General features: G+C 72.6%; 49 protein-coding genes and 1 pseudogene (1 of these 50 cut by a window edge). 23 read left to right on the top strand and 27 right to left on the bottom strand.

From position 1 onward, the window contains the following. Together KUM49_RS11535 and KUM49_RS11530 are read left to right on the top strand one after the other, a co-directional pair. A protein-coding gene (locus tag KUM49_RS11535; RefSeq protein WP_217236668.1) for an NAD(P)-dependent oxidoreductase crosses the window boundary here: on the top strand, positions 1 to 570 show its 3' portion. 441 nt of this gene lie to the left of the window's left edge; 570 of the gene's 1,011 nt are visible here — the last part of the coding sequence; the start codon falls outside the window, past its left edge; its stop codon occupies positions 568 to 570. Between the two features lie 156 nt (positions 571 to 726). Continuing rightward, positions 727 to 1,986, top strand: coding sequence for an ABC transporter substrate-binding protein (locus KUM49_RS11530; protein WP_217236667.1), 1,260 nt, complete (start codon positions 727 to 729; stop codon positions 1,984 to 1,986). Positions 1,987 to 2,028: 42 nt separating this feature from the next. Here the strand turns inward: KUM49_RS11530 and KUM49_RS11525 are convergent, their stop codons facing one another. The 5 genes from KUM49_RS11525 to KUM49_RS11505 form a co-directional block, all read right to left on the bottom strand. Further along, entirely contained in the window at positions 2,029 to 2,769 is a 741-nt protein-coding gene (locus KUM49_RS11525; RefSeq protein ID WP_217236666.1) for an ABC transporter ATP-binding protein, read from the bottom strand. 2 nt (positions 2,770 to 2,771) lie between these two features. Next, a complete protein-coding gene (locus KUM49_RS11520; RefSeq protein ID WP_217236807.1) occupies positions 2,772 to 3,665 on the bottom strand; it encodes an ABC transporter ATP-binding protein in 894 nt (297 codons plus the stop codon). Next, positions 3,655 to 4,647: a branched-chain amino acid ABC transporter permease gene (locus KUM49_RS11515; protein WP_217236665.1), complete on the bottom strand. Its 993-nt coding sequence runs from the start codon at positions 4,645 to 4,647 to the stop codon at positions 3,655 to 3,657. The genes KUM49_RS11520 and KUM49_RS11515 overlap by 11 nt, the downstream gene beginning before the upstream one ends. Positions 4,648 to 4,657: 10 nt before the next feature. After that, the gene (locus KUM49_RS11510; protein ID WP_217236664.1) at positions 4,658 to 5,653 is read right to left on the bottom strand and encodes a branched-chain amino acid ABC transporter permease; all 996 of its coding nucleotides are present in this window, start codon (positions 5,651 to 5,653) and stop codon (positions 4,658 to 4,660) included. A gap of 125 nt (positions 5,654 to 5,778) precedes the next feature. Further along, positions 5,779 to 6,483, bottom strand: a complete 705-nt coding sequence (locus KUM49_RS11505; RefSeq protein WP_217236663.1) for a response regulator transcription factor — start codon at positions 6,481 to 6,483, stop codon at positions 5,779 to 5,781. A gap of 103 nt (positions 6,484 to 6,586) precedes the next feature. On the opposite strand from KUM49_RS11505, the gene KUM49_RS11500 reads away from it, so the two are divergent. The 3 genes from KUM49_RS11500 (at position 6,587) to KUM49_RS11490 (ending at position 8,945) form a co-directional block, all read left to right on the top strand. Continuing rightward, positions 6,587 to 7,312: a glycosyltransferase family 2 protein gene (locus tag KUM49_RS11500; protein ID WP_308406600.1), complete on the top strand. Its 726-nt coding sequence runs from the start codon at positions 6,587 to 6,589 to the stop codon at positions 7,310 to 7,312. Further along, entirely contained in the window at positions 7,309 to 7,920 is a 612-nt protein-coding gene (locus KUM49_RS11495) for a DUF2064 domain-containing protein (protein ID WP_217236662.1), read from the top strand. The genes KUM49_RS11500 and KUM49_RS11495 overlap by 4 nt, the downstream gene beginning before the upstream one ends. Positions 7,921 to 8,024: 104 nt before the next feature. Further along, positions 8,025 to 8,945, top strand: a complete 921-nt coding sequence (locus tag KUM49_RS11490) for a bifunctional 2-polyprenyl-6-hydroxyphenol methylase/3-demethylubiquinol 3-O-methyltransferase UbiG (protein ID WP_217236661.1) — start codon at positions 8,025 to 8,027, stop codon at positions 8,943 to 8,945. Between the two features lie 313 nt (positions 8,946 to 9,258). Here the strand turns inward: KUM49_RS11490 and KUM49_RS11485 are convergent, their stop codons facing one another. Further along, positions 9,259 to 10,518: a molybdopterin-dependent oxidoreductase gene (locus KUM49_RS11485; RefSeq protein ID WP_254401079.1), complete on the bottom strand. Its 1,260-nt coding sequence runs from the start codon at positions 10,516 to 10,518 to the stop codon at positions 9,259 to 9,261. 113 nt (positions 10,519 to 10,631) lie between these two features. Between KUM49_RS11485 and KUM49_RS11480 the strand changes: the two genes are divergently transcribed. Then, positions 10,632 to 11,948: a hypothetical protein gene (locus tag KUM49_RS11480; protein WP_217236659.1), complete on the top strand. Its 1,317-nt coding sequence runs from the start codon at positions 10,632 to 10,634 to the stop codon at positions 11,946 to 11,948. Here the strand turns inward: KUM49_RS11480 and KUM49_RS11475 are convergent. From KUM49_RS11475 to KUM49_RS11425, 11 genes are all read right to left on the bottom strand, one after another. Then, positions 11,920 to 13,497: an ABC transporter ATP-binding protein gene (locus tag KUM49_RS11475; protein ID WP_217236658.1), complete on the bottom strand. Its 1,578-nt coding sequence runs from the start codon at positions 13,495 to 13,497 to the stop codon at positions 11,920 to 11,922. The genes KUM49_RS11480 and KUM49_RS11475 overlap by 29 nt on opposite strands. Then, positions 13,494 to 14,297: an ABC transporter permease gene (locus KUM49_RS11470; protein WP_217236657.1), complete on the bottom strand. Its 804-nt coding sequence runs from the start codon at positions 14,295 to 14,297 to the stop codon at positions 13,494 to 13,496. Before KUM49_RS11470 ends, KUM49_RS11475 begins: the two co-directional genes overlap by 4 nt. Beyond that, positions 14,294 to 15,265: an ABC transporter permease gene (locus tag KUM49_RS11465; RefSeq protein WP_217236656.1), complete on the bottom strand. Its 972-nt coding sequence runs from the start codon at positions 15,263 to 15,265 to the stop codon at positions 14,294 to 14,296. Before KUM49_RS11465 ends, KUM49_RS11470 begins: the two co-directional genes overlap by 4 nt. Next, positions 15,262 to 16,836, bottom strand: a complete 1,575-nt coding sequence (locus tag KUM49_RS11460) for an ABC transporter substrate-binding protein (protein ID WP_217236655.1) — start codon at positions 16,834 to 16,836, stop codon at positions 15,262 to 15,264. The genes KUM49_RS11465 and KUM49_RS11460 overlap by 4 nt, the downstream gene beginning before the upstream one ends. A gap of 33 nt (positions 16,837 to 16,869) precedes the next feature. Further along, positions 16,870 to 17,721 (bottom strand): class I SAM-dependent methyltransferase, encoded by an 852-nt coding sequence (locus KUM49_RS11455; protein ID WP_217236805.1) that lies wholly within the window; start codon positions 17,719 to 17,721, stop codon positions 16,870 to 16,872. Between the two features lie 125 nt (positions 17,722 to 17,846). Next, the gene (locus KUM49_RS11450; protein WP_217236654.1) at positions 17,847 to 19,112 is read right to left on the bottom strand and encodes an MFS transporter; all 1,266 of its coding nucleotides are present in this window, start codon (positions 19,110 to 19,112) and stop codon (positions 17,847 to 17,849) included. Further along, complete coding sequence (locus KUM49_RS11445; RefSeq protein WP_217236653.1) at positions 19,096 to 20,154, bottom strand: dipeptide epimerase; 1,059 nt, start codon at positions 20,152 to 20,154, stop codon at positions 19,096 to 19,098. Before KUM49_RS11445 ends, KUM49_RS11450 begins: the two co-directional genes overlap by 17 nt. Then, complete coding sequence (locus KUM49_RS11440; protein ID WP_217236652.1) at positions 20,151 to 21,239, bottom strand: PLP-dependent cysteine synthase family protein; 1,089 nt, start codon at positions 21,237 to 21,239, stop codon at positions 20,151 to 20,153. Before KUM49_RS11440 ends, KUM49_RS11445 begins: the two co-directional genes overlap by 4 nt. After that, complete coding sequence (locus KUM49_RS11435) at positions 21,236 to 22,084, bottom strand: Rossmann-like domain-containing protein (RefSeq protein WP_217236651.1); 849 nt, start codon at positions 22,082 to 22,084, stop codon at positions 21,236 to 21,238. Before KUM49_RS11435 ends, KUM49_RS11440 begins: the two co-directional genes overlap by 4 nt. Further along, positions 22,081 to 23,337 carry an ATP-grasp domain-containing protein gene (locus tag KUM49_RS11430; protein WP_217236650.1) on the bottom strand — a complete coding sequence of 419 codons (1,257 nt, stop codon included), beginning with the start codon at positions 23,335 to 23,337 and terminating at the stop codon, positions 22,081 to 22,083. The genes KUM49_RS11435 and KUM49_RS11430 overlap by 4 nt, the downstream gene beginning before the upstream one ends. Before the next feature lie 365 nt (positions 23,338 to 23,702). Continuing rightward, complete coding sequence (locus tag KUM49_RS11425) at positions 23,703 to 24,467, bottom strand: sugar isomerase domain-containing protein (protein WP_217236649.1); 765 nt, start codon at positions 24,465 to 24,467, stop codon at positions 23,703 to 23,705. A gap of 123 nt (positions 24,468 to 24,590) precedes the next feature. Here KUM49_RS11425 and KUM49_RS11420 point away from each other — a divergent pair, with 123 nt between their 5' ends. The 6 genes from KUM49_RS11420 to KUM49_RS11395 all read left to right on the top strand — a co-directional run bounded on the left by KUM49_RS11420 (position 24,591) and on the right by KUM49_RS11395 (position 33,867). Next, entirely contained in the window at positions 24,591 to 25,481 is an 891-nt protein-coding gene (locus tag KUM49_RS11420; protein ID WP_217236648.1) for a MurR/RpiR family transcriptional regulator, read from the top strand. A 105-nt stretch (positions 25,482 to 25,586) separates the two neighbouring features. Further along, complete coding sequence (locus KUM49_RS11415; protein WP_217236647.1) at positions 25,587 to 29,819, top strand: NEW3 domain-containing protein; 4,233 nt, start codon at positions 25,587 to 25,589, stop codon at positions 29,817 to 29,819. Next, on the top strand, positions 29,816 to 30,442 hold the full coding sequence (locus tag KUM49_RS11410; protein WP_217236646.1) for a peptidyl-prolyl cis-trans isomerase: 627 nt from the start codon (positions 29,816 to 29,818) through the stop codon (positions 30,440 to 30,442). Before KUM49_RS11415 ends, KUM49_RS11410 begins: the two co-directional genes overlap by 4 nt. A gap of 142 nt (positions 30,443 to 30,584) precedes the next feature. Then, positions 30,585 to 31,955 (top strand): extracellular solute-binding protein, encoded by a 1,371-nt coding sequence (locus tag KUM49_RS11405; RefSeq protein WP_217236645.1) that lies wholly within the window; start codon positions 30,585 to 30,587, stop codon positions 31,953 to 31,955. 2 nt (positions 31,956 to 31,957) lie between these two features. Further along, positions 31,958 to 32,992 (top strand): carbohydrate ABC transporter permease, encoded by a 1,035-nt coding sequence (locus KUM49_RS11400; RefSeq protein WP_217236644.1) that lies wholly within the window; start codon positions 31,958 to 31,960, stop codon positions 32,990 to 32,992. Then, positions 32,989 to 33,867, top strand: coding sequence for a carbohydrate ABC transporter permease (locus tag KUM49_RS11395; protein ID WP_217236643.1), 879 nt, complete (start codon positions 32,989 to 32,991; stop codon positions 33,865 to 33,867). The genes KUM49_RS11400 and KUM49_RS11395 overlap by 4 nt, the downstream gene beginning before the upstream one ends. Before the next feature lie 4 nt (positions 33,868 to 33,871). On the opposite strand, the gene KUM49_RS11390 is transcribed toward KUM49_RS11395, so the two are convergent. Together KUM49_RS11390 and KUM49_RS11385 are read right to left on the bottom strand one after the other, a co-directional pair. Continuing rightward, the gene (locus tag KUM49_RS11390; protein WP_374200146.1) at positions 33,872 to 36,130 is read right to left on the bottom strand and encodes a glycoside hydrolase family 3 N-terminal domain-containing protein; all 2,259 of its coding nucleotides are present in this window, start codon (positions 36,128 to 36,130) and stop codon (positions 33,872 to 33,874) included. After that, positions 36,127 to 37,260, bottom strand: coding sequence for an N-acetylglucosamine kinase (locus KUM49_RS11385; RefSeq protein WP_217236642.1), 1,134 nt, complete (start codon positions 37,258 to 37,260; stop codon positions 36,127 to 36,129). Before KUM49_RS11385 ends, KUM49_RS11390 begins: the two co-directional genes overlap by 4 nt. Before the next feature lie 8 nt (positions 37,261 to 37,268). Here KUM49_RS11385 and KUM49_RS11380 point away from each other — a divergent pair. After that, positions 37,269 to 38,538 (top strand): annotated as a pseudogene (locus KUM49_RS11380) (glycosyl hydrolase). Positions 38,539 to 38,556: 18 nt separating this feature from the next. Here KUM49_RS11380 and KUM49_RS11375 read toward each other — a convergent pair. Next, positions 38,557 to 40,032, bottom strand: a complete 1,476-nt coding sequence (locus KUM49_RS11375; protein ID WP_217236640.1) for a glycoside hydrolase family 3 N-terminal domain-containing protein — start codon at positions 40,030 to 40,032, stop codon at positions 38,557 to 38,559. A 303-nt stretch (positions 40,033 to 40,335) separates the two neighbouring features. Between KUM49_RS11375 and KUM49_RS11370 the strand changes: the two genes are divergently transcribed. Further along, on the top strand, positions 40,336 to 41,331 hold the full coding sequence (locus tag KUM49_RS11370; RefSeq protein ID WP_217236639.1) for a lysylphosphatidylglycerol synthase domain-containing protein: 996 nt from the start codon (positions 40,336 to 40,338) through the stop codon (positions 41,329 to 41,331). A 67-nt stretch (positions 41,332 to 41,398) separates the two neighbouring features. On the opposite strand, the gene KUM49_RS11365 is transcribed toward KUM49_RS11370, so the two are convergent. After that, on the bottom strand, positions 41,399 to 42,460 hold the full coding sequence (locus tag KUM49_RS11365; RefSeq protein WP_217236638.1) for a glycoside hydrolase family 5 protein: 1,062 nt from the start codon (positions 42,458 to 42,460) through the stop codon (positions 41,399 to 41,401). Positions 42,461 to 42,669: 209 nt separating this feature from the next. On the opposite strand from KUM49_RS11365, the gene KUM49_RS11360 reads away from it, so the two are divergent. Together KUM49_RS11360 and KUM49_RS11355 are read left to right on the top strand one after the other, a co-directional pair. Next, positions 42,670 to 43,713 (top strand): LacI family DNA-binding transcriptional regulator, encoded by a 1,044-nt coding sequence (locus KUM49_RS11360; RefSeq protein ID WP_217236637.1) that lies wholly within the window; start codon positions 42,670 to 42,672, stop codon positions 43,711 to 43,713. Positions 43,714 to 43,771: 58 nt separating this feature from the next. After that, a complete protein-coding gene (locus KUM49_RS11355) occupies positions 43,772 to 44,095 on the top strand; it encodes a hypothetical protein (protein ID WP_217236636.1) in 324 nt (107 codons plus the stop codon). A gap of 38 nt (positions 44,096 to 44,133) precedes the next feature. Here the strand turns inward: KUM49_RS11355 and KUM49_RS11350 are convergent, their stop codons facing one another. After that, positions 44,134 to 44,985: a hypothetical protein gene (locus KUM49_RS11350; RefSeq protein WP_217236635.1), complete on the bottom strand. Its 852-nt coding sequence runs from the start codon at positions 44,983 to 44,985 to the stop codon at positions 44,134 to 44,136. Positions 44,986 to 45,034: 49 nt separating this feature from the next. On the opposite strand from KUM49_RS11350, the gene KUM49_RS49775 reads away from it, so the two are divergent. Continuing rightward, positions 45,035 to 45,169, top strand: coding sequence for a hypothetical protein (locus KUM49_RS49775; protein WP_302185423.1), 135 nt, complete (start codon positions 45,035 to 45,037; stop codon positions 45,167 to 45,169). 265 nt (positions 45,170 to 45,434) lie between these two features. Next, positions 45,435 to 46,226 (top strand): hypothetical protein, encoded by a 792-nt coding sequence (locus tag KUM49_RS11345; protein ID WP_217236634.1) that lies wholly within the window; start codon positions 45,435 to 45,437, stop codon positions 46,224 to 46,226. A 47-nt stretch (positions 46,227 to 46,273) separates the two neighbouring features. Here the strand turns inward: KUM49_RS11345 and KUM49_RS11340 are convergent, their stop codons facing one another. After that, positions 46,274 to 47,881, bottom strand: a complete 1,608-nt coding sequence (locus tag KUM49_RS11340) for a PucR family transcriptional regulator (RefSeq protein WP_217236633.1) — start codon at positions 47,879 to 47,881, stop codon at positions 46,274 to 46,276. A gap of 183 nt (positions 47,882 to 48,064) precedes the next feature. On the opposite strand from KUM49_RS11340, the gene KUM49_RS11335 reads away from it, so the two are divergent. From KUM49_RS11335 to speB, 5 genes are all read left to right on the top strand, one after another. Beyond that, positions 48,065 to 49,027 carry a polysaccharide deacetylase gene (locus KUM49_RS11335; RefSeq protein ID WP_217236632.1) on the top strand — a complete coding sequence of 321 codons (963 nt, stop codon included), beginning with the start codon at positions 48,065 to 48,067 and terminating at the stop codon, positions 49,025 to 49,027. A gap of 102 nt (positions 49,028 to 49,129) precedes the next feature. Beyond that, a complete protein-coding gene (locus KUM49_RS11330) occupies positions 49,130 to 50,617 on the top strand; it encodes an APC family permease (protein WP_217236631.1) in 1,488 nt (495 codons plus the stop codon). Further along, the gene (locus KUM49_RS11325; protein WP_217236630.1) at positions 50,614 to 51,309 is read left to right on the top strand and encodes an SDR family NAD(P)-dependent oxidoreductase; all 696 of its coding nucleotides are present in this window, start codon (positions 50,614 to 50,616) and stop codon (positions 51,307 to 51,309) included. The genes KUM49_RS11330 and KUM49_RS11325 overlap by 4 nt, the downstream gene beginning before the upstream one ends. A 1-nt stretch (position 51,310) precedes the next feature. Further along, positions 51,311 to 52,081, top strand: coding sequence for an SDR family NAD(P)-dependent oxidoreductase (locus KUM49_RS11320; protein WP_217236629.1), 771 nt, complete (start codon positions 51,311 to 51,313; stop codon positions 52,079 to 52,081). 54 nt (positions 52,082 to 52,135) lie between these two features. Beyond that, positions 52,136 to 53,110, top strand: a complete 975-nt coding sequence (gene speB / locus KUM49_RS11315; protein WP_217236628.1) for an agmatinase — start codon at positions 52,136 to 52,138, stop codon at positions 53,108 to 53,110. A gap of 26 nt (positions 53,111 to 53,136) precedes the next feature. Here the strand turns inward: speB and msrB are convergent, their stop codons facing one another. The 4 genes from msrB to KUM49_RS11295 form a co-directional block, all read right to left on the bottom strand. Continuing rightward, positions 53,137 to 53,541 carry a peptide-methionine (R)-S-oxide reductase MsrB gene (msrB, locus tag KUM49_RS11310; RefSeq protein WP_217236627.1) on the bottom strand — a complete coding sequence of 135 codons (405 nt, stop codon included), beginning with the start codon at positions 53,539 to 53,541 and terminating at the stop codon, positions 53,137 to 53,139. Positions 53,542 to 53,555: 14 nt separating this feature from the next. Then, positions 53,556 to 54,947, bottom strand: a complete 1,392-nt coding sequence (gene murC / locus KUM49_RS11305) for a UDP-N-acetylmuramate--L-alanine ligase (RefSeq protein WP_217236626.1) — start codon at positions 54,945 to 54,947, stop codon at positions 53,556 to 53,558. Between the two features lie 80 nt (positions 54,948 to 55,027). Further along, positions 55,028 to 55,501, bottom strand: a complete 474-nt coding sequence (locus KUM49_RS11300) for an indole-3-glycerol phosphate synthase (protein WP_217236625.1) — start codon at positions 55,499 to 55,501, stop codon at positions 55,028 to 55,030. A 198-nt stretch (positions 55,502 to 55,699) separates the two neighbouring features. Then, positions 55,700 to 56,593 (bottom strand): pyrimidine reductase family protein, encoded by an 894-nt coding sequence (locus tag KUM49_RS11295; RefSeq protein ID WP_217236624.1) that lies wholly within the window; start codon positions 56,591 to 56,593, stop codon positions 55,700 to 55,702. Positions 56,594 to 57,016 lie beyond the last annotated feature (423 nt).

Genomic DNA, 57,016 nt, shown 5'->3' with positions numbered 1-57,016 from the left:
CCCGGCCTGGTCGGCGAGGACGCCCCGGTCGACCCGCGCAACGTCTACGCGACGACGAAGCTCGCCCAGGAACATCTGGCGGCGGCGTGGGCGCGGGCCACGGGCGGCTCGGCGGTGTCGCTGCGCTACCACAACGTGTACGGCCCGGGCATGCCCCGCGACACCCCGTACGCCGGGGTCGCCTCCTTCTTCCGGTCGGCACTCGCCCGCGGTGAGGCCCCGCGGGTCTATGAGGACGGCCGCCAGCGGCGGGACTTCGTGCACGTACGGGACGTGGCCGCGGCCAATGTGGCGGCCCTGGAGGCGAGTTCGCGCGGGGGCGCGCTGACCGCGTACAACACCGGCAGCGGCAAGCCGCACACGGTCGGCGAGATGGCCCGGGCGCTGGCTTCTGCCTGCGGCGGTCCGGAGCCGGTGGTGACCGGGGAGTACCGGCTGGGGGACGTACGGCACATCACGGCGGACTCGGCGCGGCTGCGGGCGGAGCTGGGGTGGGAGGCGGGGGTGAGCTTCGGGGAGGGGATGCGGGAGTTCGCGCGGGCGGGGATGCGCCAGGGCAGGTCCGGCTGATCAGGTGCACGATCCGGACCACCAGGCCCGGCCATTAAACCAAATGCTGACTATTCACCCTTTCCGGGCATTCGGATGAGTTCTAGGATCATGTACAGAGGGCGGGCGGATGGCCGGCCTGTCGACCACCGTCGCCTGTACCGAGCGGAGGCGGAGATGAAGGCGTCGATACGGCGGTCCGCGATCTTCACGAGCGCGGCCGCTCTGGTGATAACTGTCTGCGGTACGACGGGCAGCGCCCGGTCCGCGGTCCCGGCCGAGCCGGGCGATGGTGAGCTCCAGTTCGGCTATGTCCTGCCCGAGACGGGGCAGCTGGCCTACCTCGGCCCGCCGCAGATCGAGTCGCTGAAGTTCGCGATACAGAAGATCAACGACGCCGGCGGGGTCCTGGGCAAGCCCGTGCCGACGGTGGTCTCCAGTGACGAGGCGGGCCAGGAGGCCGTTGCCGCGCAGTCGGCCGACCGGGTGCTCGCGGCGGGCGTCGACGCGGTCATCGGTGCCGCGGCCTCCGGCATGTCGCTGGCGTTCATCGACCGGGTGACCGGAGCGGGCGTCGTGCAGTGTTCGGGGTCCAACACCGCGCCCACCTTCACGGACTACGAGGACGACGGGTTCTATTTCCGTACCGTCCCGAGCGACTCGCTGCAGGGGCCCATCCTGGCGGACGTCGTCCGCGAGGACGGCCACAACCGGGTGGCCCTGGTGGCACGGGCGGACGACTACGGGCGCGGCCTGCTGGAGGCGACCCGGAAGACGCTCGAGGAGCGCGGTGCGACGGTGACGCTCGCCGAAACCTACGACCCGAAGGCGAGCAACTTCGACCAGGTCGTCCAGAAGATGGAGGACTCCAGGCCGGACGCGGCCGTGGTGATCGCGTTCGAGGAGGGCACGCAGATCCTTCAGGGCATGATCGAGTCCGGACTCGGGCCCGACCGGATCGGTGTCTACGGCGCCGACGGACTGCGCAGCGAGGAACTGGCCTCGCTGGTCTCCCCCGGCCAGCCCGGCAGGCTCTCCGGCATGAAGGGGACCGCACCGGCGTCGGCGGAGAACGAGAAGTACGTGAACGACCTGAAGAAGTTCGCACCGCAGCTCAAGGAGCTGCAGTTCGCACCGCAGGTCTTCGACTGCACGACGACCATCGCGCTCGCCGCCGAGAAGGCGGAGTCCGACGACCCGGGCGAGTACGTGAAGGAGATCAACGGGATCACCAAGGACGGCGAGAAGTGCAACTCGTTCGCCGCCTGCAAGGAACTGCTCGCCGACGGCAGGAACATCGACTACGACGGTGTGAGCGGTCCGCTCGACTTCACCGGCAAGGGCGAACCCGGCCAGGCGACGATCGAGGTGTACGGCTACGACGGCCAGGGGCAGTTGCAGACCCTGCGGACCGAGACCAGCAAGGCCGAGGAGTGACACCGGGAGGAGGGACACCGGAAGGAGCGACAGGGACGGGAGTCAACGGACGCGGGCGAGCGTGCCGAGGTAGAGCTCGATCACTTTCTCGTCGTGCAGCAGGGCCGTACCCGTGCCGGTGTACGCGTTGCGGCCCTGGTCGAGGACGTAGCCGCGGTCGCAGATCTGCAGGCACCTGCGGGCGTTCTGCTCGACCATGAGGATGGCGACGCCCGCGCGGTTGATCAGTCCGCACCGGTCGAAGACGTGGTCCTGATGGAGCGGCGACAGACCGGCCGACGGCTCGTCGAGCAGCAGCAGTTGCGGCTCCATCATCAGCGCGCGCGCCATCGCGAGCATCTGGCGCTCGCCGCCGGACATCGCGCCGGCCTTCTGCCTGCGTCGGTCGGCCAGTACGGGGAAGAGCTCCTCCACCGCGGCTGCCCGCCGCGCGTAGTCCTTGGGCCGCAGATAGACGCCCATCCGCAGATTCTCCTCGACGGTCAGCGAGGGGAAGACGTTCTGCAGCTGCGGTACGTAGCCCACGCCCCGCCGGACCAGCTCGTGCGCCGGCCGGTTGGTGACCTCCTCGCCGTGCAGCCGCACGGTCCCGCCGCGCACTCTCAGCAGCCCGAAGACCGCCTTGACGAGGGTCGACTTGCCGGCGCCGTTGGGGCCGATCACGCCGACCACCTCGCCCGGGCGCACCTCGATGCTGCAGCCGCGCAGCACGTCGACACCGGGGACGTATCCGGCGACGAGGTCGTCGGCGGCCAGTACCGGTTCCTGCTCCTCGGCGGACATGGCTACTCCTCCTCCTCGGTCGCCGTCCCCGGTTCGTCGTGCCGCTTGCCGAGGTAGGCGTCCACGACCGCGGCGTTGCGGCCGATCGTGTGCGGCGGGCCCTCGGCCACCAGGCGGCCGTCGGCCATGACGGCCACCCAGTCGCTGATGCCCATCACCACGTCCATGTCGTGCTCGACGAAACACACCGTCAGTCCCTCGTCCCGCAGTCGGGTGATGTGCCCGAGCAAGGACTGGGTCAGCGCGGGGTTCACCCCGGCCATCGGCTCGTCGAGCATGACCATGACCGGCTGGGCCATCAGCACCCGGGCCAGTTCCAGCAGTTTGCGCTGACCGCCGGAGAGCGTGCCGGCGTGGTCGTCGCGCAGGGGCCCGAGCCGGAACCGGTCCAGCAGTTCACCGGCCCGCCGCTCGAACTCCCGCTCCTGCCCGCGCCACAGCGGTCGCAGCAGCGCGGGCAGCGCCCCCTCCCCGCGTTGCCCGGGTGCGGCGAGCAGCATGTTCTCCATCACGGTGAGCCGGGCGAGCGTCCTGGTGAGCTGGAACGTACGGACCAGCCCCCGCCGCGCCACCCGGTGCGCCGGGGAGCCGGCCAAGGGCTGTCCGTCGAACGACCAACGGCCGCCGTCGGCCCGGTCGAACCCGCTCACCACGTTGAACAACGTGGTCTTCCCGGCGCCGTTGGGCCCGATGAGCGCCGTGATGACCCCGCGCTGCAGCTCCAGGTGCTCGACCCGCACGGCGACGAGGCCGCCGAAGGTACGGGTCACCTCGTCCAGGACCAGCAGAGGATCCGGTTTGCGCACCCCCGGCTCGGCAGCGATCCCGGAGAGCCGGCCGGCCCCCGTGCCCCCATGGGCCCCGGGACCACCGGATCCGAACGTGTCAGCGGCCACTGAGCAGCATCTCCTTCCGGCTGCCGAGAATGCCCTGCGGCCGGAACGCGACCAGCAGGATCAGGGCGACCCCGACCAGGGCGAAGCGCACCGCGCCGACCTCGGAGGTACTGATGAGGTCCGGCGATATGTACTCGGCGTCGATCGCCTGCCTCAGCGCGCTGTCGAGGAAGCTGAGGACGAACCAGAACAGGATCGAGCCGACGACCGGCCCGAGGATCCGCCCGGCGCCTCCGAGGACGAGCAGCGTGTACAGGAAGAACGTGACGCCCGGGTCGTAGTTGTCAGGATTCACGGACTGCACCTGGATCGCCTGCATCATGCCCGCGACCGCTCCGATGACGCCGCCCAGCACGAGGCTCTGCATCTTGTACGCGTAGACGTTCTTGCCGAGGCTGCGCGCGGCGACCTCGTCCTCCCGGATCGACCGGACGACCCGGCCCCACGGGCTGTGGATCAGCAGGGCGAGCAGCGCCGCGGCCGCCGCCACCAGCGCCCAGCCGACGATCATCACCCACAGGTCGCGGGAGCTGAACCTCACCAGCCACACGCCGTAGGTGCCGGGATCGATGGGGTTGAGCGAGTAGAAGTCCTTCGCGAACTGCTGCAGTCCGAACACCCCGCCGGTGACCGGCTCGGCCCAGCTGGACCGGTAGAACAGCCGGAGCGTCTCCCCCGCCGCGATCGTGGTGATCGCGAGATAGTCGGCGCGCAGCCGCAGGGTGGGCAGGCCGAGCAGCAGGGCCAGCACGATCGCGCAGGCCACTCCGGCCAGGACGCCGAGCCACATCGGGCCGTCGTACGTCGACACCGTGATGGCGAGCCCGTAGCCGCCGACCAGCATGAAGCCGACCTGGCCGAAGTTCAGCAGTCCCGTGTAGCCGAAGTGCAGGTTCAGGCCGATCGCGGCGAGTGCGTAGACGGCCGCGATGGGGCCGATGCCGGAGCGGAGGGCGTCGGAGAAGATGACCGAGAAGTCCATGGCGCGCCCCTCACCCGACCCGCTCCGCACGGCCGAGGATGCCCTGCGGCCGGACGAGCAGGACGACGATCAGGACGAGCAGCGCCCACGCGTACTGCAGGTCGACCGGGAACCACAGGGTGGACACCTGGGCGACGACGCCGACGACGAGGCTGCCGACCATCGCGCCGTAGGCGGAGCCGAGCCCGCCCAGGATGACCCCCGCGAACATGAGCAGCAGCAGCTTGAAGCCCATGTCCCAGGTGATGATCTCGACGAGGCCGAAGAAGACCCCGCCGAGTGCGGCCAGCCCACCGCCGAGCATCCACACGTACAGCACCACGCGCTGAACGTCGATGCCCGTCGCCTCGGCGAGATCGCGGTTGGCGGAGACGGCCCGGACAGCCGTGCCGATGCGCGTCTTCTGCAGGAGCGCGGCGACGCCGAGCAGCACCAGCACGGCGAGCAGGGTGACCGTGAGGTCCCGGGGGGTGATGCTGGCCGGCCCCACGCTGATCGCGCTCTGGATGTCGTACTGCGCGAAGGAGGCGGGCCGGGTTCCGTACAGCACGAGAACCACGTGCCGCAGCACCAGCGAGAGCCCGATGGTGACGATGAACATGTTGATCAGGCCGGTGCCCCGAGCCCGCAGCGGGCGCCACAGGCCCCGGTCGACGGCCCCGCCCAGCAGGGCGCCGAAGACCACCGCGGCGAGGGCGGCGGGGATCAGGTGCCAGCCCGGGCCGGCCGCGGAGGCGTTGAGGAAGAACGCGAAGGTGGCGCCGATCGTGACGAACTCGCCGTGCGCGAAGTTGATCAGGTGGATGGTGCCGAAGATCAGCGAGAGTCCGACCGAGGTGATCGCGATGATGACGCCGAACTGGACACCATCGATCAGCGCCTGCGCGGCGCGCGCGCCGAACGTGGGGCCGCGCGCGGGTTCCTCGCCCTGTGCCCGCACGGCGACCGCGGACACCGACACGAGGACCAGGGCGAGGCTCAGTACGAACATCCGCTGGTAGCGCACGGGCGGTTCCGATATGTCACGAACGTCCCTTGTGGCTCAGTGTAAGGCGAGCCGGACCGCTGCACGAGGGGCAGGCCTCGGCCGCCGGGTCGTACGCGGACAGGACAGCGGGGGGTCGCGCCGGGTCACGCCTCGCCCTCGAAGCGATAACCCACTCCCCACACGGTCTGGATCAGACGGGGCCTGGCCGGATCGTCCTCGACCTTCCCCCGCAGCCGCCGGACGTGGACGGTCACGGTCGACAGGTCACCGAAGTCCCAGCCCCACACCTCCCGCATCAGGTCCTCACGGCTGAAGACCCGGCCGGGGTGCCGCAGGAAGAAGGCGAGGAGGTCGAACTCCCGGACGGTGAGGGCGAGTTCGGTGCCGTGCTTGGCGGCGCGGCGGGCCGCCGGGTCCAGGGCGAGCCCGGCCGCGCGGAGGGTGTCCGACGGCTGGGCCGGGCGGGCGCGGCGCAGCACGGACTCCACGCGCAGGACGAGTTCACGAGGGCTGAAGGGCTTGGTGACGTAGTCGTCCGCGCCGACCTCCAGGCCGAGGATGCGGTCGTCCTCGTCACCGCGGGCGGTGAGCATGATGACCGGGACGGGTCCGCGCCCGCGCATCCGCCGGCACACTTCGAGACCGTCCATCCCCGGCAGCATCAGGTCGAGGACGACGAGGTCCGGCCAGTGCGCGGCGGCCAGGGCGAGCGCGTCGGGCCCGTCCCCGGCGCGGTCGACGACGTATCCGGCCCGGTCGAGATACCCGGAGACGACCTCGGCGACGGTCGGGTCGTCGTCCACGACGAGGACCCGGGCCCCGGCCCGTTCGTACGGCTGCTGCTCCATGCCGCCAGCCTCGCACCGTCGGCGGTCCGCCGACGCCCCGGGCTGCCGACGTCCGCGTTTCGTAAGAAGCCGGGGCCCGATATGCGAGTTTTGCGCTCGTAGGGTGAGAGCCGTGACCACCTCTTCCGATCCCGCCCGGGGCCCCGTCTCCGTGGACGTCGTCCTCCCCTGCCTCGACGAGGCCGAGGCACTGCCGTGGGTGCTGGAACGCATCCCGCCCGGCTGGCGGGCGCTGGTCGTGGACAACGGGTCCACGGACGGCTCGGCCCGTATCGCCCACGCCCTCGGCGCGCAGGTCGTGCACGAGGAGCGGCGCGGATTCGGCGCCGCCTGCCACGCGGGCCTGACGGCCGCCACGGCCGACATCGTCTGCTTCTGCGACTGCGACGCCTCCCTCGACCCGGCCGGCCTGGAGCCGTTCGTCCACGAGGTGCAGGCCGGTGAGGCGGACCTGGTCCTCGGCCGGCGCCGCCCGCAGACCCGCGGCGCCTGGCCGCCGCACGCCCGGGCCGGCAACCTCGCCCTGACCCGGCTGCTCCGCCGCCGCACCGGACTGCGCCTGCACGACCTCGGCCCGCTGCGCGCCGCCCGGCGCGAGCCGCTGCTCGCCCTCGGCCTCACGGACCGACGCAGCGGCTATCCGCTGGAGATGGTCGTACGCGCGGCCGACGCGGGCTGGCGGATCACCGAGCACGACGTCCCCTACCGACCGCGCACCGGCGCCTCCAAGGTGACCGGCACCTGGCTCGGCACCTGGCAGGCGGTACGCGACATGAGCCGCGTACTGACCGGGACCGGGACGGCCACCGAGAAGGGAATCCACGCGTGACCACACTGCTAGTCATCGCCAAGGAGCCTCGCCCGGGCCGGGTGAAGACCCGGCTGACCCCGCCGTTCACGCCCCGGGAGGCGGCCGCGCTCGCGGAGGCGTCCCTCGCGGACACCCTGGACGCGGTGGCGCGGACGCCCGCGCGGCGCCGGGTCCTCGTCCTGGAGGGCGAGCCCGGCCCTTGGCTGCCGCCCGGCTTCGAGGTCGTACGGCAGTGCGCGGGCGGCCTCGACGAACGGCTGGCCGCCGCCTTCGCGGGCTGCGACGGCCCGGCCCTCCTCATCGGCATGGACACCCCGCAGGTGACGCCGGCGCTGCTCACCGTGGACTTCGCGGACTGCGACGCGTACTTCGGGCCCGCCGAGGACGGCGGCTTCTGGGCGCTGGGCCTGACCGCTCCGGACCCCGCGCTGCTGTTGGGGGTGCCGATGTCGACGCCCTCGACAGGGGCCGCCCAGCGGGCGCGGCTCGCCGGGCTGAAGGTGCGGGACCTGCCGCCCCTGCGGGACGTGGACACGGCGGACGACGCGGCCGTGGTGGCCCGCGCCGCCCCCGGCGGGCACTTCGCGACGGAACTGGCCCGGCTCAGCGCGACCGGGGCCCGATGAGCACGGCGGGGGCTTCGGGGGCGATGAGTACGGCGGGGGTATCAGGCGCCACGAGCACGGCAGGGGCTTCAGGCACCACGAGCGCTACGGAGGCTTCGGGCGCCATGAGCACGACGGAGGTCAAGGGGCCGATACGCACGGCAGGGGTCACGGGCCCGACGCGCACGGTTGAGGCCACGGACCCGATACGCACGGCAGGGGTCACGGGCCCGACGCGCACGGTTGAGGCCACGGACCCGATACGCGCGACCGGGATCGTGCGGCAGCGGGTGCCTGTCGCCGACGCCGGGCCCTGGTCCGCCGACCCCTACGCGGACGCCCTGCGCACCGGTCGCGGCCCGCTCTTCCTGCGCCGGGACGACGGCTGGCTGCTCCCGCTGGAGGTGGAGCGCTGGTGCGCGGACGCCGACGCGGCGGACCTGAAGGTGCTGCGGCACTGCGAGGGCGCGGTCCTCGACGTCGGCTGCGGGCCGGGGCGTCTGGTGGCGGCCCTGGGCGTGCGCGGGCGGCGGGTGCTCGGCATCGACGTCAGCGAGGCGGCCGTCTCCCGGACGGAGGCGCTCGGCGGACCGGCGCTGCGTCGCTCGGTCTTCGAGCCGCTGCCCGGCGAGGGCCGCTGGGGCACGGCGCTCCTGATCGACGGCAACGTGGGAATCGGCGGTGATCCGGCTGCCCTTCTGGACCGGATGACCCAACTTCTGAGTCCGGGCGGCCTGTTGATGGCCGAGACCGTGCCGGGGCTGGACCTCGACGAACGCGTACTGGTTCATGTGACCGACGCCCGGGGCGCGACCGGCAGCCCGTTCCCCTGGGCACGGCTCGGCACACCGGCCCTGCTGCGGTATGCCGAGCGCGCGGGGTGGTGTGCCGACGGTCAGTGGGCGGCCGACGGGCGTTCCTTCGTCGCCCTGCGCAGCCGCAGCCGCAGCAGGAACAGCAGCGCCGAGCCGCCGAACAGTGCGGCCGTCAGCAGCAGCCAGCGGGCCAGGAAGCCGTCCGGGGACAGGCCGGTGGCGGAGGCGTAACGCCCCGACACCCGCCCGCTGATCAGCGGGAACCACACGAGCAGCAGCAGCCCGGAGAGGGCGGCCGGCACGCGGACGTACGCCACCTGCGCCCGCCTGCGGCCCGCCGCCTTCACGAGGGCGCGGTCGAGCACGGTGTACAGCGGCAGCAGCACCAGGTCGTGCAGGAGGGCCGCGCCCACGATCCACAGCGCGACCCCGAACCAGTCCCCCGCGAGCAGCCGTACGCCCGCGTACGCGGCGAGGGCGAACGAGCAGGCCAGGAGCAGGAGCTGCAGCGGGCTGCCGACGACGAACCGGGGGCGGGGGCGCCTCACAGGTCTCCTCCGAATGTCATCCGGGCCACCCACTTGGTGTTGACCACCCCGGGCGCTGCGGGCACGATGACCCGCGCCGGGTGGCCGTGATCCGGGGTCAGGTCCTCGCCGTTGACGAACAGGGCGAGCAGGGAACGCGGGTCGGCGACCTGGTTGGCGCGCAGGGCGGCCCGCCGGAAGGCGCCACGGCGTTGCAGGGACTCAACGAGGACGTCGGGCGGGTCGTCGTGTCCGACGAGGCCGGCGAGGTCACGCAGCCGCACGCCGCGCCACCACTGGTCGGAGGTCGACCAGCCCTCCACGCAGGCGATGGGCAACGCTGCGCTGTGCAGGGGGAGTTGAAGCAGGTTGGCGCGGCTGAGCCGTACGGTCCCATCACGCCCGACGACGATCAGCCGCCACGCCTCCTCGCCCGTCTCGGCCGCGTCGATCCCGGCGTACGCGGCGGTCTTGTTGATCTGGAAGCCGCCGGGCCCGCCGCCCGGTTCGGCACCCCCGTGCGGGGCGAGCAGGGCGGTCCTGCGCAGCGGCCCGTCGAAGTTCTGCCCGGCCGTGGTGGCGAACAGCAGCAGTGAGCCGCCGCCGACCAGCCCGAGGGCGCCGCGTCGGGTCACGGTGGGCTCGACGGGGTCCGGGGACATCAACTCGCTTTCTTCTTGTCGTAGTTGACGCAGATTGCGCAAAGCCATCGGCGTCTTGAGTACGGCGTGCGCGACGAAGGCGGCGAAGAACACCCAGGCGCCGTAGAAGTGCAGGGGATAGAAGGAGCCGGGGAAGACGTAGTCCAACTGGACGTTGAGCACGCCGGTCACGAACTCGAAGAGGCCGCCGCCGACCAGGAGCACCAGCGAAAGCCGCTCCAGCGCGTGTGCGAGCGACCGGGCGGGCGGCAGCGTGAACAGCTTCGGTACGACGGACCACAGCTTGGCCAGGAGCACGGGGATCAGGGTGATCCCGAGAGTGACGTGGACGCCCTGGACGAGGCGGTACAGCCAGTGCGGGTCGGTCGGCCAGGAGAAGAGATAGAAGCCGAGGAGCCCCTTGTCCGGCGTCGTGTCGTTCACCCGTGACAGGTCGGGGTTGTAGGCGGCGTACGACAGCAGCCCGGTCACGAACAGCACGGTGATCCCGCCGAGCAGCACGACACCGAGCACCGAGGTGAACCAGGGGCCGCGCAGCGGGCTGCGCCAGAACGCGGGCGAGAAGGGAGTGCGTGGCGACGAAAGGGGGCGTGGCGAGGAGGAGGTGCGTGCCATGCCCCGACCGTAGGCCCGCCTCCGCCCGGGAACGGGCCCGCGAACCATGACGAATCCCTGACGTCCGCGCCTGTCAGCCGTCCGGACGAGTCCTCGCGACCTAGCGTTTGCGCGTGAACCGCGATCTGAGACGTGACCTGTACGCGGCCCTGGCCGCAGCGCTGCTCGTGGCGACGGCCGTCCTGGTCGGCACCGCCGTCCAGGCACGGGACGGCACGCTCCGCGTCGGCTGGCCACCCCTGCTGGCGACCTGGGATCCGCATGTCGGCCCCGGCACGCCGGCCGCACTGGCGATCGGGGTGGCGGTCGTGGCGTACGGCCCCGTCCTCGCCGCCCGGCTGCCGTGGCGCGCGCTGCTGCCGACCGTGTGGGCCGTCGGCATGGCCTGGACCTGGTCCCTCGCGCTCGTCGACGGCTGGCACCGGGGCGTCGCCGAGCAGCTGACGACCAGGAACGAGTACCTCCGGGCCGTCGACCGCTTCCCCGACATCCCGGCGGCCCTCGCGGACTTCCACCACCACATCCTGATCGACTCGCCCGACAACTGGCCCGCCCACGTCGCCGGCCATCCCCCGGGGGCCACCCTCACCTTCGTCCTCCTGGACCGCCTCGGGCTGGGCGGCGGGGGCTGGGCGGGCACCTGGTGCATCACCGTCGGCACGACGGCGGCGGTCGCGGTCCTGGTCACCGTACGGACCCTCGCGGACGAGTCGCTCGCCCGCCGCGCCGCGCCCTTCCTCGTCCTGGCCCCGGCCGCCGTGTGGGTCGGCACGTCCGCCGACGGCTACTTCGCGGCGGTCGCGGCCTGGGCGGTCGCGTTCCTCGCCCTGGCGGTGACGGGACGCCGGCCGGGGTGGACCGGGGTGGCCTCGGGCCTCCTGTTCGGCCTGACCCTCTACCTGTCGTACGGCCTGACGCTCTTCGTCCTGATCGCCGGCGCCGCCCTCCTCCTGGGCCCGCACCGCATCCGCCCGCTCCCGTTCCTGATGGCCGGGTTCCTGGTCGTCCCGGTCGGGTTCACCGCCGCCGGATTCGACTGGTGGGAGGCGTACCGGCTGCTGGTCCGCCGCTACCACCAAGGCTCGGGCGGCATCCGGCCGTACGGCTACTGGGTGTGGGCGAACCTGGCGTGCACGGCGCTGATCGTGGGACCGGCGACGGTGGCGGGGCTGCGGCGCACCGGCGTCACGCTCGCCCACCGGCGCCGGCGGCCGGACACCCGCCTGGGTGTGCTCGTGCTGGCCGCGCTCACCGCGCTGCTCGTCGCGGACCTGTCCGGCATGAGCAAGGCGGAGACGGAACGCATCTGGCTGCCGTTCGCGGTGTGGTTGCTGCCTGCGTGTGCGTGGCTGACAGGAGTGCGGGGATGGCTGGCGGCACAGGCGGTGCTGGCGCTGCTGATCAACCACCTGCTGCTGACCGGTTGGTGACGGTCGAGCCGTCTCCCGACACCAGATGCGCCGTCGTCTCCATGAGGGAGATGGTGAAAGGGTGTTGAGGGCGCGTCAGTATCTGTTCCGTCGGCCCCTGTTCGACGAGTTCGCCCGCGTCCAGTACGGCGATGCGGTGGGCCAGGCGCGCGGTGTCCAGGTCGTGGGTGACGAGGACGAGGGACAGGTCGTCGTGGTCGCCCACCAGGCCGGCGAGGAGGTCGAGGAGGGCGCGCCGGGTGACGGTGTCGAGGCCGGAGGTGATCTCGTCGCAGATCAGGATCCGGGGGCGGGCGAGCAGGGCGCGGGCGAGGGCGGCGCGCTGGAGTTCGCCGCCGGAGAGTTCGCCGGGAAGCCGGTGGGCGAGCTCGGTGGAGAGGCCGAGACGGCCCAGGGTGGCCGACGCCTCCTCAGTGGCCGTACGGTCGTCCGCGCCGCGCAGCCGGATCGCGGTGCGGGCCACCTGGCCGAGGATCGCGCGGTGTTCGTCGAAGGCCGCTCGGGCGTCCTGGAAGACGTACTGCACGGCGGCGAGTTGTGCACGGTCGCGGTGGCGCAGGCTGCGCGGCAGGGCGCCGCCGTCGAGCAGGAGCTCGCCGTCGTGATCGCGGTGCAGCCCCGCCAGACAGCGGGCGAGGGTGGTCTTGCCGCTGCCCGATCTGCCGACGACGGCCAGGCACTCGCGGGCGCGCAGGGCGAGCTGCGGGACGCGCAGGACGGTGGTGCGGCCGTGTGCGGCCGTCAAGTCCCGTACCCGCAGTACAGCTTGGCCGTCGTCGACGTTCGTCCCTTCCTGCGGGGACGGCCGCTGCACGTCGAGCAGACGACGGGTCCACTCGTGCCGGGGAGCCCGCCACAGCCGCTCCGCCGGCCCCGACTCCACGACCCGGCCCGCGCGCATCACCAGTACCTCGTCCGCGAGCGCCCGGACGACGTCCAGGTCGTGGCTGAGCAGGACGACCGCGATGCCGCGCGCCGCGACCGCCGCCAGCTGCTCGACGATACGGCTCTTGGTCAACGCGTCCTGGCCGGTGGTCGGTTCGTCGGCGACGACGACGCGGGCGCCGAGCAGCAGGGCCTGGGCGAGGACGACACGCTGCTGCTGGCCGCCGGAGAGCTGGTGGGGGTGGCGGCGCAGCATGGCGGCCGGATCGGCGAGTTGGGCGTCGGACAGGGCGCGCAGGACCAGCGCGCGGGCCGCCGTACGGCGTTCGGCGCGGGGCAGGTGGCGGACCTGGGGGCGGGCGATGTCCTGGAGCAGGGCGCTGATGCGGCGGGCGGGGTTGAGGACGGCCGCGGGGTGCTGGGGCACGTATCCGACCAGGTCGCCGGTGCCGGCTCGGCGGATCTCTCCCGTGACCCGGGCGCCGGGCGGGTACTCCCCCAGCAGGGCGAGCCCGGTCGTGGTCTTGCCGCTGCCGGAGGCGCCGACGATGGCCGTCACCTTCCCGGGCGGCACCCGCAGGTTCACTCCGTCGACGATCGCGCGGCCGTCGATCTCGACACGCAGGTCGCGGAGCTCCACGACGGGGTCCGTCTCGTGGTTCACGGACGTCGTCCCTTCTTCACCGGGGTCTTTTCGAGTGCCGCGTCGAAGAGCAGGTTCGTGCCCGTCGTCAGCGCCACGATCAGCAGCGCGGGCACCACCACGGCCCAGGGCTGGACGAACAGGCCGGTGCGGTTGCGGTCGACCATGACCGCCCAGTCGGCGGCGTCCGGAGCGACGCCCACGCCGAGGAACGCGGCCGTGGAGACCAGGTAGAGCACGCCGGTCAGGCGGATACCGGCGTCGGCGGCGAGGGTGCGCAGGGCCGAGCGGCCGACGTAACCGACGGCGATGCGCCACCACGTCTCGCCCTGCATGCGCAGCGCCTCCACCGCGGGCCGGGCGGCGGCCTCGCCCGCGGCCGCCCGTACGATCCGGGCCGCGTCGGGCACGTTCACCAGCGCGACGAGCAGCGCGATCCCGGCCGCGCCCGGCGTGAACACGGACGCCACGAGCAGGATCAGCAGCAGCGACGGGACGGCGAGCAGCACGTCCAGCGGTCGCATCAGCAGCTCCTCCAGCCGCCGTACGTGGGTGAGCGCGCTGACCAGACCGACGGGCAGCGCGACGAGGTAGGCGAGGGCGGTCGCGGCCAGGGCGGTGAGGACGACCGTACGGCCGCCGTGCAGGACCTGCTGCCAGACGTCCCGGCCGACGAAGTCGGTGCCCAGCCAGTGTCCGCCGCCCAGGGTGAAGGACGGGGAACGGGGGCCGGGGGCGCCGGTGAGCAGGGGGCCGAGGAGAGCGAGGCCGAGAGGGACCGCGACGACGGCGAGGCCGAGGGCGAAGCGGCGCCGGGTCATGCCGCCACCCCCGCCCTCGGCGTCAGCCGGTGGGCCACCACGTCCGCACCGAGGTTGAGGGCCACGGTCAGCACCCCGAACACCACCGCCAGCCCCTGCACCACGGGTACGTCCCGCTCGGCGACGGCGTTGAGGAGGACCGTGCCGAGACCGGGGATCACGAACAGCGCCTCCACGACGATGACACCGCACAGCAGCCAGTCGATGGTGCGGGCGAGTTGCTGGGCCGCCGGGGCGAGGGCGTTCGGCAGGGCGTGGGCGTAGCGGACGCGGGCACCGGGGACGCCGTAGCGGCGGGCGTGGGCCGCGTACGGGGAGGCGAGGGCGTCGACCATGCCCGCCCGCACCAGGCGCGACAGGGAGCACACCGGGCGGGAGAGGAGGACGAGGACGGGCAGGACCAGTGCGGCCGGGTGGGCGAGGAGGTCGGTGCCGTAGCCCACGGCGGTCGGCGGCAACCAGGCCAGTTTCAGCGCGAAGACAGTCACCAGCAGGACCCCGAGGGCGAACTCGGGGACCGCGTACACGGCGAGCGTCACGCCGCTGACCAGCCGGTCGACGAGCCGCCCCTCGTGCCGGGCGGCGAGCACGCCGAGCCCGAAGCCGAGCGGGACGAGCAGGGTGAGGGTGAGCGCGGCCAGCAGCACGCTCGGACCGAACCCGTCGGCGATGTACTGGGCCACCGGGCGGCCGGAGGCCAGGGAGGTGCCGAAGTCGCCGTGCAGCAGCCCTGCCGCCCAGTCGGCCAGCCGCTCGTACGCCGGCCGGTCCAGGTCCATCGCCTCGCGGATCGCGGCGATGCGCGCCGGGTCGGGCTGGTCGCCCGCGAGGGCCACCGCGGCGTCGCCCGGCAGCGCCTCGGTGAGCGCGAAGACCAGCAGCACGACGGCCACGGTCTGCGCGACGCCGAGGAGCAGCCGCCGGGCGACGAAGGAGCGCAGACCGCTCGTCCGCGGGCTCTTGCTCACGCCAGCCAGACCTTGTCGAAGCGGGCCCAGTCGAGTGTGTTGGCGGGCGCCTTCGCCTCGACTCCCTTCACGGTGCGGGCCGTTCCGAGGATCCAGTCGGCGAAGCCCCAGATGAGGAAGCCGCCCTCGGTGTACAGGCGGCGCTGCATCCGCTCGTAGACGGCGGCCCGTTCGGTCTTGTCGCGGGTCGACTGGGCCTGCTGGTACAGCGCGTCGAAGTCCTTGTGGTGCCATTTGGTGGCGTTGGTGGTGGAGTCGGTGAGCAGGCGCTGGGAGATGTGGGCCTCGATGGGCATGGCGCCGGAGCGGTAGCAGCACAGGGTGCCGTTGTCGAGGATGTCACTCCAGTAGGAGTCCTTGCTGCCCATCTTCACGTCGACGGTGACGCCGGCCTTGGCCGCCTGGTCGCGGAAGATGCTGGCGGCCTCGGTGAATCCGGCGGCGACGGCGGAGGTGTCCAGGGTGACCTTGAGGTTTTCGGCGCCGGCCTGCTTGAGCAGGGCGCGGGCCTTGTCGAGGTCCTGTTCGCGCTGCGGGAGGCTGTCGGCGTAGTACTCGTAGCCCTTGCCGAACAGGTCGTTGCCGACCACGCCCGCGCCGGACAGGGCGCCGTCGACGAGTTCCTTGCGGTCGGCGATGAGGAAGAACGCCTCCCGGACCCGCTTGTCGTCGAAGGGGGCGCGGTCGGTCTTCATGCAGAACGCCTGCATGGCGCTGCCCCGCAGCCGGACGATCTCGATCTGGCCCTTGCCCTCGTGGGCGCGGGCGGTGGTGGGGTTCAGTTCGTGGGCGTACTCGACCTGGCCGCCGAGGAGGGCGCTCACGCGGGCGGACTCCTCGTTGGCGACGACGAACTCGAGCTCGTCCAGGTGCGGGGCGCCCTCCCAGTAGTCGTCGTTGCGGCGGAAGACGGCGGAGCGGCCGGGCGCGAAGGAGACGAAGCGGAAGGGCCCGGAGCCGACGGGCTTCGTGTCGAAGTCGGATGCCTCACCGGCGTTCTCGGGGATGATGTACGCGCCGAACGCGGCCAGGATGTTGGGGAATTCGGCCGTCGGCCGCTTCAGCACGAACTCGATGCCGTTGTCGCCGGTGGCGCGGCTCGCGTCGAGGTCGATGGGCTCCAGGGACGCCTTGGCCCGGAAGGTCTGCTTGGGGTCGGCGATCCGGCGGTAGCTGTGGAGGACGTCCTTCGCGGTGACCGGCTTTCCGTCGTGGAAGGTGGCCTTGCGCAGGGTGACCTGCCAGCGGTCGAGCGTCTTGTTGGACTCCCAGGAGGCGGCGAGTCGGGGCTGGGCGGACAGGTCGGGGCCGTAGTCGGCGAGCTTGTCGTAGAGGGCCTTGGCGCGGGCCACGTCCGCGAACAGGTTGGCCAGGTGCGGGTCGAGGGTCTCGCTGGCACCGCCCCCGGCGAAGGCGGCGCGCAGCCGTCCGCCGCGTCTGGGTGTGCTGCTTCCCTTGTCCGCCGTGTTCTCCGTGCCGCCCCCGCAGCCCACGAGGGTGAGGGCGGCGGCCCCGGTGGTGGCGGCGAGGAAGCCGCGGCGGCGCAGCCCGGAAAAGCGTTCGTCGTGCATGAGTGTCCCTTGTCCGTTGGAATGTCGGGTGTGTCAGTGGGTGGTGTTCAGACGGCGTGCCACGAGGTGCAGGCGGTCCCCGTCGGTCGTCGCGCCGGGCAATCGGCCCTCACGCCAGGCGGGTTCGGTGCGGGGTCCGGGGCCGTCGTGGAGTTCGAGGACCTCGAAGCCGTGCGTGCCGAGGAAGTGCCGTAGCTCCAGTGGGAACACCAGCCGCCAGGCGGAGTGCTGTTCGACGGGCGCTGCGGCGTCATCGGACGTCCAGACCCGCTTGCGGCGCAGCAGTTGCGCGGTGCGGTCCACGAACACGTGCGTGGTGGAGCGGTAGCTGACGCCCTGCCACTCGAAGCCGCTGACGGTCGGGGTGTCGAGCAGGTCGGTACGCCCGAGGAAATAGGCCCCGTTGCGCATCTCCGCGACGATCAGCCCACCCGGCGCAAGCGCCCGGCGGCAGGACGCGAGGAACCCGTCCAGCTGGGCGTTGGTGTGGCAGTACAGCAGTGAGCTGTCCAGGCAGACGACCGCGTCGGACACGGACGCACCGAAGTCGAAGCCGTGCAGGTCGGCCCGGACGTAGCGGGGCCCCGGATGGTGGACGCGGGCGTACTCGAGCATCGCCTCGGACACGTCGGCACCCGTCACGCTGCGGCCGGCCTCATGCAGACGAGCGGCGTCACGGCCGACTCCGCAGCCCATGTCGAGCACACGCCCCCCGGCACCGTGACGGTCGAGGCAGTCCTCGGCCCAGCGCCCCGCCAGCCGGCCGGGGTCGGGGAAACGAGCCTCGTACAGGGCGGGGTTGTCGGTGAGAAGGTTGCGGCCGGTCCCTTCGGCACGAGCGGCAGCCACGCCGAGCCCTGCCCGCTCGGCCCGGACGGCAGCCATGCCGGGCCTCGCATGTCCGGCCCCGGAGCCTGCTCCCCCGTCCCGAGCGGCGGCAGTGTCGGCACTCGCCTCCTCGGTCTCCGCGGCGGTCACACCCGAACTCGTCCCTCCACCCCCCGTGCCGGTCACGCCTTGCTCCTCTCTCCCGCAGGAGCAGCCGTCGTCGTGGGGACCCGGCTTGCCGGCAGCGACCCGCCCCGGTGCAGCCATGCCACTCCGGCCGCCGAGGTCAGGCCGAACAGGGCGCAGCAGATCCACGGCAGCCACTCGGTGTCGTTGGCCTTGCCGGTGTCCATGGCCCAGCCGACGACCGTGTTGCCGAGGGCGGCGGCGATGCCGGAGACGACGTAGAAGATGCCGAAGTACGTGCCGGTGAGTTCCGGGCGGCCGAAGCCCGGGATCAGCTCCATGACGAACGGTGAGGCGATCATGATGCCGACGTAGAGCAGGAGGGTGCCGAGAAGGACGGGGACGGCCTCGAGCCGGCCGTCGGATGTCGAGCCCGCCACCCACGCCGGTGGCAGGAACGCCAGGCCCATCACCGCGAGCCCCAGGGCGATCCAACGCGGCTTGTGGCCGCGGGACTTGAGCGTCCGGGTGATCCGCAGCTGGAGGGCGAGGTTGGCGAGGGTGCCGACGAGGAAGACGAGGCCGGCCGCGCCGTCCCAGCCGGTGGCCTGGCGGGCGCCCTCGGGCAGCAGCAGGTAGAGCTGGTTCTCCAGGGTGAACATGCCGACCATGGCGAAGGCGAACGCCAGGAAGGCGCGGTTGCCGAGGACTTCACGCCAGTCCGAGAGGACCCCGCCGTTGCTCGGCTCGACCTTCCGTGCGGGCAGCACGAGCGCCTGCGCCACCGTGAGGACGGCGAAGATACCGGCGGCGGTCAGCGCGGACGTACGGAAGTCGACGAGGAGCAGCGCGCTGCCCAGGAGCGGGCCGATCAGCGCGCCGACGGTGGCGAACACGTTGAACAGCGCGAACGCCTCCGCCTTGCGCTCCCCGGCCTCCTGGGAGATATACGCCCGTACCGCCGGGTTGAACAGCGCCCCGGCGAGTCCGCTGAGCACGGACGCGCCGAGCAGCACCGGCAGCCCGTCGCCGAGCGCGAACAGTGCGAACCCGACCGTCCGCAGCGCGCATCCGGCGATGATGACGCCCCGCGCGCCCAGCCGGTCGGCCGCGGAGCCGCCGATGATGAACAGGCCCTGCTGGCTGAGGTTGCGCACGCCGAGGACGACCCCGACGACGGCCGCGGACATGCCCAGGTTGTCGGTGAGGTGGGTGGCGAGGTAGGGGATGAGGAGGTAGAAGCCGGTGTTGACGCCGAGCTGGTTGACCAGGAGCAGTTGGACGGCGAGCGGGAAGCCGCGCATCTCACGCCACGTCTTCATGCGCCACCCTCACCTCCTCGACGCCCAGCCCGGGCAGGCCACTGGTGCGTACGACACCGTCGGCGCCGCCGATCCCCGACCACGGGTCGTGGGCGAGCAGCAGGTGTCCGTCGAGGTCGGCCCAGCGGGCGCGGTCGGCGAGGTGGACGGCGGGGGCGAGGCCGAGGGTGCTCGCAGTGAGGCATCCCAGCATCAGTTCGGTGCCACTGCCTTCGATCAGCTCGGCGATGCGCAGGGCCGCGTGCACGCCGCCGCACTTGGCGAGCTTGACGTTGACGCCGTGCACCCGTCCGGCGAGGCGGCGCGCGTCCTCGAGGTCCACCGCGTCCTCGTCGGCGATGACGGGCAGGGGTGAGCGTTCGGCGAGGGCGGCCAGCGCCTCGGGGTCGCCGGGGGCGAGGGGCTGCTCGACGGCTTCGACGCCGAGGCCGGCGAACCGGGGCAGCAGGGCCGTCGCCTGCGCCCTGGTCCAGGCCCCGTTGGGGTCCAGGAGCAGCCGGACGCCGGGCGCCGCGTCACGGATGACGCGGACGCGCTCCACGTCGTCCTCGGGGTCGGGTGTGCCCGCCTTGACCTTGATCAGCTGGAAGCCGCTCGCGGCCAGGCGGCGGGCCTGGGCGGCCGCGTGCATGGGCGAGGTGATGCCGATGGTGCGGGCGGTGGCGGCCACGGGCGGCGCGGCGGCACCCAGCAGGCGGTGCACGGGGGTGCCGGCGCGCTTTCCGGCCAGGTCGAGGAGCGCGGACTCCACGGCGGCGGTGACCGCGGGCGGCACGGCGCGGGGCGAGGCCAGCTCCCCTGCCCGCAGCGCCTCCAGGGCGCTCTCCGGCTCGGCGAAGCGGCTCAGGTCGACGGCCGTCAGGAGCCGTACGAGCGTGTCGGCGTCGAGGCCGTAGTACACGCTGCTGACGGCCTCCCCGTGGCCGTGCAGCCCGTCGTGCCCGACGCTCAGCCACACCGCCTCGCGTGCGGACATCGTGGAGCGGGAGATGCGCAACGGCTCGGCGAGTTCGAGGCGTTCGACGCGCAGGCGGGCTTTCACGGGGTGCCTTTCAGAGGCTGGAGGCTGCCGAGCGGATCGGTGACCCGCGTGCACCGCGCCCATCCGGCCGCCTCGGCCGCGTAGGGGTGCGGTATCTCCACGGGCCGGGTGGCGGCGGTGGCGGGGTCGAGGCCGTGGGTGGTGGTGAAGTCGTCGTCGAAGACGGTGCCGAGGTAGCGGTGCGGGCCGTCGGGGAAGACGGTGGCGACGACCGCGCCGGGGTGGACGCGGGCCGCCCAGGCGGCGACGCGGGCGGCGGCCCCCGTGCTCCAGCCGCCGCTGACGAAGCTGCCGCGGGCCAGCCGGCGGCAGCTGTCCACGGCTTCGGCGGGGCCGACCCAGTGGATTTCGTCGAAGGCGTCGTAGGCGACGTTGCGGGGGTGGATGCTGCTGCCGAGGCCGCGCATCAGGCGGGGGCGGGCGGGCTGGCCGAAGATGGTGGAGCCGGTGGCGTCGACGCCGATGAGGCGCAGGGCGGGCCAGTGGCGGCGCAGCGGGCCGATGACGCCCGCGCTGTGCCCGCCGGTGCCGACGCTGCACACGAGGATGTCCAGGTGGTCGATCTGGGCGGTGAGTTCGGCGGCGAGGGAGGCGTATCCGGCGGTGTTGTCGGGGTTGTTGTACTGGTCGGGCCAGTAGGCGCCGGGGAGTTCGGCGAGCAGTTCGCGCAGCCTTGCGAGGCGGGCGGCCTGCCAGCCGCCCTGCACGGCCGGATGCTCGACGAGTTCCAGGCGGACGCCGTAGGAGCGCAGCAACTGCCGCATCGACAGTTCCAGTTCACGGTCGCCGACCAGCACGATCGGGTGCCCGAGGGCCTGGCCCGCGAAGGCGAGGCCGATGCCGAGCGTCCCGGAGGTGGACTCGACCACCGGTGCGCCGGGGCGCAGTTCACCGCGCTCGCGGGCCCCGAGCAGCATGGACACGGCGGCCCGCGCCTTCATCCCGCCGGCCGCGAGGCCTTCGAGCTTGGCCCAGAAGCCGGGGTGGGCGCCGGGCAGGTCGGTGGTGACGTGCACGACCGGCGTCCGGCCGAGCAGGGCGAGCAGTTCCGGGCGGGCGGTGGGGCGTAGGACGGTGGCGGTCATCGCTCGCCTCCCGCGTAACAGTGCACGGCTCCGGGTCCGCCGTCGAGCCAGAAGAAGGGGTACGGCTCCGCGCACACCGCGCTCACCCCGTGCCCGAGGAAGCGGGGCAGGACGGCGCTGCCGGTCTGCGCGAACATCACCAGCCGTTTGTCGTGCGCGAGCGCGTGCCGTCGCAGGGGTTCGAAGGTGCCGTTGCCGAGGGTCATGCCGGAGACGAGGAGGGCGTCGCAGCGGCCGGCCGCGGCGAGCGCGTCGGTGAGGACCGGCTCGCCCCACTCCGTCACGCCGCCCTTGAGGTCGCACGGGAGGTAGCGCAGACCGCGTGAACGCAGCGCTTCCAGCAGGGAGTTGACCACCCCGACGACGAGGACGGTGGACCCGGCCAACAGGTCGAGCAGCTCGACGACGGCCTTCGCGCGGACCCGGGACTTCTCCAGGGACGACCCGGCGGGCAGCGGGGCGGCGAGCGCCCCGTGGGCCGGGGTGTGCGGGGTGACGTGCATCAGGTAGGCGTCGAGGGCGGCCACCCGCACCGGCAGCAGCGGATGCTCCAGGAGCCGGGCCACGTCCGCGCCGACGCAGTCGTCGAGCGCCCCGTCGGGCAGGCTCCCTGGCTCGACCGCGCAGGAGCCGACGGCCTCGGCGAGCCGCAGACTGAGGACCTCGTTGCGGTAGCCGGTGCCGCGCCCGTCGTGCCGTACGGCCTGCCGGGTGGTGAAGGCGACGGCGATCCGCTGTGTGGCCGGGTCGGGGCCGAGAGCGCCCGCGCGGACGCGGGCCACGAGCTCGTCGTACGCGTCGGACGCGTCGGACGACTGCCCGGGCGGCACACTGACGGTGGTCATCGGATCACCAGCCCGGCCCGTATCCCGGCCAGCAGGGATGCGACGCGGTCGCGGGCGCCGAGGCCGTCGGAGTCGCCGGCCATGACGTGTCCGAGGTACTCGTTGTTGCTGCCGGCCGCCTTCACCTCCCTGCCGGGCTCGGCGAACTGGGCCTCCAACACGCCATCGGCTTCCTGGAGTTCGCTGCCGTCGAGCGCTTCGAGGGTGCCCGCCCGGTCCGGTACGAGGAAGCCGATGGCGGCGCTGCGCAGGCCGGTGTCCGTGCGCCGCAGGTCCGGTGCGCGGCCAAGGGCCACGTCCACGAAGGCGGCGGCGAGGTCGATGCCCGTGACATGACGGACGAGTTCGGTGATGCGGTTGCCGGCGGGGCGCGGGTTGACCTCGACGACGCGCGGGCCGGCCGAGGTCAGCTTGATCTCGGTGTGCGCCACCACGCCGTCGACCAGACCGAGCGCCTTGAGGGCGGCGAGGGCGGTCTGCTCCGCGGCTTCGGTGTCGGCGGACGTCAGGGCGGCGGGGAACATGTGGCCGGTCTCGATGAAGGCGGGCGCTCCGCCGATGCTCTTGTCGGTTATGCCGACGACATGGACCGCGCCCGCGTGGGACACGGTCTCGACGCTCACCTCGGGGCCGTCGAGCAGCTCCTCGACCAGGACGGCCGGCGTGCGACGCTGGCCGCGGGCGTTGACCGGGAAGTCTGCCAACGCCCGTACGGCCTCGGCGAGTTCGGACTCGTCGTCCACGCGGCGGACGTACATGCCCGCGCACAGGTCGACGGGCTTGACGACCAGCGGGTAGCCGATCTCGCGCGCGGCCCGCGCCAGGTCGGCCCACTCCTCGTGCACGGCGAAGCGCGGTCCGGGCACACCGGCGTCGGCCAGGACGCGGCGGGTGGCGTCCTTGCGGCAGGCGTCGGCCACCGCGTCGGGCCCCGGCCCCGGCAGGCCGAGCCGGCCGGCGATGCGGGCCGCCGTCGGCAGGTAGTAGTCGCAGGACGTGAGCACGCCGTCGAATTCCAGCACCGCGTGCAGCCGCTCGACCTCGGGCAGCAGGGTTTCGACGTCGTTGGTGTCGGCGGTGATCACGTTGCGGGCACCGAGCAGCGGGTGAGCCACGCCCTCCGGGGCCGAGCGCAGGTAGTGGTGCAGGTCGCGGGTGAGGAACGTGAAGTCGTGCCCGTTCTCCCGGATCGCCCGTGGCAGCAGCCTGCTCATTGATCCGACCCAGCTCTCGACCAGCAGCAGATGAGCCACAACTCCCCTTTTCGTGCCGTGAGTTCAGACGTCAGGGCAGCCCGGCAGGCCCCTCACCGGGAGGGGGCCGGGCTTTGCGCAACGACAAGCTATCGATAATCATTTTCATTTACTAGTCCGTTAGCGACTTCGCTTGTCGGCCGGGCCGAATGAGAGGGGTGCCCGACGGCGGCACGCTGTGGATCCCCGACTGCGCGGACGGCACGGTCCGGCCCCTGAACACCGCCGCTTTGCGGGCGGGCGCGGCCCGTGCCGGTCGGCTCCGGGCCGCGAACATGACGGACGCAAGCGGCGAGTCGGCAGACCCGCCTTCGATGTGGGCCCGACCGGAAACGGCAGGGCGGTGCAGCCCGTGGAGCCGTGGTTCAGCTCGCGGTGCGCCGGATCCGTCCGGCGTACCGCTTCTCCAGCTCCCGGTTGCCCTCGAAGCCGCCGGGCACGTTGGCGGAGACGTACACCGGCGGCCGCTCACCGGCGGCGAGCAACTGGGCGGAGGCTTCCGCGACCGCCATCTGCACCAGCATCACGCCGGTGAGGGTGGACAGGGCGCACACCGCGCCACCGCCGGGGAGTTCGAGGAGGGCGTCGCCGCGCGGGGCCGCGTTGTCGAGGACGACGTCGGCGAGGTCGGCGAGCTTCTTGCCGCTGGGGTGGCCGGCGGGGACGGCGCGGGTGTGGCCGAGGGAGGTCACGGCCAGGATCTTGTGGCCCTGTTGTTTGGCGTGCAGGGCCATCTCGACGATGACGTTGTTGACGCCGGAGTTGGAGATGATGACGAAGAGGTCCTCGCGGTGCGGGGCGGCGAGAGCGTAGAGGCGCGCGGCCACGCCTGCCCGGCGTTCCAGGAGCGGGTCGTCGAGGACGCTCGGGTCGTCGCCGCCGTACAGGACCAGGTCGGCGATGCTCAGGCGGTTGGTGGGCACCAGGCCCCCCGCACGGCCGGCGACTTCGAGGACCATCGCCTGGGAGTGGCCGGTGCCGAAGGCCTGGAGGACGCCGTCGGTGCGGACGCAGTGCGCGATCAGTTCGGCGGCGCGGGCCACGTCCCCCCGGGCGGACTCGGCGATGTGCCGGAGGACGGCCAGGCTCTCGCGCGCGAACCCCTCGGCGCTGACGTTCTCGACGGACACGCGACACTCCCCACTCATCGATGGCTTGAACCACCCTCTGAATCTTCAGCGATGAATCAATAAATCATAAGAGGGTCCTGGTATTCAATCGGACCCCTGAACGGTGGCTGATACATTCTTTGCATGCCCCCGACGGACGTCACCACTCTCATCCGTACCGAGCTGCCGCGGCTGGCCGGCTCCCTGCGGAAGGTCGGCGAGCTGATCCTGGAGGATCCGGCCGCCGTCACGCACTGCTCGGCCGCCGAACTGGGCCGCCGCACCGGCACCTCCCAGGCGACGGTGACCCGGTTCTGCCGGGCCATCGGCCTCGACTCCTACCAGCACCTGCTGATCGAGCTGGCGCAGGAGCGCGGCCGCGGCGAGGTCTCCGACTGGGGCAGCGCCGAGATCGGGCCGGAAATCTCCCCCGAGGACGACCTCGAACGCGTCGTGCAGGTCGTCGGCACCGCGGACCTGCGGGCCATCCAGCAGACCATCGACCGGATCGACCTCGACGCGATCGAGCGCGCGGCCCAGGCCCTGGCCCGCGCCCGGCGCATCGACGTCTACGGAGTGGGCGGCAGCGGCGCGGTGGCACTGGAGACGGAGACGCGGCTGTTCCGTATCGGCTGCTCGGTCCGCGGCTGGACCGAGGTGCACGGGGCAGCCACCTCCGCGGCCCTGCTCACCCCGGCGGACGTGGCCATCGGCATCTCCTACTCCGGGGCGACCCGGGAGACCCTGGAACCGCTCGAGATGGCCAAGGAACGCGGCGCCACCACCGTCGCCCTCACCACGGACCCGCGCTCGCCGCTGGCCAAGGCCGCCGACATCCGGCTCATCTCGTCCTCCTCGGAGACCATCTTCCCCGGCCGCACCGGCAGCATCGGCGGCCGGCACTCCGTGCTCGTCCTCATCGACTGCCTCTACGTCCGGGTCGCCCAGCTCTCCTACCAGCGCGCCAGCGCCTCGCTGGCGCTCACCGACCACATCACCCCCCAGCACGCGGTGAAGAGCCGCCGGGCACGCTGACCCGATCATGCATGGATGAACCACCGAGGAAACGTAAGGATGGTTGTTTGAATCATCTCCTCGGTGCCACGATGGGGCTCCCCCGAGCATCCTCGTAGGAGCCCCATGCGCGTGACGTCTGTCGAGTCGACCGAGCTCTTCACCGGAACCACCGAGCAGCCGCGCCAGGTGGTGGCCGTCGAGCTGAGCCACACTCCCGGCCGGACCGTCCGTCTCACCGTCGAGGGCCCGCAGATCACCGGCGAAGCCCTCGTGGAGACGGGCGAGGACGGCACCGGGCGCGCCGAGATACCCGTGCACAGCGATCTGGCCGTCGGCGAGCGTCGCGAGATCACGGTCACGGCCGCCGACGGCGACCGACTCGCCCGCCACACCGGCGAGTTCACCGCCGCCGAGCCCGGCTGGACGATGTTCATGGTCAGCCACTTCCACTACGACCCCGTCTGGTGGAACACCCAGGCCGCCTACACCGAGACCTGGGACGTCGCCGACGACCCGGCGCTCACCGGCCTGCCCGCCCGCACCTTCGACTCGCGCGGCCAGTCCGGGATGAGCCTGGTGCGGGCCCACTGCGATCTGGCACGGCGCGATCCGGCGTACACCTTCGTCCTCGCGGAGGTGGACTACCTCAAGCCGTACTGGGACTCCTTCCCGGAGGAGCGCGCCTTCCTGCGCGAGCTGATCCGCACCGGCCGCGTCGAGGTCATGGGCGGCACCTACAACGAGCCGAACACCAATCTCACCGGCGCCGAGGCGACCGTACGCAACGCCCTGTACGGCGACGGTTTCCAGCGCGCGATCATCGGGGCGTCCCCGGAGACCGCCTGGCAGCTGGACGCGTTCGGGCACGATCCGCAGTTCCCGGGGCTGATGGCGGACGCGGGGGTGACGTCCAGTTCCTGGGCGCGCGGACCGTTCCACCAGTGGGGGCCGACGCTGTCGGTGTTCGGCGAGGAACCCCGCGATCCCGGACGGATGCAGTTCCCGGCCGAGTTCGAGTGGATCGCCCCCTCGGGACGCGGACTGCTGACCGCGTACATGGTCAACCACTACGCCGCCGGCTGGGCGATCGACAACGCGCCGGCCCTGCCCGAGGCGGAGGCGGCAGCACTCAAGCTGTTCAAAAGGCTCAAGAAGGTCGCCCTGACCCGCAATGTGCTGCTCCCGGTCGGCGGGGACTACGCGCCGCCGTGCCGCTGGGTGATGGGCATCCACCGGGACTGGAACGCCCGGTACGTGTGGCCGCGGTTCGTCAGCGCGATCCCGCGGGACTTCTTCGCCGCCGTGCGCGCGCAACTGGAGTCGGAGGGGCGCAGGGCCTCGCCGCAGACCCGGGACATGAACCCGGTCTACACCGGCAAGGACGTCTCCTACATCGACACCAAGCAGGCCCAGCGGTACGGCGAGACCCTTCTCTCCGACGCCGAGGCCTGGGCGACGCTCGCCTCCCTGGTCGCCGGGCACCCCTATCCGGAAATGGCCCTCGACAAGGCCTGGCGGCAGTTGGTCTACGGCGCCCATCACGACGCCATCACCGGCTCGGAGTCCGACCAGGTCTACATCGACCTGCTCACCGGCTGGCGGGAGCTGTACGACCTCGCCGAGACCGTGCACGCCGACGCGACCCAGGCCCTGGCCGACCTGGTCACGCCGGGCAGCGGAGACGACCTGGTCGTCTTCAACTCCGCGACCTGGCAGCGGCGGGACGTGCTGGCCGTCGACGATCCGGGGCTCGTGCCCCTGGGCGACGACTTCCGGCCCCTGCCCGCCGTACGCGAGGAGGACGGCCGGCTCCGGGTCGTCGTACCGGAGGTGCCGGGCATGGGCCTCAAGGCGCTCCCCCTCGCCGCGGGCTCGGTACCCGAGTGGACCCGCGGCGAGGGCCTGAGCATCCGCAACGAGTTCTACGAGGTGACCGTCGACCCCGCGCGCGGCGGCGGCGTCAGCGGCCTGCGGGCGCTCACGGAAGAGGGCGGCCGGGAGCTGCTGCGCCCCGGAGACATCGGCAACGAACTCGTCGTACAGGAGGAGTACCCGAGGCACCCGCGTTTCGGCGAGGGGCCGTGGCACCTCACGCCCACCGGGACCACCGCGGCCCGCAGCCGGGACGTGATGGCCGACATCGATGTCGAGCACTCCCCCGCCGGGTCGCGCATCACCGTCCGCGCCGACCTCGGCCTGTTCCGGTACACGCAGCGGCTGACCCTGTGGACGGGCGTCGACCGGCTCGACGTCGCGACGACCGTCGACGGCTACGACGGCGCCGACCGGCTGATCCGCGTGCGCTGGCCCTCCGACGTGCGGGGCGGGCTGCCGGTGCACGAGGTGGCGGACGCCGTCATCGGGCGCGGGTTCGGGTTCGTGGAGGTGGACAGCGAGCGGTTCCCGTGGACGCTGGACAACCCCGCCCACACCTGGTTCGGGCTGGGGTCCACCGCCCGGGTCGCGGTGCGGGACGACTCCGGGACGCTCCTCGGGCACCGTTCCATCGGAGTCGCCGAGCTGGTCTACGCCGACTGGGACGCGGCCGGCGAGCTGGGCACGCCCCTCGCGGCGGCCCTCGTCCGCGCCGGGGTCACCGCCACCTCGACCATCGCCGGCGGTCCCCGCTACGGCGACCTGGAGGTCGACTCCAACCTTCCCGACATCCGCGTCGCCGTCGGCGGCCCCGAGCGCAACTCCGTGGTCGCCGAGGCGCTGGGCTGGGACCCGGCCGCCGGACGCGAACTGAGACGGCAGCTGGCCGAGCGGGGCGTGGCCGCCGTGTGGGTGGCGCCGCGCGCCGGCCTGCGGGAGGAGTGGGTGCCCGGGGCCGACCTGCGCGATCTGGAGCGGCTGCCGCTGCTCGTGGTGGCGGGGGCCGGGCCCGAGGGCGACGCCCAGGCGGTCGACGCGCTGATCGCAGACCTGGACGACTTCACCGTCACGGCGACCGCGGCGGGCGGCGGCGAGGCGCTGCCGCCGGGCGACGCCTGGGACGGGCGCGGCTTCGCCGTCCTCAACCGGGGCACGCCCGGCTGCGTGGTCACCGCCTCCGGCGATCTCTACATGTCCCTGATGCGCTCCTGCACGGGCTGGCCCTCGGGAATCTGGGTCGACCCGCCGCGCCGCACGGCTCCCGACGGGTCCGCCTTCCAGCTCCAGCGCTGGTCGCACACCTTCGAGTACGCCGTCGTGGTGGGCGAGGGCGACTGGCGGGAGCAGCGACTGCCCGCGCGAGGACACGAGTTCAACCATCCGCTCACCGCCCGGCTGCGGGGCGGGGAGGGAACCGGGCAACTGCCCGGGAGCGTCTGCCTGTTCACCCTGGAACCCGCCCGCGAGGTGCTGCTCGACGCCCTCAAGCCCCTCGGCTCCCCGCTCGCCCGGGGCAGTGTGGCGCCCGCCGACCCGGGGCGCGGGATCGTCGTACGGATGCACGAGGTGAACGGGCGGCCGGTGCGGGCGCGCGTGCACGGACCCACCAAGTGGGCGCAGGGCATCCGTGCGGACGTGCTGGAGCGGCCGGGGGAACGGCTGGCGCCGGACCGGGAAGGGGGCCTGGACGTCGGTCTGACCGGCTTCGAGGTGGCGACCGTCCTGGCCACGCCGACACCGGGCGTGCGGTCGGAGCCCGGCCCCGGTGTCGCCGCCCACGAGCCCGCCCAGCCGGTCCACACCCGCTACTGGCTGCACAACTCGGGTCCGGCCCCGCGCGGCAACCTGCCCGTGGCGGTCTACGTCTCGCCCGGCGCGCTCACCGCCTCCGGTCCCGTCACCGCGACCGTCCGGGTCGGCTCGGAGCTGACCGACACGCCCGTGTCCGGCACGGTGGCCTTCGAGGTGCCGGCCGGCTGGTCCGCCGAGCCCGCCGCACTGCCGTACGCGCTGGGCCCCGGCGGGTTCACCCTCGCCGAGCTCACCGTGACGCCGCCGGCCGGTGCCGAGCCCGGAAGGCACTGGCTCGCGGCCCGGCTCTCGTACGGCGGGCAGACGTACGAGGACGTCGTGGCGCTCGACGTGCCGGGTGGGCAGGGCGGTCCAAGTGTGGTGTCGGAGCTGGGAGTCGAGCGGGTCACCGTACGCCGGGGCGAGCGGGCCCGGGTTCCGGTGAGCCTGCGCAACACCACTCTCGGGCCGGTGAGCGGGCAGCTGTGGGCCGTGTCGTCCTGGGGCACCTGGCCGGGGGTCGGGCCGGGCGTCCAGGGGTTCACCCTGGCCGGCGGGGAGCGGCGGGACTACGTGATCGAGGTGGACGGCTCGGCGGTGCCGCCGGGGTCGTACTGGCTGATGGCGAAGGCCGGCTGGCACGGGTGCGTCGCCTACACGGAGGCGGTCGAGCTGGAGGTGACTCCATGACCGGGCACGCCGCTGTGGTGGACGGCGAGGCGGTCGCGAAGGGGCGGGTGGACGCCCTGCTGGCGGCCGTCCCGGCGCGCGAGGGCGAGACCCGGCCCGAGGCCCTGGCCCGGGCCGAACGGCAGCGCAGGCGCTGGGCGACCCAGGTGGTGGTCACGGACGAGCTGGCCCGCCGGGCCTGCGCGGACCGGGGGCTGAAGCCGCCGGCGGAGGTGTCGCCCGCGCGGGTGCTCGCCGTGGCCGAGACCGACGTGGCCGACCTCGGCAGCATCGTCGCGACGGCGCTCGCGCACTCCCCGGCGGCACGGGTCCTGCTCGACCGTCTGGAGCGCGAGCAGGACGTGCCCGAGACGGCCGCACGGGACTACTACGAGCGCAACCGGGACCGCTACCTCACCCCGGAGGCGCTCAGACGCGGCGCCGACCCCTTCGGCGGCGCGGTCGCCGAGGACTTCCTGCCGTACGAGGACGTCCGCGAGGGCGTCGTACGGGAGTTGCGGCGGGCGGCGGGCCGACGGGCCTTCTTCGACTGGCTGGACCGGGCGCGGGCTGGCGTGGTGTACGCGCACGGGTACGAGCATCCGGGCGATCCCTCGCACCCGGACCACGAACACCGGCACTGAGCTCCCAAAACCTAAACGCAACACGGCAACCCATTGACCTCCGATGAATTCTGGTCCACATTTTCATCACTCGGAATCGAAATTGGTTGATTGAACCAGTCAGCACATCCCTGACTCGCCCGGTCGCAGGAGGGCCCATCACATGCGTGCAAGAAGACTGACCCGCACCCTGACCTGTATCGCCGTTCTGTCGCTGGCCGCCGCCGGCTGCGGTCTGTCCGGCGGTTCCGGCAGTGGCGACGCCACCGCCGGCGGCTGCAAGGTCGACAAGGGCAACGTGGGGCCGGGAAAGCTCACCGGCGACGTCAAGGGCGACATCACCTTCCAGACCACCAACCTGAAGAAGGACTTCGGGGGCTACTTCAACGGGGTCATCGCGGCCTTCGAGAAGGCGCACCCCGGTACCAAGGTCAAGTGGATCGACGACCCGGGCGACGCCACCTTCACCCAGCGCCTGGTCGCGGACGCGCAGGGCTGCACCCTGCCGGACGTGGTGAACATCAACGTCAACACGGCCATCGCGCTCACCAGGAACGGCTACCTGCTCGACCTGGACAAGAAGGCCCCGGACGCGGGCAAGCCGTTCGTCCCCGCGCTGTGGAAGTCGAGCATGTACGCGGACGCCTCCGGCACCAAGGTGCACAGCGTGCTGCCCTGGTACTCCGGCGGCATCGTGCAGACCTTCAACACGGACCTAATGAAGCAGGCGGGCCTGGACCCGGCCAAACCTCCGACGACCGTCCTCGGCCTGTTCGCCGACGCCCAGAAGGTGGCCGAGGCCTCGGACGGCAAGTACTACGCCTTCCTCGCCAACCCGCAACTGCGCATCCCCGCCGACTGGCAGCAGATGGGCATCAAGATCTTCTCCGCCGACGGCAAGAAGTTCACCTTCGCCGACGACCCGAAGACCGCGCAGTGGGTCGAGGCCATGACGAAGCTCTACAAGGCCGGTGGGATGCCCAGGGACTCCCTCTCCTCCACCCAGGACCCGGCCAACGTCTTCGGCCAGGGCAAGCTGGTCTACGGCCCCACGAACCCCAACTTCCTGCGCTTCATCCAGCAGAACAACCCGAGCGTCTACGAGAAGACCGGCGTCGCCCGCTTCATGCTGGACGACCTGGGCCACACCGTCGGCGCCCCGCAGTACATAGGCACGGCCGCCACCAGCAAGAACGCGCCGACCGCGCTCGCCTTCGCGCAGTTCCTGACCAACGCGCAGAACCAGCTGGAGTGGGCGAAGGACCCGAACGTGGTCATCTTCCCGTCCACCACCGCCTCGCTCGACGACCCGTTCTTCCAGTCGGTCGAGGGCACGGACCCCTTCGCCGAGGCCCGCAAGATCGTCGCCAGTGACCGCAAGACCGCGACGGCCGACGAAGTCGCCCTCACTCCGGGCGAGTTGAACGCCTTCTCGGCCCAGATCCAGCTCGCCATGCAGGGCAAGAAGAGCGCCGAGGACGCCCTCGAGGAGGCGCAGTCCAAGGGCAACGAGCTGATCGAGCAGGGCAGCTGACGATGGCTCAGCACACTCTCGACCAGGCGCCCGTCCCCGCCTCCCCGGGGGCGGGCGCCCCGAGCCCCGGCACTTCCTCGCACCATCCGCCGGGGCGCCTGCGCCGCGCCCTCCGCTCCGTGGTTCCTGGCCCGACCGCGGACGCGGGGGGCGCGGCCCTCTACCGCCGGTGGTGGCTGCCCTGGCTGTGGATGGCCCCGGCGATCGTCGGCACGACGGTCTTCGGGGTCTTCCCCTTCCTCAACACGGTCCTGGTGTCCTTCACCGACGCCAAGCCGCTCGGCGGCACCTACAACCTCGTGGGGCTGGACAACTACACCCGGATGTTCGGCGACCCGGACTTCTGGCTGGCGACCCGCAACAGCGTCCTGTACGCGGTGATCGTCGTCCCCCTGATGATCCTGCTGCCGCTGCTGCTGGCGATCCTCGTGGAGAAGAACCTCCCGGGCATCGGCTTCTTCCGCTCCGCCTTCTACACGCCCGTCCTCGCCTCCAGCGTGGTCGTCGGCCTGAGCTGGCAGTGGTTGCTGAGCGACCAGGGACTGGTCAACACCTGGCTGGAGAAGGCCCACATCATCCGGGAGGCCATCCCGTTCCTGTCCGACTCGTGGCTGATCCTGCTGTCGGCGATGGGCCTGACGATCTGGAAGGGCCTCGGCTGGTACATGATCTTCTACCTGGCCGCGCTGGGGAACGTCCCGAAGGAGCTCCACGAAGCGGCGGCCGTGGACGGCGCGGGCTCGATCCGCCGCTTCTGGCACATCACGGTGCCGGGCGTGCGCCAGTCGATGATGCTGGTCGGCACCCTGACAGGCATCGGCTCGCTCCGGGTCTTCACCGAGATCTACATGCTCGGCGGCTCCACCGGCGGCCCCGGCGGCGCCGACCGCACGCTCCCCTTCTACATCCGGGACGTCGGCCTCGACCCGCTCACCGGCAACGCCGGCTACGGCGCCGCGGTCAGCGTCGCCCTGTTCGCCCTGACATTGGGCCTCACGCTGCTCGCCCAGCGCCTGACCAAGGAGGACGAGTCATGACCACGGCCGTGGACAAACCCCGGCGCCTCGTGCCGCGCTGGCGGGACTACGGCCGCCCCCGCGAACTCGTCGTCCGCTACCTGCTGTTGGTCTTCGTGCTGTTCATCACCGTGGGCCCGCTGCTGTGGCAGCTGCTGTCATCGCTCAAGGGCCCCACCGAGGACGTCTTCGGCTCCGGCGCCTCGCTGTTCCCGCACCACCCGAGTCTGCGCGCCTACCGGCAGGTCTTCGACCAGGTACCGGTGTGGACGTACATCAGGAACAGCTTCTTCGTCGCCGTCATCTCCATCACCAGCCAGCTCGTCTTCTCCACCATGGCCGGCTACATGCTCTCCAAGCCCGGCTGGAAGGGCCGCAAGCTGGTCTGGGTCGTGCTGATGGCGTCCATGATGTTCCCCTTCGAGTCGATCATGGTGTCGCTGTTCCTCAGCATCCGCGACCTGGGCCTGGTCGACAACCTGGTCGGCGTCTGGCTGCCCGGCTTCGTCGCCGCGATCAACGTCCTGATCATGCGGGCCGCCTTCCTCGCCGTGCCGCGCGAGATCGAGGACGCGGCGATGCTCGACGGGGCGGGCGAGTGGAAGCGGTTCCGGTACCTGTACCTGCCGTCGGCGTACGGCGCGATCCTGGTCGTCACCATCAACACCTTCATCAGCGCCTGGGACGACTTCCTGTGGCCGCTGATCGTGCTGCGCACGGAGGACCACTTCACCCTGACGCTGGGGCTCTCCCGCCTCCAGTCGTCGTCGTTCGGCTACGACCAGCGGCTGGTGATGGCCGGTTCGGTGATCTCGGTGATTCCCGTGCTGGTGCTGTTCGTCATCACCCAGCGGTGGTTCTACAAGGGCGTGTCGTCGGGGGCCGTGAAGCTCTGACGTCTCAGACGAGGGGGACGCGCAGGGTCGCCGGTACGGCGGTCAGCGCGTCCCCCGCCGACTGCGCGACCCGGATCTCCAGCGTCCCCGGCAGTACGGCTGTCTCCAAGTCGGCGCCGACCTGCGCGAGTTGGTCGGCGCCGAGCGAGAAGGCGACGGTGCGGGACTCGCCCGCCCGAAGGTCGACAGCCCGGAACGCGCGCAGTTCAAGGGTGCGCGGCCACACGGGGGTGACCAGCCGCCGGATGTAGAGCTGGACGACCGTACGCCCCTGCCGCTCCCCCTTGTTGGCCACGTCGACCTCGACGGTGTGCCCGGACAGCCGCGGCGGTCCGTACGCGAAGCTCGTGTAAGCCAGCCCGTGCCCGAAGGAGTAGAGCGGTGCGGCGCTGTCGTCCACGTAGTCGCCGTACTCGTTGTCCTTGTGGTTGTAGTACACGGGGAGCTGGGCCGCCGAGCGCGGGACGGAGACGGGGAGGCGGCCGGTCGGTTCCCGGAGCCCCAGCAGGATCTCGGCGATCGCCTCGCCGCCCCACGGGCCCGGATACCAGGCGGTGAGCAGCGCCGCCGCCCGCTCGGCCGCCTCGGGGACGGCGTGCGGGCGGCCCTGGACGAGGACGACGACCGTGGGCGTGCCGGTCGCGGTGACGGCGTCGAGCAGGGCGTGCTGGGCCCTCCCGAGCCGTAGTCCCGCGAGGTCGACGCCCTCGCCGCAGGTCATCTCGGAGACGGCCCCCCGGGCCGCCCCGTTGGCGTCGAAGTCGGTGTCCGGGGTGCGCGCGCTGCTGCCGCCCAGCACCAGCACGGCCAGGTCGGAGGCGGCTGCCGCGGCGACCGCTTCGGGAATGCCGGAGAGGTCCTGGCCGGTGAGGGCGCAGCCGCGGGCGGGACGGATGTCGACGCCGGGCGGGGCGAGTCGCCGCAGCCCGTCGAGAACGCTGCTGCCGGTGCCGGGGCGTTGCGGGGCGGTGTAGTCGCCCGACTGGTGGGCGGTGGTGGCGGACTGGGGTCCGAGGACGGCGATACGGGAGACGCCCGCCGCGACGGGCAGGACACCGCCGTCGTTGTGGAGGAGGGTGACCGCGGCCCGGGCGAGCTTCGTGCTCACGTCCCTGCCGTGGGCCGGAAAGTCCGTGGGCGTGGCGTGCTCTTCGAACAGGCCGAGACGGAACTTGAGCCGCAGGACCCGCGCGACGGCCGCGTCGAACGCATCCTCGCTCACCAGCCCGCGCTCGACCGCCTCTTCGAGGTGGGTGAAGCCCTCGTCCCAAAGGCTCAGATCCACACCGGAGTTGAGCGCGAGGGCCCCCGCGGAGACCTGATCGCCGGTGATGCGGGCCAACCGGTCCACGGCCAGTCCGTCCGCCATGACCAGCCCGTCGAAGCCCCAGTCCTCGCGCAACAGCACGGTGAGCAGGGCCCTGTTGCCGGAGCAGGGCATCCCGTCGACCTCGTTGTACGCGGCCATGACGGCGGCGGCTCCGGCGCGGATGCCGGCCCGGGCGGCGGGGAGGTGGATCTCGTGGAGTTCGCGGGGCCCGAGCTCGGACTCGGCGGAGTTGCGGCCGCCGACGGTGGCGCCCTGTCCGGCGAAGTGCTTGAGGACGACGGGGGCCTTGTCGGCGGCGAATCCCGCCGCGTGCTCCCCCTGCATGCCCCGTACCAGCGCCTCGGTGAGCCGCGCCGCCAGGTACGGATCCTCGGTGAAGCACTCCTCCGTACGGCCCCAGCGCGGGTCGCGGGCGATGTCCAGCGCGGACACGAGGGCGACATGGCCGCCGCGGGCCCGCAGTTCGGCGGCGGCGTGGGCGGCGGCGTACTCGTACAGGCCGGGGTCCCAGGTGGCGCCGACGGCGAGGTTCACGGGCAGGACCGTGCCGTCGAGTGCCATGTGGCCGTGCGGCATCTCCTCGACGAACAGCGCGGGGATGCCGAGCCGGCTGCGCTCGACGACATGCCGCTGCACGAGATCGGCGAGGGCGGCGCCGTCCCCGGCACCGGGCCCGTCGGTGTGGTCGACGCCGGACCAGGCGTCGGCGCGCTGGAGCCCGTACAGGGCGCCGAGTCCGGCGAAGCGCTCGGTCTCGGCGTACAGGGCGTCGGTCAGTTCGAAGCCGCCGTCGGGGGTGCGGCGGTAGGCGTCCCAGCCGTACATCCGCTGGTTGAGCTGGCCGGCCTTCTCGCGCAGGGTCATCCGGGAGAGCAGGTCGCGGACGCGGGCGTCGACGGGGGCGGTGGGATCGCGGTAGACCATGTCGTTCATCCGGCGCCGCCGTGTGCGAGCCGGGCGAGGGCCACGGCGCCCCGGCAGCCGTCGGCCACCCAGTCGAGCGTCAGGCCGAGGGGGGTGAGGCGGCCCGCGAGGAGGGTGGTCAGCGGGCCGTCGGGGCCCAGCAGACCGCCGGTGGCGACGAGCGGTTCGCCCGGCTGCGGGTACAACGCCCGTACGGTCTCGGCCAGTTGACCCGCCGCCTCACGAAGGATCGCCTCGGCGACCGCGTCCTTGTCCCGCGCCGCCTCGGCCACCAGCGGGGCCAGCCGGGCGAGCCGGATCGGGGCATCGGCCATGACGGCCGGGAGCAGATGCATGCGGTAGGCCTCCCGCTGCGGGCGACTCCAGCCGGCCTCGCCACCGAAAGGCAGCGGACCACCCGGCCCACCGTCGTGGGGCAGAACACGGCCGGGCCCACCGTCGCGAGGCACGACGCTCCCCGGCCCACCGTCGCGAGGCACGACGCGGCCCGCCGCACTGCCGTACGGCAGGACGCTGTCCGGCAGTCCCAGCCTCCGCCCCACGGACCCGGCCAGGGCCGTCGCGGGCCCCCGCCCGTCCGCCATGCGCAGCGCGGCCCGTACCGCGGTACGCCCGATCCAGAAGCCGCTGCCGTCGTCGCCGAGCAGCCAGCCGTCGCCGTCCACGGTGACCGCGCACCGGCGGCCGGTGATGCGCATCGCGACCGCGCCCGTGCCGGCCACCAGGGCGAGACCGTCGGCCGGGGTGCCGGGGGCGGCGGCGAAGGCGGCCTCGATGTCGCTGCAGATGGTGACCGATGCGGCCGGGATGCCGAGCCGTCGCAGGGCCGCGGTGAGGGCGGTCCGGGCGTGGACGTGGCCGGGGTCGTCCGGGGAAGCCGCGGTGGCGCCGGCGAAACCGCCGGCGACGGACACGACCCGGCCGCGCGTCTTCTCGGGCACCGCCCGGGCGACGGCCTCGGCCAGGTGCTCGGTGAGCCGCGGCACCGGGACGGTCAGGGCGTTGCCCGGACCGGCGGCGCCCTCGCCCAGCGGGCGGCCGTCTGCCGCGGCGGCGAGCACGACACGGGTACGCGTGCCGCCCGCGTCGAGGCCGACGACGAGTTCGCCGTCCCACTTCTGGTTCAAATCATTGCCCATCACTGACTATGGTGGTTGATACATTCGCGCAGGACAAGCCCCGGACCCGAGGAGGATCCCATCCGTACACTCCGCTTCGGCGTCAACTACACGCCCCGCCGCGGCTGGTTCCACTCGTGGCACGACTTCGACGCCGTGCACACCCGCGAGGACCTGGACCAGATAGCCGGGCTCGGCCTCGACCACGTTCGCGTCTTCCACCTCTGGCCGCTCCTGCAGCCCAACCGCACGCTCATCCGCAGCGCCGCCGTCGACCAGCTGGCGCTCCTCGTCGACCTGGCGGCCGAGGCGGGCCTCGACGTCCTCGTGGACGGCGTCCAGGGCCACCTGTCCAGCTTCGACTTCTACCCGGAGTGGACCCGCAGCTGGCACCACCGCAACGTGTTCACGGACCCGGAGACCATCGAGGCACAGGCCGCACTCCTGCGCACCCTGGGCAGCGCCCTGGCCGACCGCCCCAACCTGATCGGCCTCCAGCTGGGCAACGAGCTCAACAACCTGGTCGAGCACAACCCGGTGACGGCGGCGGAGGTCGACCACTACCTCGACACCCTGCTGGCCGCCGCCCGCGAGAGCGTGCGCCCCGGTCACCTCGTCACCCACTCCGCGTACGACGCCGCCTGGTACGGCGACGGCCACCCCTTCACCCCCGAGGCCTCGGCCCGCAAGGGCGACCTGACCACCGTCCACCCCTGGGTGTTCTCCGGCGACTGCGCCCGCCGCTACGGCGCCCGCTCCCCCCAGGTGCACCACCTCGCCGAGTACGGCACCGAACTCGCCACGGCCTACACCGAGGACCCGGCCCGGCCCGTCTGGGTCCAGGAGACCGGCGCGCCCGAGCCGCACATCCCGGCCGCCGACGCCCCCGAGTTCGCGCGGGCGACCGTACGGAACGCGGCCGAGTGCGCGGCCCTGTGGGGTGTGACGTGGTGGTGCTCCCACGACGTGGACCGCTCACTGGCCGACTATCCGGAGCTCGAGTACACCCTGGGCCTGTTCGACTCGGCCGGCCGCCCCAAGCCGATCGCGGACGCCCTCGCCGCCACGGTCGCCGACCTGCGTGCGCAGCCGCCGTCGCCCCGGCCGCGTAAGACGGCCCTGGTCCTGGACTGCACACCGGCCACCCGTTCCGTGTCCGGTCCGGGAGGCGCGTTCTTCGAGGCGTGGATGCGGCTGCGCGCCGAGGGTGCACGCCCGGCGGTCGTCCTGGCCTCACGGGCGGACGACGAGGGATACCTGGCGGCGCGCGGCATCAAGAAGGTCGTACGACTGCCGTAGGGCGAGGCCTCGCTCCCGTCACGCTCCGGACAGCGCCTCCGCGACCGCCCGCAGGTTCACCTTCCCGCGCCCGTACGAGCACAGGGCACCGTCCTCCGGCAGTCCGGTGGCCACGCGCACCGCGTCCGGCCGCCGGGTCAGCAGGGCGTCCCGCAGGGCCGCCTGCCAGGGGTGCAGCCCGGCGTCGCAGGTGGCGACAGCCAAAGGCAGGTCCCGGGCCAGACGCAGGATCCCGTCGGCGAGGGCGGCCGGGTCCGCGGGCTCCCCGGTGACGCACGTGCCCGTGGCGGCCGGATCGACGGCACGCAGCTCGGTCAGCAGGTCCTCGCCGCCCCAGTTGAGCGCCGGATGCGGCGGCGGGAACAGGTCGACGACATGGGCGCCGCGCACGGGCGCCGGCCCGCTCCGGCTCCGTACGGCCCGGCGTGCCGCCTCCAGTCCCGCCTCGGTGTCCCACCCGGCGACGCCGGTCGCGGGGGCGGCGTACCTCTCGGCGAGCCGGCGCACCCGCCCCGCGGCCTCCCCGATCCGCTCCTCCGCCAGGGTCCCGTCGCCCAGCGCTGCGAGCACCGCGTCCCGGCAGCCCAGCGTGACCTTCAGGTCCGGTACGGCGACGATGACCTGGTCCGCCCCCGCCGCGAGCGCGATCCGCGCCCCGGCCGCCTCGCCGTAGCGGTCGGCTATCGCCTTCATCTCCAGGGCGTCGCTGACCAGGACGCCGTCGAAGGCGAGTTCGTGCCGGAGCAGATCGCCCAGGATGCGCCGGCTGAGGGTGGCGGGGCGGTTGGCGTCCAGCTCCGGGAAGACGACATGCGCGCTCATCAGCATCGGCACCCCGGCGACGATGGCGGCCCGGAAGGGCGCGAGGTCGAGTTCCTCGTACGGCCGCGGATCCACGGCCAGGTCGTGGTGGCTGTCGGTCACGGTGCCGCCGTGTCCGGGGAAGTGCTTGGCGCAGGAGGCGATGCCGCGTGCCTCGGTGGCGGCGATCCAGGCCGCCGTGTGGCGGGACACCAGCTCCGGGTCGGTGCCGAAGGCGCGGGTCCGCACGATCGGGTTGTCCGGGACGTGCTGGACGTCGGCCACGGGCGCGTAGGAGGCGGTGATGCCGAGCGTGGCCAGGTGCCCGGCGAGCGCGTCGGCGCACCGGGCGGTCAGCCCGAGGTCGTCGGCGACACCGAGGGCGAAGGACCCGGGGACCTCGGGGGCGCCCGCGCTGACCAGGTGGCCGATGCCGCCGCCCTCGTTGTCGATGCCCACGAGGAGGTCGGGGCGCAGGGCCCGCAGGGTGTCGGTGAGCCGCCGCACCTGCCCCGCGTCGCGCACGTTGCGGGTGAACAGGATGACCCCGCCGAGGCCGCGGTCGACCAGCCGTTTCAGGGTGTCGGGGACGGCGGTGGTGCCGTCGAATCCGGCGACCAGACAGCGGTGGGCCGCTTCGTCCAGGTCGACGGGGAGAGCGGTGCCGAGGGTCACGCCTTGGGTGTGGCTCATCACCCAGGAAATCTTCTGGATCGTTCAGCCAAAAGTCAACAGTTGCGTGGATCGGTGATTCAACACCCCGAGGCCCGGGACTGAGATCCGGACCCGCTGGGCACACTCCTTTCCGACGACCGCAGGTCCACGCCCCGTCGGCTCCCGGTCACCACGGCGTCACACCGAACGGGAAGGTCTGGGTGGTCCCCGCTTGCCCGCCGGCTCTCCCGCTCCGCCGCTGTCCCGCCCCTGCATCGCCTCGGATCCGTCACGCCGCGCGCCGCACCGCGCCGGACGTGACGCGGAAGGACGACGTGCGCCGTGTCTCTGCTCCCGCTCGACGGTCCCCCCGGAACGCGCCCCACGCCCAGCCGCTCCCCCGCCGCCGCGCGCCTCCTCCCCACGGCGCTGAGCCTGCTCCCGCTCCTGCTGATCGGGGCGTGGGCGGCGTTCGACCGGCACACCGTGTACGAGGGCGCCGCCCGGCTGGCCGGCGCCGACCCCTGGTGGCTGCTGGCGGCGGTGTTCTTCACCTGCCTCGGCTGGGTGGCCGCCGCGTGCGTACGGCAGGGCGCCCTGCCCGACCGGCTTCCGCCGGGGCTGCTGCTCGCGTCACAGTTCGCCGCCGGTGCCGCGAACCACGTACTCCCGGCAAGCGTCGGCGCCCACGCGGTCACCCTGCGTTTCCTGCTGGGCCGGGGCGTTCCCCTCCGCCGGGCCGCCGCCTCCCTCGCTCTCTACTCGCTGGTCAGACCGATCGCGAAGACGCTGGTCCTGCTGGCCTTCCTCGCGGCCTCCCCCGACCTGCTGCCCTGGGACCAACTCGCCCCCGAGGAAGGGACGTTGCTGCTGGCCGCCGGTGCCGTGGCACTCGGCCTCGCGGCCCCCGTCCTGCTCGTGGCGGCCGTACCCCCACTGCGTCGTCCCGCCCTCACCTTCGTACGCACCGCCCTGACCGACGCGAGGCTCCTCCACACCCGGCCCGCCCGTGTCGCCGCCCTCTGGGGCGGGGCCGCCGCCACCCCGCTGCTCCAGGCAAGCGTGATCGCCTCGGTCGGCGCCGCGCTCGGCCTGCCGCTGACGTGGACACAGGTCACCCTCGCGTTCCTCGCCGCCGGGGCGGTCGCCGGGGCGGTCCCCGCGCCGGGTGGCATCGGCCCCGTGGACGCGACCCTGGTCTTCGCGATGGCCGCGCTCGGAGCGCCCCTGAGCCTGGCCACGGCGACGGTCATCGGCTACCGCGTCGTCACCATCTGGCTTCCCCTGCTCCCGGGCGCCCTCGTCCTGTCGGCACTCGTGCATCGCAAGGTCCTGTGAGCATCCGGACGGCAGATGACCCCCGCGTCAGCGCCGCGGGGGTCACCGAGAGCCGGGTCCGGCCCGGTCAGGGCTGCTGGACCGGCTTGCCGCGGCCCCACGCCCAGGCGAGGCGGTCGGCGCCGGACTGGTTGGTGGTGGCCAGCCAGGGGCGCGCGGGGTCGCCGGTCAGGGTCTGCAGCGAGTAGGTGTCGTCGGTGCGCAGGCCCGGCCAGTAGACGGAGCCCATCTTGAGCTCGCGGAAGGTGTCGGTGACGGCCTGGAGGAAGTTGACGAAGTTGTCGTCCGGGGTCGGCACGTTGTAGTTCAGGCCGGTGGTCATCGGGGATCCGAACTCGTCCGCGACGGTCCGGTTCGCGCAGTCGCCGATGCGCACCTTGAGGTCGGCGACCCACTGGTCGTAGGTCGCGTACTCCTTCCAGAACCCGTAGTGGTGCAGCGACAGGTAGGTGCCCTTCAGGCGCGGGTCGGCGCATACCGAGGTGACGTGGTCGTTGTAGCCGGCACCGCTGACGAAGATCCGGTTGCGCGGGACCGACGGGTAGGTCGACAGCCACTGCGCGGCCTTGTCGGCCCACTCGGTGTCGGTGTAGCCGTGCGGCTCGTTCATCGGCTCGAAGTAGACACGGCTGTCGTTCTTGTAGGCCTTGACGACGGTCTTCCACATGGGCCAGTAGGTGGCCTCGTCGTCGATGAAGCCGTCCTTCTGGGCGCCCGTGCCCTCCCAGTAGGAGACGATGACCTTGAAGCCCTTGTCCGACGCCGCGTCGATGACCCCGCGATACGACTTCCAGTAGGCGCCGTTGACCGTGTACGGGTTGATGGGCAGCCGCACGGTGTTCGCGCCGAGGTTCGCCCGGAACGCGGAGATGATCCGGCTCGCCTTGGTGTAGGTCTGGGCGTAGGTGTCGGAGAGCGACAGGCCGGACAGCACGACCGGGTCGTCGGCGAAGTTGTCGCGGGGGTCGGCCCAGTTCACGCCCTTGAACTGGGTCGTGTCGGTCTTCGGCGCGGCGGCGGAGGCCGGGCTGCCGACGAGGGTCGTGCCACTGATCGCGGCGATCGCGACCGCGGCGAAGGCGGTACGCAGCCGGGGCGTGAAGCGGGCTCGGGTGGGGGTCTTGCGCATCGACGTGCCCTTTCAGGAGCGCGGATGTTTACGTGAACACGCACGGCGACAAGTGGGGGCCGGTTCTCGGGCGGGGGGACCCGGGGCGATGTTTACGTAAACTTGGCGGCGCCGGAATCGTGACATCCACCCCAGCGGCCGTCAAGGTTTCCCCCGCGTAACATCCGGTGCGTCGGGCAACAGGCGGACCCGCGTCGAAGGAGGCACCAGTGGTGGAACGGGGCGGCTCGGGCGTGCCCGGCGGGCGCCGCAAGCAGCGCGTCTCCATGGCCGATGTCGCCAAGGCCGCGGGCGTCTCGTCCCAGACGGTCTCGCGGGTCTCCAACGGCCATCCCGGAGTGATCAGTTCGACCCGGGAGCAGGTGCTCGCCGCGATGCGCGAGCTGGGCTACCGGCCCAACAGCGCGGCACGCGCCCTGCGCTACGGCCAGTTCAACACCATCGGCGTGATCCTGTTCAGCCTGTCCTCGACGGGCAACAGCCGCACCGTGGAGGCGATCGCCACGCACGCCGCGGCCGAGGGGTACGCGATCACCCTGATCCCCATCGACGTGCCGACCCAGGACAACGTGCTGGGCGCCTTCACGCGCATGGGCGAGCTGGCCGTCGACGCCGTCGTCGTCATCATGGAGATCCATCTGCTCGACGCCGCCACGGTCCAGCTCCCGCCCGGCGTCCACGTCGTGGTCGTGGACTCCGACGCCGGGGACCGCTACGGCGTGGTCGACACCGACCAGGCCGACGGCGCGCGGAAAGCCGTACGACACCTGCTCGACCTCGGGCACCGGACCGTATGGCACGTGACGGGCCCCGAGGCCTCGTTCGCGGGCCAGCGCCGGACCCAGGCCTGGCGCACCGTCCTGGAGGAGGCGGGGCGCCCGGTGCCGCCGCCGCTGCACGGCGACTGGACGGCCGAGTCCGGCTACGCGGCCGGCCTCGCGCTCGCCGACGACCCCGGCTGCACCGCGGTGTTCGCCGCCAACGACCAGATGGCCCTGGGCCTGCTGCGCGCCTTCCACGAACGCGGCCGCTCCGTCCCCGAGGACGTCAGCGTCGTCGGCTTCGACGACATCCCGGACGCGGCGTTCTTCGTCCCGCCCCTCACCACCGTCCACCAGGACTTCGCCGAGGTGGGCCGCCGCTGCGTGCAGGGCGTCCTGCGCCAGATCCGCACGCACGGCGGCCCGAGGGCCGGAACCGACCTGGTCCCGACGAGCCTGGTCGTCAGGAACAGCACGGCAGCGCCGCGCTGACCAAGGCGCGGACGCGCCGGATACGCGTGGGCGGCCAGTGGCAGAAGATCCGGGACACATGGAGAAGCCGTTGGTCGTGCCGCTCTTCGAGCGGACCAGCCGCAGTGTCGGTCTCACCGCGGCGGGGCAGGCGCTGCTGCCCGAGGCGCGTGCGGTCCTCGCTGCCACCTACCAGCTGCGCCGTACGGCGGGCGCGCAGCGGCGGCAGCTCTCCGGGCGGCTCGCCGCCCGGACCATGGGCGCCGAGGCCGCGATGCCGCACACCCGCGCTGTCCTCCATGCCCTCCAGGACCGGCACCCTCACATCGGAGTGCCACTTCTGCGAGTTTTCCACCGTGGCGGTCATCCACTGCCTGATCGCGGTGGAGATCGTGCTACGTGATCGCACCCCGGGCGCGGGCGGGAAGCCGCTGCGGAAGCTCATCGAGCAGAGCGCTGACGCGTGGCGGGATTCCGTCCGGCACCAGGACGCACGCGCCCGCGGGGCACTGCCCGGCTGGGCCCCGTAGCCTCGGCCCCCCCCGGCGGCCTGTGGACCGTGGGCCGTCCGGTGCGGCAGCGGACCTGAAGCCGCGCCTCGACGCATGCGTCACGTCTCCTCATGCCAGGGGAAGCCGTCCACGTCCGCGGCGGCACGGGTCCAGACCCGCTCATCGTCATGGCCGCGGATCTGGTCCAGGAACGGGAAGTCCTGCGGCTGCACAGTTTGGCGACAGGGGTCACCGGTACGGGACTTGCCCACTGGGGCAGTTGCACCGAGACATCGCCGACCCGCATCCGCGGCTGCAACTCGAAGGTGTCGGCGGGCAGCAGGTACACCGTGCCGGGACGCCAGGGCTGCTGCTTCAGCGCCTGCGCGCTGATGGAGAAGTAGTAGTGCGGCTCGCCGAGCCGCTCGCTGCCGTTGGCGAGGCGGGCGCAGCCATTGATCAACGACATCGGGTGGCGGTCCCGGTCCAGGATGGCGTAGTACATCGGCCAGAGTCCGTCGCCGGCGGCGAAGACGGCGCGCCGGTTGCCGAACTCGCTGTTGTCGTCCGGCTGCCGGGGTTCGAAGCGGCTGATCGCCGGGTCGCCCGAGCCGTGCAGCAGCAGTCTGCCGCGGTCTGCGGCATGGCAGAGGAACTGCCATTTCGGCGCCTCGAGCCGGTAGTCGACGGGCGCGTCGGGACCGTTCGCCAGCGCCTGCTCCAGCAGTCGGTCGAAGGATGCCGACGTTTCGCGGTCCGGGGGTGGAGCGGGACGCGTCATCCAGTACGCCGGCAGCTTCATCAGAGCAACCTATCCAGGGCACTGCTCGGGACACCACGAATCCGGCTGGATGCGCTCCCCGGGCCGGCAGCGAAGCAGGCCGACCATCAGCAAGATCCGGCTGATCGCCGTCACCGCCGGCCATGACGCCGGTCACCTGCCGATCGATGACGGCGTGGTCCTGCAGGCGGGAGCCGCACGGTGATCTCGAAGCGGCCACCCGGCAGCAGGACGAGTGCGAGCGCGTGCCGGCGAATACGATGCGGCAGGAGAGGCCCGCCCGCGTCGAGCGGCTCTTGGGCCCGGCCTTGCCTGCCGACGGTCAGCAGGCAAGGAGTCGCCTCGATGTACTGCTTTCCACCGGGAGTAAGGTGCGCTCACCCGCCCGGTAACAGTCGGTCGCTGTGCTGTGGGGCCCACAGGACCGTGTGTGAGCGGCCCTCCGACCACCGCCCACGGGGGGACCCCATATGCCCGGCACCAGCCCCGCACTCGCCGACCTGGCGGGACTCTGGCGGCGCTCGCTTCTCGTCGACGAGCGCGGCCGTGACACCACGAGCTCCGTCACCTGGGTCCAAGGGCCCGCCCGCTACGCCGATCTGCGGCAGCCGGCCGGTCTTTCGCCGCCCCGGGGGACCGGGAGTCTGGCCGACCTCTCCTTCGAGCAGTTGCTCGACCTCGCCGGGCAGGAGGCGTTCGCCGGGCGCCTGCGCCACGCCGAGGGCGCCTTCCACTGGGGGCGCACCATCGACTATCAGCCGCCCGCCGCCCTCCCGGACGCGGGGCGGCTGGAATGGCACGGACCGGTCCTGGTGGAGAAGGGCCTGCACGCGCCGTACGTGGAGCACTGGCATCCCGCCGAGGAAGCCGGTGGGTCCTGCGCGGCCGCGGAGCTGGTGGGCCCGCGGTCCGGCCGGGCCGGCTTGCTCGTGCGGGCCGGATCGTGGTTCGGCTACGCCCGCGGCCGGAGCGAACCGCTGCCGGCCCACGCCTCGCTGGCGGAGCTGGTAGCGGGGGCCGGGCACCTGGGCCGGGCCCGTGAGCTGCTCGACTGTGAGGTGTCGCTGGGCCGGATCACCGGCGATCGCTGGATCGTCGAACGCTCGACTCTGCCGCACCGCGAAGGCCGCTCCCTCGCCCCGGCCCTGGCCGGCGGCGCGGAACTGTCGGTGAGCGACACCGGCCCGGGCGGCACCGCCTACCAGCTCAGGTGGGAGATCAGCGCCGCCGAGGGGCCCCTCCACGTCCTCGCCGGAAGCTGACTGACGGCCCGCGCTTCGCCTCCCGGCGGCGGTCCGCCCAAAGCAGCTCAGCTCGCGTGAGGGACGCGGCTGCGGACCAGGTCATGGGCGTGTACGGCGAACCACAGCTCGGCGATGTGGTCGGTCCGGGTCACCCCGCGGCCGGTCAGCTGCTCGATCCTGCGCAGCCGGTAGCCGAGGGTCTGTTTGTGGATGTGCAGTTCGTCGGCGGCCGACTGCCAGGACCGGTCGCGGCGCAGTACGACCCGCAGCGTGTGCAGGTAGTCGGTGCCGTGCTCGGCGTCGTGCGCGATCAGCGCCCCCAGCACTCTGGACGCCAGCACCTGCGCCTCGGCCGGGGTGCGCGGCAGCGGCAGCGCGGTCTCGTCGCCGTACCGGATCAGGCGCCGGTTCTCGGCCTCGGCCGCTCCCAGCGCCCAGCGGGCCTCCTGTCCGGCTTCCGGCAGGCGCTCCGCCGTGCCGATCCGGTCGCTCACGCCCATCGGGGCGGAGGTGTCCAGCAGCCGGGTCAGGTGCGCGAGCCACTGCGGCCGGTCCTCCACCACGATGTGGAGGCTGTCGTCGCGCCGCAGCAGCAGGTGCGGGACGCGCAGCCTGGACAGCCGTCTGCCGACGTGGTCGGCGGTGTCGTCGCACGCGGCCGGGGTGAGCACGACGACAGCGGCGGCCGGCCCGATGCCGGTTTCCGCCAGCCGCTGGCGGGCGGTCGTCGGGTCGAGCCCGCGGTCGAGAAGGAGGCGGAGCAGGTCCGCGCCCCGCCGGCGTCGGCTCTCCCGGTCGGCCGTGAGCTGGGTCAGTTCCAGGGAGCCGAGGGCGGCGACATGCTGGAGCAGGTCGAGGCCGGGCAGCTGTTCCCCGGTCGGCTCGGCGACCAGAGCGGTCGGCTGGTCGCCCGGTACCGCGACGGCCAGGGCGATCGCCGCACCCGAGCCGTCCTGTCCGCGGTGGCGCAGCCGCAGTACGCCGGGGATGGCACCGCCGTGCGCCGCGTACTCGGCGACCAGTTCCCGCGCGAAGCCGGTCTCCGGTCCGTCCTCGAAAAGCGACAGGCCGGTCTCGGGGTCGACCAGATACAGCCGCGCCTTCAGCTCCGCTCCGAGCCTGCCGAACGTCTGCGGTCCGGGCAGCCCGCCGGCCATGGAGGCCCGCAACAAGGAGTACAGGCGGGCGACACCGGCGAGTTGCCGGGCTTCCTCGCGCTCGTTGACCTCGGCCACCGCACGGACGACCGCGCTGAACGGCACGCTGTACGGCACGGACACCACCGGCAGCGACAAGTCGTCGGCCCGGTCGGTGAGCGCGCGGGTCAGCGGCGGGCCCTGCATGCCGAGGCCCAGCCCGAAGGCGCTGGTGCCCGCCTCCGCGAGTCTCTCGATGAAGCGTGCCTGCCCGGCGGGGTCGGCGGCCAGCCCGGTGCCGTTGGTCAGCAGCAGCTCGCCCGCGGAGAGCCAGGCCCACGGGTTGGGCAGGTCGGAGGGGTGCGCCCAGCTGACCTCGCGGTCGAGCCCGTCGGCACCCGCGTGCAGCGACATCTGCAGGTGCGGCAGGGCAAGGAGTTCCCGCACCGTGACCGCCATCGCCGCCTCCTCGTTGTCCGCCCCCCCGTCGCCCGGCGCCTCGCTGGTGAGCGTCTGGAACGTATCCGCGCCGCCCACGCCGGTGATGAGACGGGCGTGAATTCCCTGTTACCGGGTGCACACACGGGCCGGACCCGGGTGACATGAAGGCAGCCTCATACTCCGGTACGAGTACGCGTGGATGTTCTGCGCCGCAGTCGGATGGCGGGGCCGCCCCGGCCGTCCCCATGCTGTGCGCATCGAACGAGCGGAGAGTGCGCCATGGCGGAAGCAAAGGCTTCTCAGCGTGATGTCACCACGGCTGCCGGCCGACGTGATGTCACCACGGCTGCCGGCCCGATCGGCTGGCCCGACGGCTTCACCTCGGCCGCCTGCCTGACCTTCGACATGGACGCCGAGGCCGCGGTGCTGAGCACCGACATCGCCTCGGTCCACCGTATGAGCCCGATGAGCCACCAGTCCTACGGACCGCTGGTCGCAGTGCCCCGGATTCTGGCCATGCTGGAGCGCCACGGCCTCAGGGCCACCTTCTTCGTTCCCGGATACACCGCGCACCGCTACCCCCAGGTCGTGCGGTCGGTGGTCGAGGCAGGGCACGAGGTGGCCCACCACAGCTACTTCCACGAGAACACCGTCGGAATGGACGCCACGACCGAGGCGGACATGCTCGACCTCGGGCTCAAGGCCCTGTACGAGGTCGCGGGCGTCCGGCCGGTCGGCTACCGGGCGCCGATGTGGGAGCTGAACTACCACACCCCCCGCTTGCTCGAGGAACGCGGATTCCTCTACGACTCCAGCCTCATGGACGCCGATCACCCCTACCGGCTGGCCGTGGACGGACGGGCGCAGGCCCCCAGCATCGTGCAGGTGCCCGTCTCCTGGGGACTGGACGACTGGGAGCAGTACGCCTTCCTGCCCGGTCTGATCGGCAGCGGCGTGATCGAGAGCCCCGCCAAGGTGCTGGAGATGTGGACGTGGGAGCTGGAGGCCATGTACCGCCTCGGCGCCTGCTTCGTGCTCACCTGTCACCCCTTCCTGTCCGGCCGTCCCTCACGGGCCGAGGCCCTGGAGCGGCTCATCGAGCGAATGAAGGCGCTGCCCGGCCTGTGGATCACCACGGTCGCCGAGGTCGCCCAGCACACCGCGTCCCTGGATCTCTCCCCGCGCGGCTGCCCGCAGCCGGAGCTCCCCGACCAGGCGTACTGGGTGCCGCAGCGCCCCTGACGCCCCCCTCTCCCCATCGCGCACACAGGCAAGGGCGCCTGTCGTGTCACTCCTGTATGCCCTCCGTCGGCTACCGCGCCGCCCCTTCGACAGGACACCGAGATGACCTCAAGCGCCCAGACCGCACTGGCCGGCCCGCCCGGCCCCGGCATCGGCTCCGAAGCCACCGGCGGACTCAAGCAGCAGTACAACCTGAGATCCGCCTTCGCCCTCGCCTTCTCCGACGTCTCTCCCATCGTGGGCATGTACGGCGTCTTCGCCCTCGGTGTCATCACCGCCGGGCCCGCCTTCTGGTGGGCCTTCCCCGTCGTCCTCGTCGGGCAGCTCCTGGTCTGCGGGGTGTTCGGCGAACTGGTCTCGCGCTGGCCGCTGCAGGGCAGCGTCTACCAGTGGGCCCGCCACCTGATCGGCCCGCGCTACGGATGGTTCACCAACTGGGCGTACATGTGGGGCCTGACCCTCGCCCTGTCGGCCCTGTCCTTCGCCGGATCCGGATTCCTGCTCGGGGCGCTCGGGGTCACCGGCTTCAGCCGCACCGAGCAAGCCCTGACCGCGCTGGGCGTCCTGCTGTTCGGCTCGGCCGCGAACATGATCGGGGGACGCGTCCTCAAGGTGCTCCTCTACGTCAGCCTGACCGCGGAGCTGATCGCCACCCTCGGCATCGGCACCGTGCTGCTCTTCGCCCACCGCACCCATTCCTTCTCGGTCCTCTTCAGCGGGGAGGGGACCGCGCACGGGTCGGCGTGGCTCACGGGACCGTTCCTCGGCGCCGTCGCGATCGCCGGCTGGTCCTTCGTCGGGTTCGAGTCGGCCGGCTCCATCGCCGAGGAGGTCAAGGAGTCCCGGCGCGTCCTGCCCAAGGCGATGGCCCTGGCCCTCGCCGCCGTCGGCATCCTCGTCATGTACGCCAGCCTCGGCATTCTGCTGGCCATGCCGGACATCGGGGACGTCCTGAGCGGAAAGGACGCCGACCCGATCGCCACCACCCTGGAGGCCGGACTGGGCTCGGCGACCGGCAAGGCCCTGCTGATCGCCCTGGTCATCGGGTTCGCGGCCAGTCTGATGGCGGTGCAGGCGGCGGTCAGCCGGGCCATCTGGGCCGGAGCGCGCGACCAGGCCCTTCCCGGAGCCCGGTTCCTGGGCAGGCTGTCCGGCAAGGAGCGGGTGCCGCGCGGCGCGATCGCCCTGACCGCGGTCGTCGCGGGCTCGCTGCTCTTCGTCAGCGCGTCGAAGATCTACGCGCTGCTGCTCTCCTTCGCCAACGCCGGCTTCTACCTGTCCTACGCGCTGCCGGTGCTCGGCGCGGTCTACGTCAGGCTGCGCGGCACCTGGGAGCCCGGTGAGTGGTCCCTGGGCCGGTGGGGGAAGCCGGTGACGTACGCGGCCGCCGTGTGGATCCTCTTCGAATCGGTCAACATCGCCTGGCCGCGCGCCCTCAACGGCGTGTGGTACCTCGACTGGGGACTGCTGATCATGACCGGGGTGCTCGGTGCGGTCGGTGCGCTGGTGCACTGGTCGGTGACCCGGCCGGACCGCGTGGCCCCAGTGGTCGCCCTCTCCCCGGCCGCCGCTGATCGGGCCGGAGAGTGAGCGGCCGGGTCGCCCTGATCACCGGCGCTGCAGGCGGCATCGGCGCCGCGACCGCCGAGGTGTTCAAGGAGGCGGGCTGGCGCACCGCCGGGCTGGACCTCAACCCTTCCGTGACGGACCTGCCGGTCGTCGTCGATGTGACCGACCGTCAGGCGGTCGCGGAGGCGGTCGCGCGGGTGGCCGAGCGGTTCGGGCGGCTCGACGTGGTGGTGACCGCGGCCGGGTACTACGAGGAGGGCATCGATGCCGCCGACCTCACGCTCGGTCAGTGGGACCGCATGTTCGCCGTGATCCTCGGCGGCACGGTCAACACCTGCGCCGCCGCGCTGCCCTTCCTGGCCTCGGGCGGCGGTGGCACGGTGGTGGTGATCTCCTCGGAACTGGCGCTCACCGGCGGCAGCGGCGACGTGCACTACGTCGCCGCCAAGGGCGCGGTGCTCGGCTTCGCCAAGTCGCTGGCGCTCGAGGTGGCCGACGACGGGATCCGCGTCAACATCGTCGCCCCGGGCCCCACCGACACACCGCTCCTGGCGGCGGATTCGCCCTGGCGCGATCCGGCGTACCTGGCCACGCTGCCGCTCGGCCGGCTGGTCACGCCGGCGGAAGTGGCGTACACCGTGCGCTATCTGGCCACCGAGGGCGGCATGTACTGCGGGGACGTCCTGTCCCCGAACGCCGGGGCGGTGATCTGAGGTGACGTCCGACATCAAGGAGGGCAGCCTCGCCCTGGTCACCGGAGCCGCCCAGGGCATCGGCCGGGCGACCGCGCTGCGGCTGGCCGCCGACGGCCACACCGTCGCGGTCAACGACCTCACCGACGACGGACGGCTGACCGAACTGTCCGAGCGGATCGGCGGGATCGCCGCGCCCGCCGACATCGCCGACCCGGCCGCGGCGCGCGCCATGGTCGCCGAGGTGGAGCAGCGGGCCGGGCGACCGGTGGGCGTCCTGGTGGCCAATGCCGCGGCGATGGCGATGAGCCCCTTCCTCGACCAGCCGCCGCAGCAGTGGTGGCACCAGATCGAGGTGAACCTCTCCGGCCACTTCCGCGTCGTCCAGGCCGTGCTGCCGGGGATGCGGGCGCTCGGGCACGGCCGGATCGTGGTCATCGCCTCGGAGTGGGGGGTGATCGGACAGCGCAACGCCACCGCCTACGCGGCGTCGAAGGCCGGGCTGATCGCGATGGCCAAGGGCCTGGCCCGCGAACTGGGCCCGCGGGGCGTCCTCACGAACTGTGTCGCGCCGTCCTATGTGGACACCGACCAGCTGCGCGTGGACGCCGAGGACGCGGGCGTCACGCTCGACGAGCTGCGGGCCCGCTACCGGCGCCTGATGCCGGTCGGCCGGCTGGCCGAGCCCGCCGAGATCGCCGCGGCCGTCTCGTTCCTCGCGTCGCCCGGCGCGGGCGCGGTCATCGGTCAGGTCCTCCAGCCCAACGGCGGTTCCACCAGAGGCCGTGCCTGAACGCTCTTTCTTCCCTCACCCTTCCCGCAGCGAGACAGAAAACAGGAACCCCCCATGCCCGACTCGTCCCTCGGACCGATCCCTCCGATCCGCCCGGCGAACGGCACCACCGTCCCGCGCTTCGCCGGGAGCGGGAGTTTCGCCCGGCTGCCGGAGATCGGCCAGGTCGGCGACTACGACGTCGCCGTGCTGGGCGTGCCGTTCGACACCGGCACCTCCTATCGCCCCGGGGCGCGGTTCGGCCCGATGGCCGTCCGGCAGGCGTCCCGCCATCTGCGCCCGGCGTTCCATGTCGAGCTGGACATCGCTCCGTTCGACGAGATCCAGGTCGTCGACGCCGGTGACGTTCCGGTCACCCCGTACTCGATCGACACGGCGCTGAGGCAGATCGCCGACCACGCGCGGGAGGTGGCGCGCGGCGGCCACCGCCTGCTGGCGATCGGCGGTGACCACACGATCGCCCTGCCGATGCTGCGCACGGTGGTGCGCGAGCACGGTCCGGTCGCTCTGGTGCACTTCGACGCGCACCTCGACACCTGGGACACCTACTTCCAGGCGCCGACGACCCACGGCACGGTCTTCCGCCGCGCCTTCGAGGAGGGCCTGCTGATCGAGGACCACTCCATCCATGTGGGCATCCGCGGTCCCGTCTACGGGCAGGCCGACCTGGACGCCGACAAGCGGTTCGGCTTCCGTACGATCCGGGCGGGCGACCTCGACGTCCTCGGCCTGGCGGGCACGATCCAGGCGATCACGGAACGGGTCGACGACCTCCCCGTGTATCTCTCCGTCGACATCGACGTCCTCGATCCGGCCTTCGCCCCCGGCACCGGCACTCCGGAGGCCGGGGGACTGACCAGCCGCGAGCTGCTGCACGTGCTGCGCGGGCTGACCGGACTGAACCTGGTCGGCGGCGATGTCGTGGAGGTGGCCCCCGCCTACGACCACGCCGAGGTGACCTCACTCGCCGCCGCCACCGTGCTGTTCGACCTGATCACCCTCATGGCGTCGGGCTCCGGCAAGCGGTAGCCGACCTGCCGGCAGCTACTCCCTCGTCAGGCGTCAGGCGTCAGACGAAGCGAGATCGAGTTGATGCAGTACCGCTGGTCGGTGGGGGTCGGGTAGCCCTCACCCTCGAACACGTGCCCGAGGTGCGATCCACACCGGGCGCACCGCACCTCGGTGCGCACCATCCCGTGCGACCGGTCCTGGACGAGCTCGACCGCGTCCGAGTCGCGCGGGTCGTAGAAGCTCGGCCAGCCGCAGTGGGACTCGAACTTCGTGGTGGAGGTGAAGAGTTCGGCGCCGCAGGCCCGGCAGGAGTAGACGCCCTCGGTCTTGGTGTCGGTGTACTCACCGACGAAAGCGGGCTCCGTACCGGCCTGCCGCAGCACGGCGTACTCCGCCGGGGTCAGCTCCGCGCGCCACTGCTCGTCCGGCTTCTCGACGTCGTACGACATGTCGGCCAACCCCTCTACTTCTGTGCGAGACGGTCCAGGATCCGCGGGCCGAGGTCCGTCACGTCACCCGCGCCCATGGTGAGAACGAGATCACCGGGCTTCGCCATTCCCGCGACGGCATCCGGGACCGCGCCCTTGTCGTGGACCGGCATCACGTCCGCGCCCGCGGCCCGCGCCGCCTCGATGATCAGCTCGCTCGTCACGCCCGGGACCGGGTCCTCGCGGGCCGGGTAGATGTCCAGGACGACCGACCCGTCCGCCAGGGACAGCGACCGGCCCATCTCCTTGCCGAGCTCCTGCGTCCGGGAGAAGAGGTGGGGCTGGAAGACGACCAGGATGCGGGCGTCACCGGCCGCCGCGCGCATCGCCTCCAGGTCCGCCGTCATCTCGGTCGGGTGATGGGCGTAGGAGTCGATGACCTGGACCCCCGCCGCCTCGCCCTTGAGCTGCAGGCGCCGCTTCACACCGGTGTACGCGGCCAGCGCCGGGGCCAGCTCGGTGGCCGGGACGCCCAGCGCCACGCCCGCCGCGAGCGCGGCCACCGCGTTGTGCGCGTAGTGACGGCCGGGCACGGAGACCGTGAAGGTGAGCTCCGCACCGTCCAGCAGGACGACGACCTCGCTCTTCAGCCCCTGCGCCGTCACGGACAGGACGCGCACGTCGGCGTCCTCGGACTCGCCGTACGTCACCGTCCGCACCGACCCGGCCAGCCGCCGCGTCAGCTCCCGCGCGCCCTCCTGGTCCGCCGTGATCACCAGCGTGCCACCGGGCACGATCCTGCCCGCGAACGTCTCGAAGGACTCGTAGATCTCGCCCATGGAGGCGTAGTTGGCGTGGTGGTCGAGCTCGACGTTCAGGACGATCGCGACCTCTGGCGCGTACTTGTGGAAGCTGCGGTCCGACTCGTCCGCCTCGGCGACGAAGATCTCGCCCTCGCCGTGCAGGGCGTTGGAGCCGGGCGCGTCCAGGTCGCCGCCGATCGCGTACGACGGCTTCAGGCCCAGCTCGCTCAGCGACACGGCCAGCATCGACGTGGTCGTGGTCTTGCCGTGCGTGCCCGCGACCGCGATCGGCCGCAGGCCGTCCATCAGCCGGGCCAGCGCGTCCGAACGGTGGACGACCGGAATGCCCAGTTCGGCCGCCCGCGCCAGCTCCGGGTTGTCGGCCCGGATCGCCGACGAGACCACGACACAGCTCGCGTCGTCGGCCAGGTGCTCCGCCGCGTGCCCGATGTGCACGCTCGCCCCCAGTGCGCGCAGCGCCTCGGCGGTCTCGGACTCCTTGGCATCGCTGCCCGCCACCTTCGCCCCGCGCTGGGCGAGGATCTTGGCGATCCCCGACATTCCGGCGCCGCCGATGCCGATGAAGTGCGGTCGGTCCATGGCGGGGGGAAGGCCGGGTGCCATGCGGGTCTCCTGGGGTGGTACGGCGGACTTTCAGGTACCGGCAAACCCTATGACACCCGCGACGGGCCCGGGGGCGGACGTCAGGCCTTGCTGTGCGAGAAGAGCTTGAGCACCGGCACCCCCACCTTGTGCCGCGCCCGCGAGGCCCAGTCCCGGTGGAAGAACTCCTCCACGTAGTGGGGATCGGTCAGCACGATCACCTCGTCCGCGTCGGTCTCGCCGACCAGGGACGTGAGCGCGTCCAGGGGGTGGTCCTCGATCAGCCGCCCCACCGCGTCGCTGCCGGCCGCCCGCAGGGCCCTCAGCGACACGTCGAGGGCCTGCTCCCCGAACCCTCTCGCCTCGTCGCCCTCCGGCATCTCCCGCTCCCGGGCCGCCTCGTCGAGTTCGCCGAGCGCGACGTCGTCGATGGCCCGCAGCAGCCGGTCCGCCTGGTCGCCGCGGGGCTGCAGCAGGACGTGGAAGGCGACCCGCTCGTCCCCGTGCAAGGTGGTGACGAACTCCACGTCGGCGGACGTAAGGGCCTTCTCGATCATCAAAACGCTTGTGAACACCAGGCGCCCCTTCTCCTTCGAGGGCCGAGCGCCCTCTCTCCTCCGTGGGCCGTTCAGGCCCTGCGGAAACCATCCTGCCCCGAGATCGCACGGGTACTGCCGGTTTCAGTGTGCCCGTCGAAAGCTAAACGGAACGGGATATTCCATCGATGTCGGAGCCAGCGGTTCCGATCGATCCCGTTCCCGCCGCGGCCGGGCTCACGACCGCTGGTAGCGGCTGAAGAGGAAGCCCTCCTCCTCCAGCAGGGACGCCAGCGCGAACCGCTGCGGGACCGCCACCGCCGGCCCTCCCGCGATGCGCTGCGCGTCCCCGGCGGTGAGCATCGGAGCCACGGTCAGGCAGAGCTCGTCGAGCACCCCGGCGGCCACCAGCTGCCCGAGCAGCCGCGGGCCGCCCTCCGTGAGCAGCCGGGTGTGCCCGAGCTCCGCCAGGGCCCGGACGGCACGGGCGGGCTCGACGCCGACGCCGTCACCGGCGACGACCACCCGGGCGCCCGCCTTCTCGGCCGCCGCGATCCGGTCCGGGGCCGCCGCGGCGCCCGTGAGGATCAGGGTGGGCACCAGGGGCGAGGTGAACAGCGGCAGCGTGAAGTCCAGGTTCAGACTCGCGCTGACCACCGCGATCGCGGGGACGGGCCCCTGCCCGGCCGCCTCCCGCATCTGCGCGAACTCAGCACGCGCGCGTGCGGGTCGGTACCCCTCCTGGCGTACCGTTTCCGCGCCGGCGATCACCACGTCCGCGAGGGCCCGCAGGGTGCCGAAGATCCGCATGTCGGCGGCGCTGGAAATGGGCTTCGACCGGCCGTCGTGCTGGGCGGCCCCGTCGAGCGTGGAGACCATGTTGGCCCGCAGCCAGGCCCCCGGCCCGCCGGACCCGGCTCCGGCCGCGCCCTCGGGCCCGAGTTCGGGATACGCGTAGGCGGCGGCCAGCTCGGCCAGACTCCACTCCCGATCCACGAGGTGAGCGCGCCCGACTCCCCCGGCACCGTCACCCCCGGAGCCCTCGGGAACACCCCCCACCCCCTCCCCACCAGGAGCCTCACCCGGGGTCCGGGCCACGGTTTCGTCGGTCACAGGGAACAGGCGTCGCATGCCTTGCAGTGTGGCACGGAGCCTGGGGCGCGCCGGGGGCTGCCGGTGCCCACCGGGCCGGTCCAGCGGGGGCCGCGAGGGCCCGGTCGACCCTCTGGGCCTCGCCACAGGGCCTGCCTCGGTCTGCCTCGACAGCACACCCTGCCCGCCCCGCCCCGGGACCGCCAGACAGTCCGCTCCCAGCCAGGGCCGCAGAGGCCCGGCGCGCCCTGCCCCGCCGTAGTCGCCCTGGCCCACCCGGCCCCGCCAGGCCCACCAGGCCGCTCCCACCCGCACCGCGAGGGCTCCCGACCGATCTCGCCCACACCGCAGTGGCCCGCACACCCCCGCCACGCAGGGACCCGGCGGATCCGGCATCCCCACCACCCAGGGGCCCCGCACCCCTGCCTCACCACCCTCGTCCCACCCCCGCCCACCCCGCCC

The organism is Streptomyces sp. AC555_RSS877, assembly GCF_019049245.1.
Lineage (GTDB): Bacteria > Actinomycetota > Actinomycetes > Streptomycetales > Streptomycetaceae > Streptomyces.
Note: the sequence above shows the minus strand (reverse complement) of the source record. Positions and strands in the feature narration are given on the sequence as shown.

Coding starts and splice junctions, on each gene's coding strand:
- KUM49_RS11530 (WP_217236667.1), top strand. CDS start 727: ATGAAGGCGTCGATACGGCGGTCCGCGATCTTCACGAGCGCGGCCGCT.
- KUM49_RS11525 (WP_217236666.1), bottom strand. CDS start 2,769: ATGTCCGCCGAGGAGCAGGAACCGGTACTGGCCGCCGACGACCTCGTC.
- KUM49_RS11515 (WP_217236665.1), bottom strand. CDS start 4,647: ATGGACTTCTCGGTCATCTTCTCCGACGCCCTCCGCTCCGGCATCGGC.
- KUM49_RS11505 (WP_217236663.1), bottom strand. CDS start 6,483: ATGGAGCAGCAGCCGTACGAACGGGCCGGGGCCCGGGTCCTCGTCGTG.
- KUM49_RS11490 (WP_217236661.1), top strand. CDS start 8,025: ATGAGCACGACGGAGGTCAAGGGGCCGATACGCACGGCAGGGGTCACG.
- KUM49_RS11485 (WP_254401079.1), bottom strand. CDS start 10,518: ATGGCACGCACCTCCTCCTCGCCACGCCCCCTTTCGTCGCCACGCACT.
- KUM49_RS11470 (WP_217236657.1), bottom strand. CDS start 14,297: ATGACCCGGCGCCGCTTCGCCCTCGGCCTCGCCGTCGTCGCGGTCCCT.
- KUM49_RS11460 (WP_217236655.1), bottom strand. CDS start 16,836: ATGCACGACGAACGCTTTTCCGGGCTGCGCCGCCGCGGCTTCCTCGCC.
- KUM49_RS11455 (WP_217236805.1), bottom strand. CDS start 17,721: ATGGCTGCCGTCCGGGCCGAGCGGGCAGGGCTCGGCGTGGCTGCCGCT.
- KUM49_RS11450 (WP_217236654.1), bottom strand. CDS start 19,112: ATGAAGACGTGGCGTGAGATGCGCGGCTTCCCGCTCGCCGTCCAACTG.
- KUM49_RS11440 (WP_217236652.1), bottom strand. CDS start 21,239: ATGACCGCCACCGTCCTACGCCCCACCGCCCGCCCGGAACTGCTCGCC.
- KUM49_RS11435 (WP_217236651.1), bottom strand. CDS start 22,084: ATGACCACCGTCAGTGTGCCGCCCGGGCAGTCGTCCGACGCGTCCGAC.
- KUM49_RS11420 (WP_217236648.1), top strand. CDS start 24,591: ATGCCCCCGACGGACGTCACCACTCTCATCCGTACCGAGCTGCCGCGG.
- KUM49_RS11415 (WP_217236647.1), top strand. CDS start 25,587: ATGCGCGTGACGTCTGTCGAGTCGACCGAGCTCTTCACCGGAACCACC.
- KUM49_RS11410 (WP_217236646.1), top strand. CDS start 29,816: ATGACCGGGCACGCCGCTGTGGTGGACGGCGAGGCGGTCGCGAAGGGG.
- KUM49_RS11405 (WP_217236645.1), top strand. CDS start 30,585: ATGCGTGCAAGAAGACTGACCCGCACCCTGACCTGTATCGCCGTTCTG.
- KUM49_RS11400 (WP_217236644.1), top strand. CDS start 31,958: ATGGCTCAGCACACTCTCGACCAGGCGCCCGTCCCCGCCTCCCCGGGG.
- KUM49_RS11395 (WP_217236643.1), top strand. CDS start 32,989: ATGACCACGGCCGTGGACAAACCCCGGCGCCTCGTGCCGCGCTGGCGG.
- KUM49_RS11390 (WP_374200146.1), bottom strand. CDS start 36,130: ATGAACGACATGGTCTACCGCGATCCCACCGCCCCCGTCGACGCCCGC.
- KUM49_RS11385 (WP_217236642.1), bottom strand. CDS start 37,260: ATGGGCAATGATTTGAACCAGAAGTGGGACGGCGAACTCGTCGTCGGC.
- KUM49_RS11375 (WP_217236640.1), bottom strand. CDS start 40,032: ATGAGCCACACCCAAGGCGTGACCCTCGGCACCGCTCTCCCCGTCGAC.
- KUM49_RS11365 (WP_217236638.1), bottom strand. CDS start 42,460: ATGCGCAAGACCCCCACCCGAGCCCGCTTCACGCCCCGGCTGCGTACC.
- KUM49_RS11355 (WP_217236636.1), top strand. CDS start 43,772: ATGGAGAAGCCGTTGGTCGTGCCGCTCTTCGAGCGGACCAGCCGCAGT.
- KUM49_RS11350 (WP_217236635.1), bottom strand. CDS start 44,985: ATGAAGCTGCCGGCGTACTGGATGACGCGTCCCGCTCCACCCCCGGAC.
- KUM49_RS49775 (WP_302185423.1), top strand. CDS start 45,035: ATGCGCTCCCCGGGCCGGCAGCGAAGCAGGCCGACCATCAGCAAGATC.
- KUM49_RS11345 (WP_217236634.1), top strand. CDS start 45,435: ATGCCCGGCACCAGCCCCGCACTCGCCGACCTGGCGGGACTCTGGCGG.
- KUM49_RS11335 (WP_217236632.1), top strand. CDS start 48,065: ATGGCGGAAGCAAAGGCTTCTCAGCGTGATGTCACCACGGCTGCCGGC.
- KUM49_RS11330 (WP_217236631.1), top strand. CDS start 49,130: ATGACCTCAAGCGCCCAGACCGCACTGGCCGGCCCGCCCGGCCCCGGC.
- speB (WP_217236628.1), top strand. CDS start 52,136: ATGCCCGACTCGTCCCTCGGACCGATCCCTCCGATCCGCCCGGCGAAC.
- msrB (WP_217236627.1), bottom strand. CDS start 53,541: ATGTCGTACGACGTCGAGAAGCCGGACGAGCAGTGGCGCGCGGAGCTG.
- murC (WP_217236626.1), bottom strand. CDS start 54,947: ATGGCACCCGGCCTTCCCCCCGCCATGGACCGACCGCACTTCATCGGC.
- KUM49_RS11295 (WP_217236624.1), bottom strand. CDS start 56,593: ATGCGACGCCTGTTCCCTGTGACCGACGAAACCGTGGCCCGGACCCCG.